Here is a 57,671-nt window from a genome sequence, read left to right as displayed (position 1 = left end):
TGCTGCTCATGGATGAAGCATTCAGTGCACTTGATCCGTTGATTCGTAAAGATATGCAAGATGAGCTTCTTCAGCTTCACCATGACATGGGAAAAACGATCATTTTCATTACCCATGACTTGGACGAGGCACTACGGATAGGGGACCGCATCGCATTGATGAAGGATGGGGATATCGTCCAAATTGGAACGCCTGAAGAGATTCTGATGAACCCTTCGAATAAATATGTAGAACGCTTTGTCGAAGACGTCGACCTTTCGAAAGTGTTGACCGCAGGACATATTATGAAAAAGGCGGATACGGTGCAAATTGACCGGGGTGCCCGAGTTGCATTACGCCTTATGAAAAAGCAAGGAATTTCCTCTATTTACGTTGTCGACAAAGCGAACCGACTTCTCGGTGCCGTGACAGCGCTAGATGCCTCCGATGCAACGGAAACGGGAAAATCTTTGGAAGATGTCCTTATTACTGATATTCCGACGATTTCTCCGGACACTGTCTTAACCGATCTGTTCGATACAGTATCGACGACACAGATTCCGGTAGCTGTCGTAAATGAAGAGAAACATCTGCAAGGCATTATTATTCGTGGTGCACTGATCGGCGCGTTGGCAGGCGACGGCCAGTTTATTAATAGCAGTGGCTCGAGTGAAGTCACGGTTGAATCAGAAGATGAAATGGAGATGGAGGTGAGCAACATTGGATAATCTCTTACCGCGCATACCATTCGCAAGCTGGATCGACAATGGCGTCGATTGGCTTGTCACCCATTTCGGCTCTGTCTTCGATGGCATTTCCTCTTTCCTAAAAGGTATCGTCGAAGGGGCAGTCGATTGGATGGATATGGTGCCGTCCATTGTGCTTGCAATTTTGTTCGCATTGCTCGCCTGGTTTATTTCCACTCGGCGCATTGCAATATTTACGTTAGTCGGGTTACTGTTCATTGATTATCTCGGGTATTGGCATTCGATGCTGCAAATGTTGTCACTTGTCATTACATCCGTTATCATTGCGCTCGTCATCGGTATTCCGCTTGGCATATGGGGTTCACAAAAACCGGCAGTGAAGAAGGTTATTAGTCCGATTTTGGACTTGATGCAGACGATGCCTGCATTCGTATATTTATTACCCGCGATCTTCTTCTTCAATATCGGTGTCGTACCGGGCGTCGTCGCTTCGGTCATCTTCTCAATGCCGCCGACGATCCGGCTTACGATGCTAGGAATCGAGCAAGTGCCGAAAGATTTGATCGAAGCGACCGAAGCATTCGGCTCCACTACGTGGCAAAGACTTTGGAAAGTGCAAATCCCGCTCGCTAAGCCGACGATTATGGCTGGGGTCAACCAAAGCATCATGCTGTCACTTTCCATGGTCGTTATCGCGTCGATGGTCGGTGCACCTGGACTCGGTGAGGAAGTATACAGAGCGGTGACACAATTGAAGACGGGTGTAGGCTTTGAAACGGGTCTATCCATCGTTATCGTCGCCATCATCCTTGACCGGATCACACAGCAAGCAGGCAAGAAAAAACAAGGGGGAACTATTTAATGAAATTGTCGAAGAAAATGTTTGGACTCGGAGCAGCAGCATTACTAGCAGTAGGTTTAGCAGCTTGCGGAAATGATGATAAAGCTGATGATTCATCTACTTCAGGCGGAAGCGGTTCGGCAAGCGTCGGCGAATCCGTCGATTATAAAATTACGGGTATCGACCCGGGCGCTGGCATTATGGAAGCGACCGACAGAGCGATCGCTGATTATGAGCTCGACAAATGGGACGTGACGACAGGATCGGGCGCTGCGATGACAGCAGCGCTGAAAAAGGCGTATGACGCTGAAGATCCGATCATCATTACAGGTTGGACACCACACTGGAAATTTGCGAAGTTTGACTTGAAATACTTAGATGATCCAAAAGGGTCGTACGGCGGGGAAGAGCAAATCCATTCAATCGGTCGTCTTGGCCTTGCAGAAGACTTGCCCGAAGCTCATCAAATACTATCTAACTTCAATTGGTCTGAAGAAGATATGGGTGAAGTAATGGTTGCCATCCAAGAAGGCGAGAAAGAAGAAGCCGCTGCACAAAACTGGATTGATGCCAATCCGGAAAAAGTTGCGGAATGGACGGATGGCGTGGACAAAGTGGATGGCGATAAAATCACACTTGCCTACGTTGCATGGGATAGTGAAATCGCTAGCCATAACGTCGTGAAATTAGTACTTGAAGATATGGGATACAATGTTACATTGACTCAAGTTGAAGCAGGCCCTATGTGGACAGCTGTTGCTGACGGCAGCGCGGATGCAACGCTCGCAGCATGGTTGCCAGTGACGCATGCCACGTATGCGGAAAAGTTCGATGGCAAATTTGAAGACCTCGGAGTCAGCATGGAAGGCGTGAAAATCGGCCTCGTCGTACCACAATATATGGACATCGATTCAATTGAAGATTTAAAGGAATAAAACTAAAGGCAGCTTCCGCTGAGGGAGGCTGCCTTTTTTTCATTTATAGACACGTGGATAGTATTGTTCATTGAACTCTTTAATGCTAGGAAATATGTAGTTCAATTGCCCTTCGTTATATACGAAAGTATGTAAACGCTTACTATTTTGGTCAATATATTTTTGAGGAACAGGAATTAATATGTTTGTTCCATCATTGAAAACTACTTTGGTAAGGTACTTATCTACTTCATATGTTGTAAAGGAACTATTTAAGATCCATACACAATCGATATGATCCGAAGGTTCTGTTTGTAGGACAACTCTCGATTCTGTTAGTTCCTTGAGAATGTTCAAAGGTGTTAGGGGAGAAGAATAAGTACCATGCGTCGTGAAAATCTCCGACAAGCCATTGGATGTTTTCGCCCAACGCAATGCGTTAACAGACCGATGATCATGCAAAAAATGTTTACTAGACATAATATATTCCTCCTTTTGGCATAGATATTTTTCATTATAGCATGATTAATTTGAAAATTATAGTTAAATTGTTACAGTATCTTCTATTTTATTAAAATTAATGTCAAACATTTAAGTTGTAATAGGGCAAATAGTTTATTCACTATTCGAAACAATTGCTTGACCTTGACGTTAACGTCAATGCTATATTCAAAGAAAGACTGAAGGGGTGGTGAAGCTGAAGACGATTACGGAAGTGGCGGAATTATTTGGGGTATCAACACGTACAATTCGGTATTATGAGGAAATTGGACTGCTCTCGCCGAAACGGTCTGATGGAAAACAAAGGCTCTATTCTAATGCTGAGCTTGCAAAGTTAAAGCTCATTTTCCGCGGCAAGCGGTACGGATTTTCGTTGGACGACATCAAGGAGATGGTGTTGTTGTTTGACAAGGATCGTACAGGGCGCAAACAACTTGAAGTGACGATTGAATACGGCAAACGGCGTATCGGGGAAATCGATCGTAAAATCCAGGAGCTGCAGGAAATGAAGGCTGAAATGGAAGAGTTGCTCGGTGAATTCATTGGGAAATTGGATATTTCGAAAGGGGAATGAAGGGATGAACAGTTCACGGTTGTTGGAGAGGAATGCAAGAAAGTATCCAGAAACGGAAGCAGTCGTCAGCATGGGGAAGCGGACGACCTACAAGGAACTGGACGTAAGGGTCAACCGGTTCGGACATGCGCTTTTGAATGAAGGCATCCGAAAGGGTTCAAAAGTGGCATTGTTTTTGCCGAATGTAGAGGAATTCATCGTTGCCTATTTCGCAGTTCAGCGAATTGGCGCAATCGTCGTTCCAATCAACGTTAAACTGACGACGGAAGAATTGGCTTATGTACTTAACCATTCAGATGCTGAAGCGATCATTGCGCATGAATTGCTATTTGAAACTGTGAAAACATTGCAATCTCCTTCTATCTTAATTAAGACAGGAGAAGCGTTTGCAAACTGGAAAAGCTTCGAATTGCTCATCCAAAAAGCAGATGACAAACCAATTCCATGCAATTTGAAGGAAGACGATGAATCGACTATTCTTTACACATCCGGAACGACCGGAAATCCAAAAGGAGTGCTGTTCAGCTATCGCAACATCCTGACCGTCGCATCAATGATTGCGGTCGAAATGGAATTCAAGCCGGAAAGCCGCGTCCTCCTCATGATGCCGCTCAGTCATTCAGCGCCGCTTCATCTATTCATGATGGCAGGCATGTATGTTGGTTCGTCGCTCGTCCTTACTCCGACATTCACGCCCGACCTCTTAATAGAAACTGTGGAAAAAGAGAAGACGACACATTTCTTCGGTGCCCCTGTCGCGTATTTGCTAACAGCAGGACACCCACAATTAAAGGACGCCGATCTGTCCTCGATGAAATGGTGGATTTACGGTGGGGCGCCGCTATCATCCAATGAAGTGAACATGGTGAAAACCGCTTTCCGGACAGATGATCTCGTATGTGTGTACGGGCTGACAGAAGCAGGTCCGAGCGGCTCATTGCTGCTTGCAGATGAACATGTAGAGAAAGCAGGCAGTGTCGGTCGACGTGCTCCGTTGCATACAGAGCTACGGATCGTGAATGAAGATGGAGATGACGTACCACAAGGGGAAATCGGCGAAATTGTCCTTTTCGGCGAAGGGAATATGATGGGCTATTATAAAAACGAGGAAGCGACGAAGGAAGCATTCGTCGGACAGTGGCTTAAGACAGGGGACTTGGCGAAGTTCGATGAGGATGGCTATATATGGATTGTCGATCGGAAAAAGGACTTGATCATTTCTGGCGGCGTTAACATTTATCCGAAGGAGATTGAGGAGACGATACTGAGCTATCCGGGCATCCGCGAAGTTGCGGTCATTGGCGTTCCTCATCCTGAATGGGGCGAGACGGTAAAAGCAGTGTTCGCTGCAGCGAATCCGGTCGATAGCGGGGAATTAAAAGCATTCCTTCAAGAGCATCTCGCGAAGTATAAAGTACCGCGTCTATATGAACAAGTTGATGCGTTGCCACGGAACGCCTCCGGAAAAATTTTAAAGCAACCATTGCGAGAAGGGATGACAGTCCAATGAAAGTCGTGCAGGAAGCGGAAACCTTCAAGACCGATAACTTCTACGAAGGCGATGATACACTCCGATTGATTTTGGAGGAGCATTTGGAAGACCCATTCCTTGAGTACGCGAAACGTGAGCTATCCCTTTTCGGTGAGCATTGTGCAAATGAAATCGACGAGCGCGCAAAGCATACAGACCGGGAAGGGGAGCCGCGCCTCATCCGGTACGACAAATTCGGTGAGGAAGTTTCCGATGTTTGGGTGAATGAAGGATATCGCAAAACTGTCCAAGAAACGTATGATACCGGAATTGTCGGTTACGTCCATAAGGAAATTCCGGAGCTTGGCCAAAAGGGGAATTACACGTATAGCTTCGCGCAAGGCTATTTGCTGTCGCATGCGGAGCCTGGATTTTATTGCCCCGTCACGCTGACAATGGCGACCGCCTATTTGCTCGATCATTATGCGGATGAACAAGTGAAAAATCTATTTCTCGGCAATGTTTGCTCGACGGGTGAAGTTCCATTGTACGAAGGGGCGACGTTTCTGACGGAGCGCCAAGGAGGATCGGACGTTGGGGCGAACGTCGTGAAGGCAGTGAAGGAAGGCGATCAGTACCGTCTCTACGGAGAGAAATACTTCGCCTCGAACGCTGGCATGGCGGGAGTCGCGATGGTCCTTGCGAGAATCGAAGGTGCGCAAGTTGGATCACGCGGATTGACATTGTTCGCGGTTCCGTGGAAAGGCGAAGACGGCAAACCGAACGGACTGCGCATCCGCCGTTTGAAAGACAAACTCGGCGTGCGGGCCGTCCCTTCCGGGGAAGTCGAATTCGACGGTGCGCTTGCTTACGTTGTCGGCGATCCGGCAAAAGGCTTCTATTATATGATGGAAGCCCTCAATCTTTCACGCATATGCAACGCGGTCGCCTCCATTGGCATTATGAGGCGCGCCCTGCTGGAATCAAAAGCGTACGCGACCCGTCGGAATGCGTTTGGCAAGAGGCTCACAGACTATCCGATGGTGCAGGACACGCTCGGGAAGATGGCGGCGAGGCTCCATGTAGAAGTGGCAACCGTCTTTGATTTCATTACATTATATGAACGTGTCACGGAAGGCGATGCGTCCGACCGCGAAAAGATCCTCAACAGGCTTTTCATCGCGCTTATGAAAAAGGAGACGGCTGAGCAAGCAATCCACTTTTCGCATGAAGCAATTGAAATGCATGGCGGCAATGGATATATCGAAGATTTCGTTACGCCACGCCTGCTTCGTGATGCGCAAGTGCTCACCGTATGGGAAGGCACCGCCAATATTTTAGGATTGGAGCTCATCCGCCTCGTCAATAAATTTGAAGCCCATAAACTGTTCATAGACGAACTGTGCAACCGTCTCACCGCTCTACAAGACAGTAAGATGAAAAAAGCTGTATCGGTTGAAGTGAATTCATTATCGGCTGACCTAATCGCATTTGCCGGCGTTGAAAATGCGCTTCAAACTTTCGAGGCAAAAGGGTTAATGAAAAGGATGGCACACCTTTATGAAAGTGTCGTCGCTCTTGAATGGGCAATGAAATATGGCGGGAAATTTGAGAAATTAGCGGAAATATATATAGAAGAAACTTGGTCTTTGCGGAAAGTTGGAGATGAAATGAAGACTGTCGCTTATTTTGACCAAATCATGTAGAGGATAGGAGCCGGCTAGAATGCCGGCTCCTTTCTTCTATTTATGCACGTTGCGAAAAATGAATGTTTCCCTAAGTTCCCCCAGCATTTGACAATAAAATCTGTCGATGCACATTGATTCATTTTATATACTGGCGATTTTGCTAGTTGAATAGCATATTTTATCAATAAATTTGAATTTTCTATTCCTTCTAATCATCGTATAGTAGTAGAAAGGATACGAACTTGGGGGAGTGAGTGCAATTAAAAAGTTAGTTGCAATACTTTTGGCAATCACCGTCGTAGCAAGCAGCGCCGCTATATTTGCAGGCGTTGAACCGGCATTGAATCTTCTCGCTTCGATTGAAAAGGAATACGAGAATCATTTATTTCAGACTGAAACCAATTTGCTGGACGTAGCGGAAACGCCTAGACAAGGAATTACCAATGCATTGAACGGACAAGCTAGTAAATAGGGGGAAATGTTATATAAAAAGGAGCTTGCTTTAGAAAGCTCCATACATAAATATTCTATAATAAAGTTCCACAATAACCCAATGTATGTTACTATAGAATCATGTATTAAAAAGTCTGTTGTAGTTATATTGAACTATATACGTTGAATAGGAGTTGTGGGCATGGAGAAGGAAGATTTGATTTCATTGCAACGTAATGTCCTGAAGCTACGGGTGGAAGGAAAATACGAAGAGACAATTGAAGCTTGTTTTCAACTATTGGAAGCCGGTATAAAGTTGAATGACCCAAAATCCATTTTAACTGCCCATATAAACAATGCCGCATCTTTTTATTGCATCGGCGCAATCGAAGAGGCTTTTCATAGTATCGATGCCTATATTGAATACTGCGCGGACAATGGCGATGAAGATGATCGACTGAATGGATGCAATGTCCTGTTCCTGCTTTATGAATATAATAAAGACTATCAGAAAGCGAAGGAAACATTAGAACGAGCCATTGAGTTAGGCAAAGAGCTCAAACACTTTAATATCGTCAGCAATGCTTATAGCAATTATAGTATGATTCTCGCCATTGAAAAGGATTTTGAAGGTGCCCACATAATGGCGACAAAAGGATTGGCGATGGCAAAGCTGCATGAACCACAAACACCGATATTGGAATTTCGGGTGAAATTAAATATTGCCAATGCACTAATTGGTTTAGAGAAAATGGTAGAGGCTGAACAGCTTGTAAATGAGATGGTGAATGACCCGATTTTGGAATCTTTCATTCGTGAAAAGACGCAAGTCCACGATTTGTACGGACGCTTTTTCATGCAGAAAAAGATGTATCCTGAAGCATTGCAAGCATACGACAAGGCGAAAGAGCTTGCAGAAAGTTATAATGATAGGAATTTGCTGAAAGGCATTTTAGAAAAGAGATGCAAGCTTTGTGATCTTATGGGGGATATGCAACGTGGATATAAAGCCCAACAAGCATACATTGATTTATTAAGCGATCTGCGACAGCACGAAATTACGATGGCCGCCGTGAAATTAGGGGTGAAACATCGAATTGCAACAATCGAACGTCAAGCCAACACCGATTTCCTTACGGGTCTGTACAATCGGAGCTACATGGAGACGACGACGGACAAATGGCTTGCCGAAGCTGCTCGGACAAGCGAAAGCATCGTTTGTATCGCTCTCGATCTTGACAACTTAAAAAGCTTGAATGACACATACGGTCATATTTTTGGCGATAAAATCATAAAGAAAATCGGTCAAGCATGTTCCAGCCAAATTAGGAGCGGTGACTTAATGGGCCGGTTCGGTGGAGATGAATTCGCTATTATTTTGCGAGATCTTTCTATTGAAGAAGCATACTATAAAGCAGAGAAACTACTTGAGGCCGTCCGTTCAATCAAAATTGAAAAAGACGGCATTTACATTTCATTAACAGCAAGTGTCGGTCTTGCTGATAATGCAAACGGTAACATTCAAACATTCACCGAACTGTTCCACCAAGCGGACGTCGCGCTCTATCAAGCGAAAGAGGACGGGAAAAACCGTATATGCATATTGAATTGAAGGAAGAGGCGAATTGTTGCCTCTTTTTTTGTATCGCTTATAGCAGATTGACAGACGAAATTAGAACCTAACTACATTCCAAGCGCCAAAGGCTTATTTGAAAAAGTCCGGAATGAATAATAACGTAATTAACGTAAATTCACAAGGACTCCATTAAATTCACCAGGACTCAATTAAACACGCAAGGGCTCCATTATTTGTTCAAGGGCTCAATTAATCGCGCAAGGGCTCCAATATTTGTTCAAGGGCTCAATTAATCGCGCAAGGGCTCCATTAATCGCACCAGGGCTCCATTAAATTCACAAGGGCTCCATTAATCGCGCAAGGGCTCCATTAAATTCACCAGGGTTCCATTTCTCACACAAAGACTCCCTTTACATCAAAAAGCAATCCCAGTACATTCACTAGGACTGCTTTTTCTTATTATTTACCCGAAAATACTCCGAAACCTGTACGACCCTCACGTTGCCAGTGTGAAGCTCATGATAGATTCCCCGACTATCACAGAATGATATGTATTGATCCCGTTCCGATTTCACAAGCTGTTCGGCACTTTCCATGGAATCGGTGTGGATGAAGCGCCGTATGTAATGTTCCTCATCAAAAAAATAGGTGATTTTGAATTCACGCATCGCAGTACTCTCCTTCCATTAATGAACAGATTGCCCTTACCTCATTAAGTCTATTCCTTCATTATTGCCAATAGTGTAACATAGAAAGAAATAGTTTTTGGCAGGAACTAACTACTTTAAGATAGAGAGATGAGTCGCATGAAACCGATGTCCTTGCAATCACGCATATTTTCATATGGAGCCTTGTTCGTTTCCCTCATAGCGATCATTATCGGCATTTCGTTCTACTTTACGATGTCGAACGGGATTGAGAAACAGATTGGAGTCCGCGCGCTAAGTATCGCCAAAACGACGGCGGCTCGGCCGGATGTCATTGCGGCATTCGAAGAGGACGATCCATCTAAGTTGCTGCAACCGATCGCCGAAGCTGTCCGACTGCAAACCGAAGCTGAATATGTCGTCATCGGAAATAGTGAAGGCATCCGGTATGCCCACCCTGTTGTCGAGCGGATTGGCCAAAAAATGGTCGGTGACGATAACGAACGCGCGCTTGAATTCGGGGAGTCCTATGTTTCAAAGGCGACTGGGACTCTTGGTCCTGCACTACGAGGGAAAACGCCTGTCTTCAATGAACAAGGCGATATTGTCGGGGTCGTTTCTGTCGGTTATTTGAATGAAGATATTTCTTCCATTTTCTTTCAATATATTGATAATATTTCATACATCGTGCTTATCGCTATCATTCTCGGAATCATTGGTTCAAGTGTCCTGGCACGTAATATTAAAAGAGAGCTATTTGATTTGGAACCTGTCGAAATCGCGAATTTATTCACCGAACGGAATGCACTTATCGAATCTGTGCGTGAAGGTATCATCATGGTCGATGCGAAAGGAGTTATTACAACAGTGAATGCAGCTGCCTATGACACGCTTTCAATTCCGGGTCAAACAGAACTGGTCGGACGGACAATCCAAGAAATACTCCCAAACACATTATTGCCGAAAGTGCTTGAAACGGGGGAGCGGCATCTCGATCGGCCGATGGAAATCCACGGGAAGAAAGTCATCGTCAACCGTGTCCCGATTCATGCGGACGACCGGATCATCGGTGCAGTATCGACGTTCCGCCTTCAATCGGAAATCGACCAGCTCTCTATGGAATTATCGCAAGTGAAACGGTATACGGAAGCACTTCGTGCGCAGACGCATGAATATAATAATTTTCTTTATACGATTTCAGGGCTTATCCAATTACATTCCTATGACGAGGCACTCAGCCTGATTCATGACGAAACAGCCGAGCACCAATCTCTCATCCAGTTTGTCACGAAGCGATTGCAGGATCCTTTCCTTGGCGGAATTGTCATCGGCTTCTTCAATCGTGCGCGGGAATTGAAAGTCCGTTTCCTAATCGATGAAGATAGCTTCCTGAAAGAGTTGCCGTCCCATTTGGAGAAGACCCATTTTGTCTCCATCATCGGGAATTTGGTGACGAATGCATTTGAAGCAGTTGAAATGAATCCAGAGGTGAAACGGATGGTCCGCCTTTTCATTTTGGATAACGGAAGAGAGATTTTGTTCGAAGTGGAGGATTCAGGCAGAGGAATTGCAAATGAAGTATTGGATGATTTATTCCGTGAAAAAGTGTCGACGAAAGATGTGGAAGACCGAGGCTATGGGCTTTTAAAAGTCGCGGAAAACGTTGAAGATCTAGGCGGCTCCATTACAGTAGAAAAAGGAGATTTAGGTGGTGCGCTGTTCATCATCTCTATTCCGAAAGGGGGGAATTAAATGAGACCGATTGAAATTCTTATTATTGAAGATGATAAACGGATTGCCGATATTCATCATCGATTCATCGACAAAATTGAAGGTTTCACCGTTGTTGGAGCCGCTCACACTGGCGAGGAAGCAAAGGATTGGGTGCAGGCACTGTCGCCCGATCTTGTATTGCTCGATGTTTATTTGCCTGATGCACTCGGAACGGAAATCATGGGCTTCATCCATGAAAATAGCCCTGAAACAGATATCATCTTCATAACGGCAGCAGCCGAAGTCGATATTGTAAAAAAAGCGTACCGCAGGGGGGTAGCCGATTATATATTGAAGCCGCTCACATTCGATCGTTTCAAGGAAAGCCTTCTTTCCTACAAAGCGAAACATGAAAAGCTGGCAGCTGCTGGGGTTATGAAGGAGGATTCCATCCAGTTCTTATGGAATAAAACAAATGTACCGTCAGCTGAAAACCTAGATTCCCTCCCGCCGAAAGGGATTGATCCGATAACAAAAGAGAAAGTCGTCAGCCATATGAAACAGATTGAAGGTGGGATTACTGCAGAAACGCTCGGTGTAGATATCGGTGTCAGCCGTTCAACGGCCAGGCGTTATTTGGAGTATCTCGTCTCAGAAAAACAAGCACATACCGAACTTATTTACGGTTCAGTCGGACGGCCTGAAAGAAGGTATTTCATTCACTAACGGTGTGAACATTATGAACAAAATGACGTTTACACCCATTATTCAACTTATGACCGTAAACATTGAAAACAACCAACCTTCTGATAAATTGATGATAGCGTATGAAAGCGCTGTCATCATTTTTTAATTCAAAAGGGGGATACATGATTATGTGGAAGAAACTTACGACAGTTGCTTTGACTGGGGTATTGGCGTTCAGCCTTGCAGCATGTTCAAAGAATGATGGGGCAAAGGGGAGCTCCTCGGATTATCCAAAAAATAATATCACGATTGTTGCACCATCCGGAGCAGGCGGCGGATGGGATTTGACAGCACGTGCCATTGCGAAAACGATGAATGACACGAAATTGATCGAAAAACCGATTACAGTTGAGAATAAGCCAGGTGGCGGAGGCGCCGTTTACATGGCGGAGTTTGCAACGAAAGAAGTAAAGAATGATTACGCGTTATTGGTAAAATCTCCACCACTTCTCATCAATAACAATAAAGCGGAAGGGAACAGCCCTTACGGTTATAAAGATACAACGCCATTGGCGCAGTTGACGCGTGATTACGGCGCAATCGTTGTAAAAGCGGATTCGGAATTCCAAACGTTGAAGGATGTTTTGGAAGCGATTAAGAGTGATGCAACTTCAGTTACATTTGCCGGCGGATCCGCCCCTGGTTCTATGGACCATTTAGTTGGAATCTTGCCTGCTTTCGAATATGGCATCGACCCGAAAACTGTTAAATATGTATCTTATGATGGTGGTGGAGAAGCTGTAGCGGCGTTGTTAGGTAACAATGCGGATGTCATTGCAACGGATGCATCGACAATCGGGCAGTATGTGAAATCCGGTGATGTCCGTGTCCTTGCTGTTAGTTCAACCGAGCGTCTTGGCGGGGAATTAGCTGAAGTGCCGACATTTAAAGAAGAAGGTATTGACGCAGAGTTCACAATTTGGCGCGGACTTTTCGGACCGAAGGAAATGTCCGATGCAGCTGTCGATTACTGGTCTGTAAAGCTGAAAGAAATGGTTGAAACGGATGAGTGGAAAGCGGAGCTTGAGCGAAATGGCTGGGAAAGCGAATACCGTAGCTCTGAAGATTTCACGAAGTACTTGGAAGACCAAGACAAAGTTATTGTGGAGCTTCTGACAGCACTTGGCATGCAAAAATAAGGCGTATGGGCGGCTTGAACGGCCGCCTTTTCAATCTAGCTTCTGGCGCCAGAGACTCGGGGTCATAAGTCAAAGCTGTTCTGTGGCAAAAAGCGCCACGCCACATCTTTGCCTTATGCCTGTCGTCTCTATGCAGGCGCCATCCGCTTTTTTTATAGGGAGGTGTTAAAGACTATGAGTAAAACATTCGATCGATATGCAAGTATCGCTTTTTTACTGATTGGTCTTTTATTTGTAATCGAAAGCATGAAGATTGCGAACAGCGCGTATGGGTCGACGGTTGGACCGAAAATCTTTCCGTTAGGACTTGGCATCATATTAATTCTTTTGAGTTTACGATTGTTATATGAAACATTCAAATACAAGACTGAAACGACGACTTCGGAAAAGCTTCAGTATAAAAAGTTCCTCATTATTCTCGTTAGTGCTGCTCTCTATGCATTTTTATTAGAGAAGATTGGTTACGTCATTTCAACATTCCTTTTTCTACTCATCGCTTTCCAGACGATGGAGCGCGGCAGAATCGTGCCGAGTCTCATTATCGCTACGGTATTTTCATTTGGCGTCTATTATTTCTTTGCGGAATTTCTTGGGGGCTCATTGCCCGGATTCCCTAGTTTTTAAGAAGAGAGGAGTCACAACATGAGCACATTACAATTTTTGGCCGACGGTTTCGCGACGGCATTCCAATGGCATAATCTATTATTCGCATTCATCGGAGTCGTCATCGGAACAGCTGTCGGCGTATTGCCCGGCATCGGTCCAATGAGTGGGGTGGCACTCCTTATTCCGGTCACTGCAACGATTACATCCGGGATGCCGACAAGTGCGGCGGCTGCGAGTTCCATCATTTTGCTTGCGGGTGTTTACTATGGTGCGATGTATGGGGGATCCACCACTTCGATTCTTTTGAACACGCCGGGTGAATCATCGTCTGTCGTCACGACGCTTGATGGTTATCAGATGGCAAGGCAAGGCAGGGCAGGGGCGGCATTGGCGATTGCTGCGATTGGATCGTTCTGTGCGGGAATCGTTTCCTTGATCGGCCTTGTTTTGCTAGCAGAACCGCTGTCCAATGTTGCTATCAAATTCGGTCCTGCAGAATATTTTTCATTGATGCTGTTAGGGTTAGCGGCCGTAAGCGGTCTCGCTGGAAAATCGATGACGAAAGCTTTAATGATGACTGTTTTTGGTTTAATGCTAGGAACAATCGGAATTGATGCTGTTTCGGGAATCGCCCGTTTTACGTACAACCAACCTATTTTGTATTCAGGATTAGAGTTTTTAACGATTGCCGTCGGGCTATTTGCTCTCGGCGAAGTGTTCAAGACGATTTTGGAAAGGGATAATGAAGGAGGAACGATTGCAAAAATCAACCGCATTCTTCCGACGAAGCAAGACATGAAAGACAGCTCTGTTCCGATTGTCCGCGGTTCCTTGCTCGGATTTTTCATTGGTGTCCTCCCTGGAGCAGGCGCGACGCTTGCCTCTTTCTTCTCCTATATGACAGAGAAGAAATTCAGCAAGAAACCTGAAACGTTCGGTAAAGGGAATATTGCAGGAGTTGCTGGACCGGAATCTGCTAATAATGCAGCTTCTGGCGGTGCGATGATTCCGTTGCTCACATTAGGGATTCCGGGATCCGGTACGACTGCAATTTTGATGGGCGCACTTATCATGTACAATATCCAGCCTGGTCCGCTCCTTTTTGATGAGCATCCTGAAGTGGCATGGGGACTTATTGCAAGTATGTTCATCGGTAACTTGATGTTGCTAATGTTGAATATGCCTCTCGTCCGTGTATTCGCGAAAGTTATTCAAACTCCAAAGAAGTACTTATTGCCGATCATTGTTGCCATTTCATTTTTCGGAGTGTATGCCGTGCAATATACGACCTTTGATTTGTATTTGCTGCTCGGATGCGGTGTACTAGGTTATTTCTTGACGAAAAACGATTACCCGGTCGCTCCACTAGTGTTAGCACTCGTGCTAGGACCGATGATTGAAAACAATATGCGTCGTGCACTGACGATTTCTAACGGCGACTTTAGTATTTTCGTTACGAAACCGTTGTCGCTTGTCTTCATCATTGCAGCTGCTGCATGGCTGTTAATTCCGTTACTGTTGAAGTTGAAAGGCAAATCGGTCATTGTCGAAGAAGAAGGGTAATAAATAAAACGGATTGCCTGGGAAATGGGCAATCCGTTTTTTGATAAGTATAATGGAAATAGTCAATTATTTTGTTATTCCGGGAAAGGGGATTATCATGGATTTAGGGTTAAAAGGAAAAGTCGCTCTCATCACGGGTTCAAGTCGAGGGATTGGATTAGAAACAGCTCTCTATTTAGTTAAAGAAGGCGCCGAGGTAACGATTTGTGCAAGAAATAAAGATCGATTGGAAGAGGCGGCAGCCTATATTCTAGAACAAACAGGCAAAGAAGTGTTCTTTGTGGAAGCGGATGTTACAAAAGAAGAGGATTGTGAAAAAATTGTTTCTGCTACAGTTGAAAAATATGGACGTTTAGATATTTTAGTGAATAACGCCGGGACTTCTCAAGCCCATCCATTTGATGAAGTAGGAACGGAACTTTGGCAGCAAGATCTTGACTTGAAACTATTCGGCGCTATCCGTTGTTCCCAAAATGCAATACCACATATGCGGCAAGTTGGCGGGGGTGCAATCCTCAACGTAACAGCTGTTAAAGGAAAGACACCTTCTGCGGCATCATTGCCAACTTCGGTCAGCAGGGCAGCAGGAATGGCTTTAACGAAAGCAATGAGTAAAGATCTTGGTCCAGACAATATCCGGGTGAATACGGTGTGTATTGGTTTGATTCGCAGCGAACAGATTGAAAAGAAGTGGAAAAAACAGAACCCGGAACTATCATGGGAAGAGTTTTCTAGCAAACAAAGTCAGATTCCATTAGGACGTATTGGAAATACGGATGAAGCCGCTAAAGTGATTACCTTCCTTGTGTCAGACGCCGCCTCTTATGTCACAGGTACATCAGTCAATATTGACGGAGGGATGGCAGGAGTTTTATAACATCCGTCTTTGTTTGAATCGCGTCCAAAACAAGCCTCCGCGCGTCCAAAGTGAGGCATCCCGCGTCCAAAGTGAAGCATCCCGCGACCAAAGAGAGGTATCTCGCGTCCAAAGCGAGTCGTCCCGCGTCCAAAGTGAGTCGTTCCGCGTCTAATGTGAGTCATCCCGCGTCCAAAGTGAGTCGTTCCGCGTCCAAAGCGAGTCATCTCGCGTCCAATAAAAACAGGAGAAGGAATTCATTTGAATTCCTTCTCCTGTTGTATTATATATCCACTTCAATTCCGATCCCAGCTTCCAACGCTTTCCGATATACACCCTGTGCCACAGCGAGATCAAAGTAGGCAGCTCCGACAGATTTGAAAAACGTAATTTCTTCATCGTCGGTTCTTCCTGAAGTTTGTCCAGTCACAACATCCATCAGTTCGCCATGCAAATCATCAAACGACCATCCAGGCTGCTCGTTTGCGTGAATCAATTCGCCGGCTTCCTCTTTGACACCTGCTTTGTCGTCGGTAACAATTTTGCCGCAGCGTTGAATGAACGTAAAATCCATTTCACGCATATGAGGCAAATAAGAGCCGACGCCATTGACATGTGTGCCAGGCTTCACATCATTTCCGTCAAATACCGGCGTATTCGAGCGGGTGCTGCAGCATATGATATCCGCTTGTTTGACTGCTTCGGAAACATTGTCCATAATTTCAATTTGAATCTTTGCATCAATACTGAAAGCGAGCAGCTTATCTTTGAACCGTTCTGCCTTAACTGTTGTCGGGTTGACGAGCAGCATTTTTGTAATCGGTCTAACTTCCAAAACGCCGAGAACTTGCTCAAATGCCATCGCACCAGTTCCAATGACAGTCAATACAGTCGCATCTTCTCGAGCAAGACGGTCGGTTGCGATTCCGCTAAGTGCTCCTGTCCGTAGCCTTGTTAAATACGAAGCGTTCATCATCGCGAGATGTTCACCGTTCTTCGCGTCTGTTACGAGAATGACTCCTTGTGTCGTCGGTTTTCCTGCAGCCGGATTTTCCGGGAAAATGGACACCGTTTTGATTGTAGCCGTTTCATTTACCAAATCCGCACCTGGCATGTACAGTACAGACGCGTTATGCTGCGGGAATTCGATGACGGTTCGATGAGGATTGGCGATTTTGTCATCCGCTTTTGCACGCAGAATCTGTTCGACGTCATATAGTGCCTCTTTCATCCCGTACGCTGTTTGAATCTCTTTTTCATTAATAATTAGCATGAAATCGCTCCTTCAATATTATTATTGATCGAGCGCTTCGTTTTTTCGGTCTTTCACAGCCCAAATAGCGATAAGGGATACGACCGCGGTGAAGATAATATAAAGCGCAACCGGAACATATGAATTGTTGAACTCAGCAAGCAGTGCAGTAGCGACAAGTGGTGCAGTCCCTCCAGCAAGGGCAGCTCCAATTTGATAGCCAAGCGAAATACCTGTATAGCGGACTTCCGCCGAGAAAATTTCAGAGAACATTGTGCCGAGCACTGCAGTAATTGGTGCCCAAATGATGCCGAGTCCGATGATTGTCGCAATAACGAGCAATGTGACAGATCCTTGTTTGATCAACCAAAAATATGGGAATGCATAAAGGATCATTCCAACCGCGCCCCATACATAAAGTGGTTTGCGTCCGACTTTATCTGAAAGTCTTCCCATGATCGGAATCAAAATCGTCGTGATAATTGTAGCGATCATGACGGCATTCAACGTCGCAGTCCTCGAATAGCCGAGATAGCTTGTCGCATAGGAAACAATGAACGTACCAAATATGTAGAATGGTGCCGTCTCGACAACTTTCGCCCCGATTGCAATCAACACTTCACGCCAATGCGTTTTAAATGTTGTGACGAGAGGGATTTTTGGGATTTCTCCACGCTCTTGGACTTCCTTGAATGAAGGTGTTTCATCGATTCCTTTACGAATCCATAATCCGAATAGGACGAGCAAAGCACTTAAGATGAACGGAACACGCCAGCCCCATGTCATGAACGAACCTTCTGGCAGCATTGTCATGATCGACAATGCAAATGTTCCAAGAACCATTCCGATTGTAACGCCCATTTGTGGGACAGATCCGAAAAGGCCTCTTTTTTCAGGAGGTGCATATTCGACTGCGAGTAAAAGTGCTCCACCCCATTCGCCGCCGATTCCTAAACCTTGAATAAGTCTAAGCGTAATTAACAAAATAGGCGCCCAAATGCCGATCGCCTGATAAGTAGGCAATAATCCCATTCCGAATGTAGCGATCCCCATTAGACTTAATGTCAAAACGAGCGTTTTCTTCCTTCCAATCCGGTCGCCGATATGACTGAAAATGATACCACCGAATGGCCGTATGAAAAAGGCGAGCGCAAATGATGCATACGCCAATAATAGACCAATTGTCGGGTCTTCATTGACAAAGAAGAGCTGATTGAAAACGAGCGCAGCGACTGTTCCGTATAGGAAGTAATCAAACCACTCAATCGAACTTCCGACGAGGCTTGCAACCAACACCCTGTTTAACTGTTTTTTCTCCACATTTTCTTCCCCCTTTGCTATAATTGAAGCATTACTTCAATTGAACGCTAAAAAAAATGAAAGCGCTTCACTGAAATATTGAAGTGTCACTTCAATTACATGTATGTCCATCATAGATTCACAATAATATTCTGTCAATAGGATTTTTAGGAGAATGCAAATGTCTGCAAATCATTTAGGAATAAAAATTAAAAAAATAAGAAAAGAGCGTGGCATGACACTGAAAATGCTTGCTGATCGAACAGGCTTTTCAATCAGCTTCCTTTCCCAGCTGGAAAGAGGGAAATCATCTGCGACGTTGGAGTCACTGAAAAAGATCTCAATTGCATTCGGTGTGAACCCAAGCTATTTTTTCGAGGAAGAAGAAACGGATAGCCGTCAATCGCTCATTATCGATCAACGGATGGATGCCCATCACATTTATTACAAAGATTTAGGGACGATGGTAACCGACCGTGATTTTGCACCACTATTAGTCGTTTTGAAGCCGGGGCAGACCGAAGGCAATCTTATTACGCATAGGGGACAAGAATTTCTGTATGTAATCGAGGGGACTCTAACCGTCCGTATCGAAGACGCGCTTTACGAATTAGGTCCGACAGAATCGCTCATGCTCGACTCCACCTGTCCGCATTATTGGTATAACTACACGGAAAGTGATGTAAAAATCCTCTGTGTATCATCGGAAATAAAAAATAAATGAGAAGCCGGAAGAGACGCAATCCGGCTTCATGCATATCTGTCACTTGCTTTGTCGAATGCAATAGTGTGTTTATTCGGTGTAGATACGAGTAGACTAATTGTCACGCCTACAAAGAACACGGTCGTATACGAAACGAATAGTTGTGTTGAAGATATGAGAATGCTTCCAATCGTAACGATCAGAATATCAAATGAGAAAATGACATATCCAGGGTTTAATTTCATGCGTCTTGCAAACATTTGAGCGAGTAAATCAGTTCCGCCTACACTAATTTCGTTGCGAAGCATCATCCCGACGCCTGCTCCAATAAAAATACCTCCAAGTGCAGCGCTTACAAGAGGGATAGTTAATACGCTCTTTCCGAAAATATGGATCGGGTACAGAAAATCTATCATTAATGAAGAAAATAGCAAACCGTGGATTCCATTATAAAAAAATGAACGATAAAAAAACCAAGCACCAATAAAGATGGGTATGTTCACTAACAGTAATGCCATGCCTACTTTTACATCACTCACATAATGAAAAATTAAACTAATGCCAAGAGCACCACCGTCCAATAATTCAAAAGGAACAAGAAATACATTCACACCGATCCCGACTAATAAGCTGCCAATTAAAATGATAATAGCTCTTTGAACGAAAATAAGGACCCCGCCTATTTCATGTTTTTTAGATGTATATGCTTGGACATTGCAAATCTTGATTCGAATCCATGAAAAAGCCGATTGCATCCAAATGGATGTAATCGGCTAGTAGTCATTCATTCATTATTTTTCACACGCATATCCGTCTTTGTCGCGGTCCATTTTAGCCTGGTAGGCTGCATGGCCTTCGGGAACACCGCTCGGATATTTCTTTCGCAGCTCCGTACAGTTTTGGAACCATTCCTGACTGGATGCAACATTCGTGCTCGGTGTCGATGCAGGTTTGCTAACGGTTGAATTCGGCGCGTTAGATGTAGTTGTCGTTTTGCCGGAATTTTTGGCAGGAACCACATCACTATCGAATCCTGAATCGGTCGCATAATCTTCGATCGACCAGATGCCTAGCCCTTTTTTCTTCGCCGCTTTCTGTGCTTCCTCGAAAGGCGTCAAATGACGGGTATTTGGCGGGTACACGTATGCAACGCGTGCTAACCCTTCCGCAAGCAATGTCTTTTGAACGCTTTTCCCATCGACGTAAACGTAAGCGAGCAATCGATCGTACTTATCAATTCGTTCACCGATATCAAATTCGAGAGTGAGCGCTCCGCTATTGACCAATTGCCGATTTCGCTCTTTCGCCTCTTCGCCGAAAGGCTGCTTGCCGAGGCGCGGATGATTCGTTTCAGGCGTATCAATCAATAAATAGCGAACGTTAATCTCCTGACCGTTATACAATACTTTGATCGTATCGCCATCGATCGTCTTCACCAACTTGACAGGAACTTGCGCCGTCGTACCGGACGTTTCGGTTTTCTTCGCCGGAGCCGGTTTTACAGTGGATGCTGGTTTCTTTACAATGGCCGCAGGAGTATTCTCCGCAGTGTCTTCTTTTTCCGATATTGAACTGTCTTCCTTAGGTGCTTTCTCTTCAGACGTTTCTTTTTCAACTTGCTCAGTAGAAGCTTTTTCATTCAGCTCTTCATCGTCATTTGGCGCTACGCATCCCCCGAGAACAAGTATTCCAACGAGTAATAAACCGATAAATATTTGTAACAAGCCTTTCAAATTTCCATCCTCCACAACTTGAAGACACAAAGTCCCCATTAGTCATTTGTTATTTGTTATTTTTTTATAACTTAGTTTCGAATAAACCATTACTAAAATCACTCTAGTATTATAGCAGAAAAGTTTATAGAAGAGGATGATAGAAAGATTAAAGAAAAAGCATTACCGATTATGAGCGCATTTCGCCAGTTTATGATGACACAAAAAAGACCATACACCCGTTGTAAAAGTGCATGGTCGATTTCAAAATTAATCACGATTCCAATTTTTTGGCCGCAGCCATGTTTCGGCATCGGCCTCCATTTTATTGATATTCCGCAAGTCAATGACGATTTGCTTCTGTCGTCTGCCGACATCCTCTGAATAAATGTCCATCATCGGATTGAGGCCGTCTGAAGTATCATCGAAATCCGTCGTCTCTGCAATTGCGTCTTGGCGATCCATCTGGCTATCCATAAAATTGTGTGGATCGGGAAAGACGTCATGGCGTTGTTGTTCGACTTCATCTAACTCCCTGCTTCGACGGGAAGCACGTTCCTTGGAAGGTGTGCCGCGGATTTGCGAAGGAGAAGAAAGATTGGCCGGTTTCGGTTCATATTCTGATCTATCATATAAAGCTTCTGCGCCGGCCCTGCCGAAAAGCAAGTTTTCACGTGCTGCTGGGGAGTTGCCCTCATATCCATCCGTCAACACGCTATCCCGATACTCGTTTTTGGGCAAGCCATCCTCACCGATGCCGACTGGCGAATCATCCTCCCTATTCAAACGTTCAGCTTCCGAAACGGGATGATTGAACGGGTTCGTTTCCGCCTTTTGCCGCTCCTCGTTAATTTCATATGCAGACTTTTCCGGTTCACCTTCCACATACAGCAGCCGTTTTCCTTGCTTGATCTCCGCCTCATATCGTCTTAAATCCGCTTCATCAAAACCGACTTCGACGAGCATGCTACGCACATGATTCTCTCCTGAAATATAGCCGATAAACCGATCGAGCCAATTCGAAGGGACAGATTGGATATCCTCGGACGTTCGGCGCCTGAGCAACTCGACATCTTCCTCGTTCCTCGAAATGACATACATATTTTCCGGATCAATCCCTTTTTCATCCAACTCCTCAATGGCGGCAAGCAGCGCCTCATCTGTATCGTACATCCCAACGAAGGTTTTTTTATTCATCAGTACTCACTCCTTATATCGTTTGGAAAACAGGAACAACCTACTTATGCAATACCCGAATCTTCAAAATGGGAAACGATTGCAACAAGTTCCACTTCCCGATTTTTAATGAAGTCGGACCCGATTTTGTTGTATGATAGAACGTATGGTTTTATTTTGATTCAGCGGAAATCCCTCTTTTATTGGTGTGGGATGAGTATAATTTATTTTGTTCCTATTGGAACCAGACTCCTGCTGAATCAAAATAAAGCCTCCGGCGGATGTCAGGGATTTTGTAGGGTGTTAAGGAAGGCAACCTAAGTTCGCCGCGTCCTGCGGCAACGGTTGCATGACCAACATCCTGTTGGCCTCAAGCGCAATTCAAAATCTCGACGCAATTACGCCAAGGCGAAATTGATTTAAGGAACGGAAAGGAGGATGTCATGATGAAGAAGAGCGAAGTGATGAGCTGCCGGCTCGATATGACACATCGGGCGCGCAAGGAAATCGGAAATTGGGCAATTGATGAAAATGAGCTCTTTTCGATGCAGGACAGCTTCACCGTCTACATTGAAAAACTTCCCGCAAAACAAGACAACATGACATTCTCCTTCTACTTCGGCCCGCAAGAAAATTCGCAGCTCGCCGATCACTTGAACGAACGGGTCGCTGTCATGGAATGCGTCTATAAAAACGAAGGTTTCCTCGCGACGAGCTTCAGAGTGAAAGGGCGTAAAGAGCCTGTACGGACGAATCGCCGACTTGGCGTCCGTTTGGCATTCGCAGTCAACCGGCGTACCGGCAGTCCAATGCCGATCCAGCTATATACGAGCCTTCGGGAGCTGCCGATCGCGCAAGAGCGTTCGGCATACGTGGAAAAACGGATTAAGAGCTGGGAAGGATATTTGCGGATTGAGGAAAAAAATGCGGACGTTGCGGATGTGACTGCCCATTTTTCACAACCAGTCGTCAATGAATCATTCAGTCAGCTGACGATCATATGCAGCGGGTTAGAAGCGAAAGATTGGGGCTCGATTACCGGTTTCAGTGCCAAGTTGAAAGGCTCAAGCGATGATCTCGGAACGGTCGTTGACGTAAATCGGGGAAAGCGGTCGGTTAAAATCGAGTTAAGTCGGAAACATCAAGCGAATGCTCGTCGCGGGTCTTTATTGCCAAATGGTATGCGAGAGATTGTTTTTAGTAATTTTGCCGAATTAAGCCAAATTCGAAGGCTACGAAAGGGATTCAAGGATCTTCAGGATGGCTTTGCGGCGAATGCTAATCTGGAGAAAGTGCTGTTCGAGGAACGGCCAGTCGTCCAAATTACGAATAAGCGGATAGAGCTCGATTTCCACCACCCGTTAAATGAGTTCCAGCGTGAAGCGGTCACTGGCGCGATGTCCGCGCATGATTTGTACGTCATACAAGGTCCTCCCGGAACAGGGAAAACGACGGTTATTTCAGAGCTATGCCACCAGCTTATGAAGGCTGGGCAACGGACGCTCGTCGCCTCGCAATCGAATTTGGCGGTGGACAATGCGCTCGGCAGGCTGCTATCCGATCCGGGTATCCGGATTTTGCGCTATGGACGGACAGAAAGCATTGAAGAGGAAGGAAAGCGGTTCATCGAGGAAAATGTCGCTTCTTACTGGCGGGACGAAACATTGGCTACGGTCAATGAACAGCGGGAGAAGCGTGCAGAACGGGAACAAGAAATCACTAATGAAATTGGACGTCTTGTGGAAGAAAAACAGCGTCTGTACGCAGAGCGGGAAGAAACGGAGCGGAGGATAGCTGAAAAGCACGCGGCAGAGAAGGAAAGTAAGGACGTCCATGAACAGGTGAACTCATTACAGCGTCTGCAGGCCGAACTTGAAGAGAAGCATAATTCAATCGAACGGCTAATGGAAGAAGTAAGCGATTCGCTGGCAACGCTGACGATTGAAAAAGATCGGCTGTATGAAGAAAAGGAAGCCGCTGCAATCAGTCCGGAAATGCATGAAGAAATGACTGAGGCAGAACTGGAATTAGGTGATTTCCGTAAAAAACTTCGTTATTTTCAGGCGGCTGAAGCGATTGAGTACGCGGAAATTGCTGTCCGTAGGCTGACGGAAGAATCTGCGATGCACAGATCGAAGGTGGGCTCCATGCCGCGATTCATCGAAGAACTTCCTGATGTCCGCAAGCTGCAAGAACTGGAAGCACTCTTCAAAGCGCACAACATGGAACCTTCTTTGCCTACAAGTCTTGAAATAAATACTCTTCGCCGTTTGCGCGTGGATATCCAAAACGGTGTCTATCCGTATGCGCTTCTCGAATGGAAGGAAGTGGCGGAGCGGCTGACGAATGGCATTACGCATGCGGAAGGGTTGCTTAAAAAGCATCATTATCCAGTCGAACAAGTTCGCAGCAAGCAAGATGAAAGATACAAAACGGCTGAAGAAATGCATGACATGCTTGATCAAATAGGCCGTTTCTTCGTGAAGCCTCAGACAAAGCAATTATTGGCAGCTCCAGCAAATGCTGAAAAAGCGGCTCTTTTGCATCGACTTGCCGATAATCTTGCCTATTTATACGGCAAGGCAGACGATGTGCGGAAAATCTCTGCGACGATCAAGGCGTCATCTGACAGAGAAGCAACGGGCAGATTCACTGCTTTGAAAAATGAGATTATGGACGAAATGAATGCTCAAGTCCGTGAAGTTGAAGCTGAGGTTATGGCCGCTGAACGGGCTATCGAAGAACATAAAGAACAGCTCCTTCAATTGAAGGAAGAATGTTCTGCACTCGCCGTGCATGTTGACGAGCATACGAACCGACAAGACGTTGAGAAGTCGATTGGTCATTTTGAAAAGACAATTGCCGATTTTGAAGAGCGGAAGGTGCTATTACGACGGATCGAGCAGGGGATTGAAAAGAATACGATCGAATCAAGTCAGTTTTCCGAACAGCTTGCGGCTTTACAGGAAGAGACTGCAGCCTTGCAGAACGATAAAGCTGAGTCGGAAGGGCAGATGAAAAGATGTAAAGAACAAATTCGCGCATTGCAGGAAATTATCGACTCTAAACCGGAAAAGCGGAAGAAGGAAGTAATCGAAGAAATCGATGAGAATTCCGCAAAAGCCGCTGAATTGCAGCGGGAGCTTGAACGGATGCCGGTCGCACGGATGTTGCAAGACGAGTGGAGCGAGATGCTTGCAGGGGCAGGGGAGTTTGATTTGGATGAAATCCGCAAGCTGTACGTAAAGCATGCGAATGTTATCGGGACGACTTGTGTTGCTTCCGCGCGACGTGATTTCATGGAGGATTACCCAGAATTCGACGTCGTCATTATCGATGAAGTGTCGAAAGCGACGCCGCCCGAGCTGCTGTTGCCGATGCTCAAAGGGAAGAAGATCGTTCTCGTCGGGGATCATCATCAGCTGCCGCCGCTCGTCGGACGAGAGACGATGGAGGAGTTCATTGAGGAAATCAAGGACGAAGCGGAAAAGGATGAACTGCGCGGCATGCTAAAAGAATCGCTGTTCGAGAGGCTATTTAGGACATTGCCGAAACAGAATAAAACGATGCTCGGCATTCAATATCGGATGCATGAGGAAATTATGGAGACGATTGCGCCATTTTATGTGGACGGTGAATACCGTCTGCAGTGCGGTCTGTCCGATTCGGATGCGGCACGGGATCATTTGCTGACGTCTAAGTATATTAAGCGAAATGATCATTTACTGTGGTTTGACATGCCGAATGAGCCTGCATTTTTCGAAGCGCAAGTGAAAGGTGGAACGAGTCTTTTCAATGAGGCGGAATTGGAAAAAGTCCGTGAGTTGCTGCTGGATATCGAAGAGGCGACCGACCTTGCAAAACGGGAAGGCAGGATGCACCCGGATGAGAAGAAAAGCGTCGGCGTCATTAGCTTCTACGGCGAGCAAGTGAAGAGGATCGATCGGCTTATCGAACAGGAAATCATGCCGAAACATTTGCATTGCCGGACGGGATCCGTTGATAAATTTCAAGGGATGGAAATGGATATCATCGTTTTAAGCTTCGTACGGAACCACCAGCAGCCAAGTGGAACAATCGGCTTCGCTGAAGACTACCGTCGTTTGAATGTCGCGTTGTCGCGCGCAAAGGAACTGCTGATTATCGTCGGCAGCTCGGAAATGTTCATGAACCGGCCCAAAAAATCGGCGACAAAAGCGATGTATACAAGGCTCGTGGAACAGGTGAAATTGCAAGGCGGATTCAAGGAGCCCGCCATTACAATGACTGATTGAACTTCATGAACGTTGAATGGGGTGGATGAATGGACGCATTGGAAAAACGGCTGCGCGATGAATTGCTGAGGGACCTGAATGTGAAATTGCTTGAAACGGTGAAGTGGTCATTGCCGATTCAGGTGATTGACGTCGAGTATGAAACAGTGAAGCGTACGAAAATGGATATTTTGATGAAGATGTTGTTAGTCGCTTTCCGCACTTCGCAGTTCGAGTCGGTTGATGAATTAAGTGACATGCTCGTCGTCGAACCGCTATTCATTCAGGATGTAATCGATCGGATGAACCGGGCCGGCATGATTACAAAGAGCGCCGGCGCCTTTACGTTGACGGAAACAGGAAAGCAGCAGCTTGAATCAGGCATTTACATTCAGCCGCCTGAGAAGGAGGAGTCGACGGTTTATTATAGCCCGTCGCATCATCTGTTTTTGCAAGGGGAGCCGACAGATGACGAAGGGGAAATGTATCGGCATGCTGCGGAACTCCGGAAGTTGAAGGATTTCAGTGATGATGAGTGGCGGAATGCACTCGATCAATTGGAAGTCGCTTACACGGACGGCAACGTGCAGCTTGTTGTCGAAGCAATAACGGCAGTCAAAGAGCTGGAACGAAAGTCAGCTTCCTGTATCGAATTTCGACTCCATCAAACCGTAGATGACCGACTGTATGTGCGCGTGTGGAACACGGTGACGGGCGAGTGGGACGAAACGCTTGAAAAGCAGATTATGGAGCAAGAGCTTTCGGAATGGCGAGAAACCTATCTATAAACAACACCCATGGAATCTATCGAGTTCCATGGGTATTGTTTGTCAACTATCAGAACTCGCCTCGACTTCATCCAACGGAATCGGTTTGTATCCGTCATATTGCCGTTCAACTGCAATTGGCTCTGCACTATGTTCTTTTTTCAACTTTCCATTCATGTAGAGCAGCAAAGCACCTTCCTGGACAGCGTCAAAATACCGTTTTGCTTCGTCGTTCGTGAAACCTGATTCTTTAAGGAGGCGGCGCACATTTTGTTCGCCAGCTAGAAACCCTATGAAATGATTAAATAGATTATATGGGGAATCCTCGCCTTCCTGCAGCGCATGGCTCCGCAGCTCATCGACCGCCAAATCGTCCTTCATGCCAATATATAAATCTTGTTCCTCCACACCTTCGTGCTTCAGCTCCATTATTTTAGACATTAATCGCTCTTGATTCGGAAAACTCCCGATAAACGTTTTATTCATCATTGTACCTCCTCTAACATCTTTGTCTTGGAAAATACCCTTGTTTCGTGAAAAGGAAACAACCAAGATTGCGGCCTTCCGTTAAAAACGTGAACAATAGGCGGTCCGGGCGACATAGTATAGGAGAAAGACTCGGTAGAGGAGCCAAGGGATTTGGAAATTTCGAAAGTGCATCAAAGTGAGAAGCCGAGCGGTTTTCCGGCGAATCAAGATCGGTTCGTCTGGAATCCGTATGTAGCGTTCATACAGGAGCAAAACGGGGTCAATGCGCAGCTGCTGGCGGCGATCGAGCGGTTGGAAATGCTTTGCAGCAAAATGTTGGATGTCGTTTCCCACCAGCAACATGTCCATCGGAACCGTTATATCCATTTGCGGGACAGGATTTGGGAAGTACATGAAAAGCTGAGAGCGGCATCCGACAGGCAGGACGCGATTCGAGACGAACTCGGTAAACAAGGGGAAGCCGTTTTTCGTTTGCGAAAAAGTTTCCAAAACCATCGGATGTCGATGCGTGAATTTACAATCCACCAATATGATGATTTGCATGACGTACTGGACATGCTTGATCGAATGAGCAGTCAACATGCAAAAATCGGCGAGTTGCAGGAGAAGGTGATCGACAAACTGGAAGCACATGATTTACAACGGAAGCGTGAAATGGAAGAAGTGGAGAAGTCTATCGAAAAAATCCTTCACGCAAAGAAAAGCATTGGCTTATTGCTTTCCACGTTGCCTCCAAAATATCCAATGCAACGAATCGTAGTCGAGGGCTTGACGGTCGACGTCGATCATTTGCTGAATGTAGATGAAAAGAAAGGAATTGCCTATTTTTCTTCCGCGACGGGCATTGTAACAGTGGCAATCGATAAGCTGGATGCAATTCATTGGTGAGGGTTATTGCTTTTCATTTCACAAAAAAGTTCAATTTGGGCGACAAGGAAAACGCCTTAAATTGAACTTTTTTTGTGCGAAACTATGTCCATTTGCCTTAATATCAAGAAAAAAACAAGGACAACCAAGCAGACGTCCTATATAAGATGAAATTGCAGTAATACAGTATAAGGACCCCTTGAAAGTCAAATGGGGTTTCTTTACTAGGAGGGGGGTGAACAAGCTATGAGCAACTTAACTAGCAATAGCAACAACGATCATATTTGCGCCTATTTATCGACATTGCCTAAAGGCAGCACGGCGATATCACAAATACAGGTCGATGATGTTTCTATTTTTGTGTCTACTTTTGTCAATCTTGACGAATTGGATAGTCTTGCTTATTTTAGCACTGGAACCTCAACAATCATCGTCGATTGTCGAAAGATATCTTTACTAATCTTCTAATTTAGGTAAATGGTGGACAAGCAACCCGGTTAAACTGTCCAGCCAATAAAAGGGGGTGTATAAAGATGATGAACAATCCCATTTGTAAACTGTTGGAGAACTTCACGATTACCCCGTTAATCCGGATTGTTGTGAGCGGTAACGAGCATTTTAATTTAACATTTACGAACATTGACAGTGAAAGGTCGTTAGCCTTTTTCGTGGATAATATAGGCAACCCTGTCGTCATAGACTGCAGTAAAATCTCACTCATCGAAATATGATGTTTCGAATGGGTAGCAACGGGCAGAGATAGCATCCAGCCTACTGAAAGTCCTCAAACCCTTCAATTATCATCAAACATAAAAGTGTCTCACCCCAAATCGGGCACTAAAAAACATAGAAAAGCCCGCAAAGCTAGGATCCAGCTTTGCGGGCTCGATTATTTATATTAAAATCGTTCGTCATCCCATTTTTTACGCATCGTAGGCTCATCAACGAATTCATCTTGCACGTCAACTTCACCGGATTGCTCGAAGCGAGCTTCTTCCCGTTTGACGGTTTCATTGACAGTTTCAGTATCTTCCACTTGCCGTTTTCCAACGACGATTTCTTCTGAAACATATGGTTTTTTCGTTACTTCAAGCCGCTCCTCGGTAATTGGTACTCGAATCGTTTCATCATCCTGCTGCATTTTAAATTCATTTACATCGGTTTCGTACTCATTTACAGGACGACGCTCGACGTAAACTTCTTCGCGCATGACAGGGACATCGAAGGATTGCTCTTCTTCGACTACATCTTTATGGAGAGTAACTTCTCCTCTTTCGACCTCTTCCTTGTCAACGCTAAGTCGCTCTTCACGCAGACGCATCTTTTCTTCCTGCATATTACGGTCGAATTGATCGGTTTCGTCAAAGCGGTTCTGCACCCCGTAATAGTTGTTTGGAGGCGTTTCATAATTAGACTCGTTGCGCAACGCTTCTCCGCCTACTCTTCCGTAGTTTTCGTCTATGCCTTCATACATATTGGAGTCTTGGAATGCTGCAGAAGAAGTGTTGCCATAGAGCGGTCGGTCTAATTCATTTTCTTCATACTCTGAAACGCGATTTCCGCCTAAGTTCGGATCGACATTTGCGTTATTGATGCCGAAGCTTCCATCAGTTCTCGTGTGAAGTCGATTCAGTTCGCCTTCATCAACATATAGCAGCTTCCCGCCATTTTGAATTTCAGTGTAATAATTGTCCATATCGCCATCCGCTACACCGGCTTCTTTCAGCATGCTGCGGACGTGGTTTTCACCAGTTAAGAAGTTCATGAAACGATCGAACCAAGATTCAGGTGTCGTTTGCACATCACCATACTTCATTCCTTGAAACATCGTTACATCTGAATCATCTTGCGCAATGACATAAATATTTTCACCATCGATGCCTTGATTTTTCAAGTCATCTATTTTTGTCATCAATTCCGAGTCGTTGTGATACATTCCGATAAATTTTTTATCATCCATGTAGAATCTCTCCTTCTCTTTGATTGATGGTACTGTCATATAAATACCCAATCTATCAAGTTGAAAACTTTTTCACTGAAAGACTCGCTATGCAATCAATTAAGAATATACTAAAATTGATAGAATAGGGGGAGAAAATCATGCAGAAAAAAATTGCAGTTTTTATACTAATATTTTGTTTGTTCATCACTATTCATCAAACAGCTGTCGCTGCGGAGCCTAAGGAGTCATTAGGAAAAGCTGAAACGGTACAATATGCGATCAGTGTTCCAGTAACTAACATATGGCGTGTGCCAAATAGGACGCGCAAAATCGACACTGTTTCAATTGCAGCAAAGCCAGATATGGCGAAATGGACAAAAAGCTTAACAGTGGCGGATAAAAATTGGCTCATTGGCCGGACTGACACGCAAGCTTTGTATGGAGACCGTGTGGAAGTGTTGAAGACGAGCGGAGACTGGCATTATATCGCAGTCGTCGACCAGTTTAATAAAGGCCAGGCGAAAGGCTATGAAGGATGGGTGCCGAAGTCGCATGTAAAATCGTATTCCCCGACAAATGGAGATGCAGGAATTGCGGTCGTTACGTCAAAAATTGCTTCGTTATACATTGAACCGAAACTCCATGACAAATATAAATTCATAGATATTAGTTATACGACAATCCTCCAAGTGGCAAAGGAGGAAAAGGACTGGCTTCAAGTACAGACGAAGACGGACGGCTTGAAATATGTTCGAAAGAGCGACGTGAAAGTATACGCAGATTTTAAATCCATTCCAAAACCGACGCAACAGGATCTTGTTGATAGTGCAAAGCAGTATATTGGTCTTCCTTATTTATGGGCAGGGGTATCTGCATATGGATTTGATTGCTCAGGGTTAATGTATTCAGTCTATAAAAATCACGGCATCCTCATTCCGCGCGATTCTTCAGTCCAAGCGACGAATGGACTGGCGGTGAAGCGAAAAGATTTACAGCCCGGCGATCTGCTATTTTTCGCTCATAATAAAGGAAAAGGGAAAGTGTATCACGTCGGGATGTATATCGGCGACGGCAAAATGGTCCACGCTCCTAATTCATCTAAGAAAGTTGAAATTATTAAGTTCGACATAGGCACGTATAAAACAAACTACGCCGGCGCGCGGAGATATTTGAAATGAAATGCAGATGAACGGCCCTTTCCTGAAGCGGAAAGGGCTCAGCCTGTTGACAAACGCTCGCATCCGTTGTTGCTCGTGTCGCTCGTCCGCTCATGAACTTTAGTTCTATTCGCGTCTTCGCTCCACTTCGCGCCTAGGCTGACAAGCGTTTTCAATCAGGCTGAGGGATATGGCTATTAATCGTATTTATCCCTAAAATTGCGCTCAAGAAAGCGATTCCGCGCTCAAGAAAGCAGTTTAGCGCTCAAGAAAGCAGTTTGGCGCTCAAGAAAGCAGTTCCCGCGCTCAAGAATGCGGTTCCGCGCCCAAGAAAGCAGTTCCCGCGCTCAAGAATGCTGCTCTGCGCTCAAAGAACACCAGATTTACCTTTCAAGTTCTACATTCTCTCGCGAATCATTATAGTGTAACAACGCCATGGGAGGGATGCTGTGTTAATTGATGGGGTGTTTGCAGGTGGCGGATTGAAGGGGTTTGCTTTGGTCGGTGCGTATCAAGCGTTGGAAGAGAAAGGTTATCAGTTTAAACGGGTGGCGGGAACGAGTGCAGGAGCGATTCTTGCTTGTTTCATCGCCGCAGGCTATTCCGGCAAGGAAATCGAGCAAATGATGCAGGAAGAGGATTTGCAATTATTGCTCGACCCGCGCCAGACGATCCTTCCAATACCATTCATGAAATGGCTGTTGCTCTATTGGCGCATGGGTCTATATCAAGGAAATGCTCTCGAGGACTGGTTTTTCGAAAAGCTGTCTGCGAAAGGGATTTACAATTTTGCCGATGTGCCGCCGGGATCGCTCAAGCTAGTGGCGTCTGATCTAACACACGGAAAGATGATCGTGCTGCCAGATGATCTAGTCCATTATGGCATTGAGCCAGGAATGTTTCCGGTAGCCCGCGCATTACGAATGAGCTGCAATATCCCGTTCTTTTTTGAACCTGTCCGCTTCAAGGCGCCGACAGGGGAAAAGATCGTCGTCGATGGAGGAGTGCTGAGCAATTTCCCGATGTGGATTTTCGATGATGCGGAAGGAAGACGGGAACGTCCTTTAATTGGCATGAAGCTGAGTCATCGGAAAGATGATATGGGCGGCAGAGATATTAAAAATGCGCTTAACTTGTTCGAGGCATTGTTTTCCACGATGAAAAACGCGCATGACGACAGGTATATTTCCCGGAAGCACGAAAAGGACATCATTTTCATCCCCGTTGAGCAATACAGCGCAACCCAGTTCAATATGGAAGATGAACAAAAGGATGCGCTCATGGCAATGGGGCATTCGCGCACGAATGAGTTTCTTCGGACATGGTCCCATTCAATGGAAGAAACCCGGAATTTCAGATTGATTATCTAAAGCAAAAACCGCCTGCACATTTGTGTAGACGGTTTTTTCATCTTATAATCTCTTGAAACTATGGAATTTCGATTTCCAATAGCTATTGTTTAAGCTTGTAATTTGCGAACTCTTCCCGCCAGCATGGACGAACTTATTGTTTCCGACATAAATGCCGACATGAGAGATCCCTTTACGATATGTGTTTTGGAAGAATACTAAATCACCTGGTTTAGGCTGGCTCACTTTTTTCGATTGAGCGTATTGTCCTAACGTATCCCGGGCAACTGATTTGCCGGATTTCTTGTAAACGTATTGAACAAAACCGCTGCAGTCGAAACCTTTCGTCGTTGTTCCGCCGAAACGATATGGAATTCCTGTCAATCCAGTTGCACGTTTGACGACGTTGTCTGAAAGCGCAACATTATTATTGCTCTTCGCAACAGATTTTTTTGTTAATAAAGTGCTGAGTGCCCAGCCTGTTTTACCGTTCACTTTCACTTGATACCAAAGGTCTTTGCCGATTTTCTTTTCATTTACGTATGTGACTTTTGTACCTTTTTTCGCTAATAAGAGAATTTTATGGTTTGTTCCTGCTCCTGAACGGATATTAACATTATATGCGGTTGAATATGTACCGGTATGTGCTGATACGGTTTGTGATGAAGGAGCACTTGCCTCCGCATCTGCTGCCGTAAATCCAAATGCCAATGAACCTGCTACGAATAACGATAAAGCAACTTTCTTCACACTATTCCCCTATCTACCACTGATCTTTGATGGTTTTGTATTTTTATATTTCTTGTTGATCACCCTTCCAATTGTAGAGCCCTAATATTACAGGACAGGGGCAATGATATTACAAAAACATTACATCGAGACGACGTTTATTTAATAAAAGTATATACTAGAAATAGAGGTTAATATTACCTGAAATGAAGAAAAACGGTTGAATGGACGATATATCCATTTAGCCGTTTTTTTTATGCCCAAATATTACGCGCTCCATAAAAATAATGTACGTTTCTTGTCGTAACACTTATCTCTAATTAATAAGATGTTAGTGATTCGTTGGTCATTTCAATCAAAGTTCCCGACAGAAAGTAAAAAAATATTTCAAATGAAAGAAGGGATGGATGGGATGAAGAGGAGATTAATGCTTCTAGCTGCTTTTCTGTTGATGAGTATTTTCCTGCTAGCGGCCTGTTCGGAAAAAGAGGAAAAGACGGATGTTGAGACAAAAACCGAGGAAGAAACGACAACAAGTACGGAAGGCAAAGAAGAAGAGAAAGCAGAAGAAAAAGATCCTGTTGAATTAACGATGTACAGCTGGCGCCCAGAAGACCGGGAAGCATATGAAAAATTCATCAAAGAATTTGAGGTCCAAAATCCAGGCATTACAGTCACATTCAAACCGTATAAGTCAACGGAATACGGAACGATTTTGACGAATGCACTTACAGCAGGGCAAGGTCCGGATATTATCCAGCTACGCCCATATGAAGGGGCCGTCTCCATTATTGATGGCGATTTCATCGTTCCTTTGGATGATATTAAAGGGATCGATGAAATTTCCGAAGAGTATTTAACTGCGGCAAGAGGCACGGACGGGAAAGTGTATGGCGTTCCATTATCGTTGAATGCCGGTGTCATTTTTTACAATAAGGATGTGTTTGAAGAGCATGGATTCGACTTGCCGACAACGTGGGATGAGTTGTTAAAAGTCGGGGAGGAGATGAAAGCAAAAGGTATCGTTCCGATTGCTCAAGCAGGAAAAGCAGCTTATTTGCTGTCGCTTACCCATAGTGTCATCGGTGCAACGTCATATGATCAAGCATATATCGATGATTTATTGAGTGGAAACGCGGATTTGACTGATGAGCGTTTCGTCGAGTCGGTGAAGCGTATGGAACAATTGGAAAGTCTATTCCCGAAAGACTTCATCGCTTTGGATGATAAAGATACGCAAGCGATGTTCTATACAGGGCAAGCGGCGATGTACATTAACGGAAGCTACCGTTTGGAAACATTTGAAAATACAGCTCCGGATTTGAATATCGGAATCCTTCCTTCATTTGCGAATGAAGAAGGCGGAGAGACACCGCTTGTCACATGGGTCGATGGCTCTTACGCAGTCGTCAAAGCATCCAAGCATCAAGAGGAAGCGAAAAAGTTCATGGAATTCATGGCTTCTAAGGAATTCGGTCAAATGTTCAGTGATGAACTGGCGCGTATTAGTGCAATTCCTGGAGTCGAGCCGAACCATGAATTAGTGAAAGAAATGACAGAGCTAGGCGAAAAGAATCCGACACCTTACTTGATGCTCGTCTACTTGGGCGGAGGTTCACCGACGACGAAAACGACCTTTGAAAATGCATTGCAAGGAATGTATATAAAGGAACTGACAGTCGACGGCGTCATCGATGAATCACAGAAATCGATGGATAAGTGGTTTGAACCAGTGAAATAATTTGACGGAAATCAGCTGGTAGACGGGACTCCGCCGGCTGATTTTTTTGAAATGCAGAGGGGGAAATTCGATGGTAATGAAGGAACAAGTGGCAGAAGTAAAAGCTTCACACAAACCCTCCAGGAATAAAAGAAGTATGAAGAGGCATTTTTTGCATTTATTTTTACTACCTGCACTAATTTTTTACGTAGGCTTTCAAGTGTATCCAATACTTGCTGCCTTCGTGAATAGCTTCTATTCCTTTAAAGGGATGGTGAGGCAAGACTTTATCGGCTTGGAAAATTTCATCCGGCTGTTTACGGAAGAGCCGTATAACACCATTTTCACAAATGCATTTTGGCATAACATCATTTATTTCATCGGAACTGTCGTGACGAAGCTTGTATTAGCGTTCGCTTTGGCTTTATTAATCAATAGCAAAATCAAAGGAAGGGAATTTTTCAAAGCCGTCTTTTTCATGCCGAAATTGTTATCCGTCATCGTCGTCGGCTTCCTATTCAGCTTAATATTGAACCCGACAAACGGGGCGCTGAATAGTTTTTTGAAGATGGTAGGGTTGGCTGAATGGGCGCATCCATGGCTAGGGGATCCGAAAACGGCGTTGTACACGATCATTCTCGTAAATAGCTGGTACGGAATTGGATTTGCGATTCTCATTTTCCTCGCAGGACTTCAGGCGATACCGGAGGAGATTTACGAAGCGGCCAAAATCGATGGGGCGTCTGGGTTGAAAATGCTATTTCGGATAACGATTCCGATGGCGATGCCGTCCATTATGATCATGACGATTTTGACATTTATCGGTTCATTTGAAACGTTTGAACTTGTGTTTGCGATGCAAGGCTCTTCCGGTGGACCTTATTATTCAACAGACGTATTAGCACTGTTTTTCTACCGGTTGGCGTTCGGATCTGTTGATGGTGGGGATGCGATTGGGCTTGGTTCTGCACTTGCGGTCATTCTATTCTTAATCATCTGCACTGCGACCGCCATTTCACTTTTCTTCTTCAAGAGGAAAGAAATCGAACAATAATGGGGTGTAAGCATGTCAAAAAATCTTAAACAATTTATGAAGTATCCGATTTTGATTGTGTTCTCGCTCATTGCCCTTTACCCGATATTTTTAATGTTCCTATCGTCCGTTAAACCGAATCTTGAAATACTGACAGCACCTCTTTCGTTTCCGAAGGAATTTACGTTAGAAAACTTCGCTGTCGTTTGGGAAAAAGTGAATTTCGATAGCTATGTATGGAACAGTGTGTATGTTAGTGCGTTGTCCATCTTCTTTATATTATTCTTTTCGTCATTGGCTGCATTTTACTTGTCCCGCTACGACTTCAAGTGGAATCCATTTATCCTGTTTTTCTTCATGCTTGGACTTATGATTCCTATGAAACTAGCGATTTTGCCGCTATATATGATGATGTTGAAGCTAGGCCTCTTAAATTCGCTTAACTCGCTCGTCATCGTCTATATTGCAGGAAATGTGCCGTTCGCCGTCTTCGTTTTTTACGGGTTTTTCAGGTCGCTGCCGAAAGATTTGGATCAGTCAGCGCGGCTAGACGGGTGCAATGAATTCCAGATTTATTACAAGATCATTTTGCCGCTAATGAGGCCATCATTGGCGATTGTTGGAATCGTCAACTTGATCGGTGTATGGAATGACTTTTTCTATCCGTTGATTTTTATTCATGATGACGCGAAAAACACGATACCGTTAGGAATGCTTTCCCTTTTCGGCGAGTATGACACCCAATGGAATTTGTTGTTTGCAGGATTAACGATTTCGTCGCTTCCGATGATTGTCGCGTTTTTATTAGCCTCCAAACAGTTCATTGAAGGTTTAACGACAGGTGCTGTGAAATGAAGAAATGGATTACATTCGACTTGGATGGGACACTTATGCAAAACCCTTTCGTCCGTTATGTATTTCCAGAAATTGAAAGACGAATATTGCTTGAAAATAATTTACTGGATAACATCATCGGAGACATCGTGCTAGAGCATGAAACACGTTTAAAGGACGGAAGGACCAAGGATGCATATGATTGGGACGATATTGTTAGGCATTATGTGAATGCGAATGGCATGCAAGTGTTTATTAATGTAGAAGAGATTTTGAAAGAGTTTTGCGTGGAACCGAATGTTTACTTGCTGGAAGAGTCAGTTTGCGATGTGCTGGATGAACTGCATCAACGAGGGTATTCATTGGCGGTCGTCACGAACGGCTTTACGAAATATCAATTGCCGGTCATGGATGTATTGAAGTTGACGAGGCATTTCGATTTGATTGTCACCCCTGAGGAAGCGGGATTTGCGAAGCCGGATAAAAGGGTGTACAGCTCCGTTTTGGAGCGCGGTGAAATTGTTGCACATGTAGGAGATCGAATCGACCATGATGTCATATCTGCAAATGAAATTGGTGTTCGTTCCATTTGGATATGTCGTCATTTGCCGGATTCATTGAAAGAGCTGGTGCCATCTGAACGAAGGGGGCTGCTAGCAATCCAAAATATTGTGTTGCAAAAGTTGGAAAGGGAAACAAAAAAGCGTTTTGATTTGCTTCCGATAGAGGCAATACCGCAAGAAGTGATTGGGAGTCTTTCAGAATTGCCATCCGTTATAAGTAAGTGAGAGAGGTGCGAATTAATGGCAGAGTTGATTTTGGAACATATTTATAAGGAATTCGATAAGAATGTAACGGCTGTGTCGGATTTTCATCTGCATATTGAAGACGAGGAGTTCATCGTATTTGTCGGCCCCTCCGGATGTGGAAAGTCGACGACGCTTCGAATGATTGCAGGGCTAGAGGAAATTACGTCTGGAAGCATTTATATTAACGGAAAAAAAGTCAATGATGTGGCGCCGAAGGACCGGGATATCGCCATGGTGTTTCAAAACTACGCCCTGTACCCGCATATGACTGTGTATGGAAATATGGCATTCGGTTTAAAGAACAGAAAGTTTCCGAAGGCAGAAATCCACGACAGGGTTATGAATGCAGCAAGAATTTTGGGGTTGGAGGAGTTATTGGAACGAAAACCGAAGGCGCTGTCCGGGGGTCAACGGCAGCGGGTTGCGTTAGGAAGGGCGATCGTCCGTGATGCACAAGTGTTCCTCATGGATGAACCTCTCTCGAACTTGGATGCAAAACTGCGTGTTCAAATGCGGGCAGAAATTGCGATGCTTCATCAGCGGCTGAAAACGACGACGATCTATGTGACACATGACCAGACGGAAGCGATGACGATGGCGACAAGGCTTGTTGTTATGAAGGACGGGTTCATCCAACAAATCGGCTCCCCGAAGGAAGTGTATGAATATCCGGAGAATGTGTTCGTCGGCGGATTCATCGGTTCGCCTGCTATGAACTTTTTCACAGGCGTTGTCGGTGAAGGAATCTTCACGACAGGGAATACAAAGCTATTCATCCCAGAAAGCCAGATGGAAATGCTCCGCGGCTTGGGCTATATCGGCAAAGAAGCGATGATCGGCATCCGACCGGAACATATAGAAGAGGCTGCAACCGGCGGTGATGGCGGGATGAAATCGGTTGTATCTGTCCAAGTCGATGTATCCGAGCTGACCGGTGCTGAAACGATGGTCTATTCCAGTCTGGAAGGGCAGAACTTCGTCGCACGTTTAAGTGCGGAAACGTCAATCCGTCCTGGTGAGCAAGTGAACCTTGCGTTTTCAATGGGTAAATTCCATTTCTTCGATAAGGAAACCGAGTTGCGTATTCGTTCTTCCTGAAAATAAATATCAAAAATAGTTTGATAATCTAAAAGGGAATTTCATAGCTTCGTCGAATCTCTATTGGTAGCAACGAAAATACCAATAATAGAGAGGATGAACGATTGGATGAAAGTCCTGAAGTATGTAGCCGCCAGTTTAATGGCGTGCGCAATGTTTTTCCAAGGGGTGGGAGGGCACACGGCAGCTGCACAAACTGGCGAGGATCCGACGATCCGGATCGGCGTTGTGCCGACCGTCGGTTCACTGACGATCGGTGGGCAAGGCGCATTTGAATTGATCGATAAGTACACAGGCGAGGTATTATTTACCGGAATGGATGAAGAAGTGTTCGTTGAATTGGGCTCCGCTTCAACCGTTCAAACTCACTACCGTCTGCAAGTCGCTTTCACGACGAGTCAAGCATATTTAGATGATTGGCTTCGACGGGCGCATGCAGAAGGGTATCCGACGTACGCCGAAGATTATAACGGAGGCTGGCGTTTGTATCTCGGCGAATTTGCGACGGATGCATCATTTGCAGAAAGGACTGCATTCAAGGATGAAGTAGTCGCAAAAGGATTGGCTGCGAGCGATGCATTTTGGAAAGTCGTAACGATTGCAGAAGGCGAAACACAATTGAAAGTGAAGAAAAACGGGGAAGAGAAGGAGACTTCGAATCCTGTTCAAGTTTTGGCGCCGTCCGGATTTGTTAAGATCAATGGACAAACGTATCGTGGACTTGCGGAAGTCGGCTTCAATAGCAGCGGAACGTTGGCGGGGATTAATGAATTGAGCATCGAGCAATATTTATACGGTGTCGTTCCTCGTGAGCTTCCGCCGGTTCCATATGCGGAAGTGGAAGCACAAAAAGCGCAGGCGATTGCAGCGCGCACATATGCTTTATCCAATATGGGTAAGCGGAGTGCGGACGGCTATGATCTATTGCCGACAACTTCCGATCAAGTGTATGGAGGATTTAGTGCGGAGCATCCGATTTCCAATGAAGCTGTCGACGGTACAAGAGGGGTTGTCGCGACGTATGAAGGAAAGCTCATAACAGCGGTCTTCCATTCTACGAGCGGCGGTTTCACGGCGAATAATGAAGATGTATGGAACTCGGAAGCGACTCCTTATTTACGAGCGAAGCATGTAGCACAAAAAGGGAATGACCTGAAATACGTTCCGGCTCTTGATATTTACAAGGAAACAGGCGCAGGGGAATCATTGCGTGAAGTGAAGACAGGAGATTTCGAAGCGAATTGGTCCAAATATTATCGTTGGCATTTCGAATGGACGGCAGAGGAAATCAGTGAAATCGTTGGAACCTACTTCAATACAGAGGTCAACCAAGTGCTTGAAATCAATGTAACAGAACGTTCTAGCTCGGGTCGCGCAGCTGTCATTGAATTCGTCACGGACAACGGTACGTTTTATGAATACAAGGATCGCATCCGTTGGGCGCTCCAATATATCGATGCGAACGGCAATCCGGCGGTATTGTTAAGCACATTGTTCATTATTGTGCCTGTCGTTGATGAAGAAACGAATGAGACGATCGGATTCAAAGTGGACGGTGGCGGGTGGGGTCATGGCGTTGGAATGTCCCAAGTCGGTGCAGTCGGAATGGCTGAAAAAGGATATACGTATGATATTATTTTGAAGCATTTCTACACGGGAATTGAATTAGAAACAAGATATTAATTCAACGGAAAAAAAGGCGGTAGTCAACGGATGTATGTATTAGGAATCGACGGTGGTGGAACGAGGACGACGGGCATTGTCGCCGATGAAATTGGAAACGTTTACATGCATGCGGTAACCGGGCGGAGCAATCCGAACACGTTGCTGCAGGCGGAATTCGAAGAAGTGATCTGCGGATTAGCAAAAGAGTTGAAAAGGCAGAACGAAGCCGTTTTCAATCAATTGTCCGTCTGTTTTGCAGGAATTGCAGGCGTAGGGGAAAGTGGACGCGATGCAGAAGTGGCGGCCCTGTTAGCGCGGGAGCTGCCAGCCGGAACGACAGTCACTGTACGGAATGATGCATTTAATGCACTATATTCCGGCACGCTCGGCGGACCGGGCATCGTCCAGATTGCAGGTACCGGTGCTGTCACATTGGGCATTAATGCAAAAGGGGAAATCGCCCGTTCGGGTGGATGGGGTTACTTATTCGATGACGAAGGGAGCGGGTTTTATTTAGGGAATGAAGCGTTGAAAGCAGTGTTTCGTTCTTTTGATAATCGCGGCCCGGCGACATCATTAACGGATCGTATTAAGGAGTATTTTGCTGTACAAAACGTCCCGGATATTATCGGCCAAGTGTATGGGAAAGAACATCCGCGTTCAGTCGTCGCGCCCCTTGCCCGTCTCGTTTTGCAAGAAGCACAGGCGGATGATGACGTTGCAAAATGGATTGTGGAGAGTGCGTGCGAAGAAATGATGCATTCAATTGAAGCTTGCCATCACCGTTTATTCGATAAAAACGATCCAACCGCAATTGTATTGTCAGGCGGCGTCTTCACCGATTTTGAGCTGTTTGCAGGGAGGTTCCGTGAATTGTCCCGTCAATCGATTCCGAAGGCAATCTTCCAATCGCCGCAAGTGCCGCCTGTAGGAGGGGCGGTACTTGCAGGATTGGCGGAAAGACAAAAGGCTGTCCATCCGGAATTCTCAAGCCGTTTGAATGAACAGCTTCAAGAAAGGGTTACGCCATGACAATGACAGTAGTGCCTATATTAGAAATACGTGCATCCGATATCGTGGGTCTCTGGAATAAGGAAATCGGCGAGCGATTTCCGATGAGCGCCGCGTTATGGAACCAAAACACGGCAAATGAACCGAATGTGATGTGGGAAGGATCTTACGCTGTCTGTATTGACGGGCAACTTTGTGGATTCATCGTCGTAAAACGGCATGTGGAGAAGCTAGATGCCCGTATGCCGGCGACAGTCGGTTGGATTCAATGCATGCTTGTCGGAAAACCATTTCAAAACGAAGGGCTAGGCTCTGAGCTGCTTCGGCACGCCGAACAGGCGCTGCTGGAAGCGGGAGTGGATGAAATTCGATTAGGACGCGACCCGTGGCATTACTTCCCTGGCATCCCTCTAGAAGACGAAGTAACAATCGGCTGGTTTGAAAAGCGTGGATATGCAAAGGGCGGGGTTGAAACGGATTTGATTAAAAACGTCCGAGATAGTGAGTTATACAAGCTGACGAATTCGGACAAGCATTACCGGCTATTGACGAAAGATGACATCCCTTCTCTGCTCCGATTTTTAGAGCGCGTCTTTCCGGGACGCTGGCATTATGAAGCGATTCATTATGAATTGATTGCCGGCACTGGAAGAGAGTTCATCGGCTTTTTCATGGACGGCGAATTGCAAGGGTTCTGCCGGATAAACGATCAGCAGTCGCCGGTCATCGCGCAAAATGTATATTGGTCGGCGTTATGCCATGGAGAGATGGGCGGCATCGGACCTTTAGGGATTGACCGTACAATTCGGGGAAATCATTTTGGAATCGACTTGGTGAAAGCGGCAGCAAATGAACTGATCGGTAGGGGAGTGACGGACATCGTTATCGATTGGACGCAGCTTATCTCTTTTTACGAAAAGCTCGGCTTCACGCCTTGGAAGCAGTATCAGTCGATGACGAAAACAATTGGGGTGGAATGAATGAAAGAAGCGGTACGTAACTATTTACAGCGTGAAATCGATCTGCAAGTGACACCGGGAGCGGTCATCCGAGTCCGGCATAAAGGGAAAATCGTTCTCGACGAAACAGTCGGGACGAATAGTTTGGAAGAAGACAAAGTCCCCGTAACGAGCAGCCATCTGTTCGACATGGCGTCGTTGACGAAGGTGATGGTGACGTTGCCGGCCGTCTTGCAATTATGTGAAGCAGGAGACATCCATTTGCATGACAAGGTTACAAGATTCATCCCTTCATTCCAAAAACACGGAAAAGATGGTACGACAATCAAGCAGCTGCTCACCCATTCTTCGGGATTGATTGCCCACCGTCCTTACTTTGAAAGAAAACTTTCGGCCACTCAGGTGCTGAAGGAGATTGAAGAGGAGAAGTTGGAATATTCACCGGACAGCAATGTCGTTTATAGCGACCTTGGGTTCATTCTTCTTATGGAAATTATCGAGAAGGCCAGCGGGCAGAAAATCGACGAATATGCGAAGCAACGTCTATTTGTCCCAATGGGAATGAATGATACGGGATATAAGCCCTCGCACGAGCGGCAACGGTATGCACCGACCGAGTATTACGAACATTTGCAAGGACATAAATATGGCATTGTCCACGATGATAACACGGAATTCATGGACGGGATAAGCGGCCATGCGGGATTGTTTTCAACAATGGACGATTTGTCCATTTTCACGAGGATGCTCGAAAACGACGGAGTGCACGAAGGAAAGAAGATTCTCGACCCGCATTGGCTTGCGCTGTCGCGACGCAACTTCACACCGTTTGCGGATGAAAGCAGAGGTCTCGGGTGGCAATTGAAAGGAAGCGGGGCGAGTCCTGCAGGAGATTTAATGTCGGAAAGCACTTATGGGCATACGGGATTCACCGGGACGAGCTTTTATATTGATCCCGAAAAGGAATTGACGGTCATGCTGCTGACGAACCGTGTGTATTTTGGGCGGCATCTTGAAATGCTCCGTTTGCGGCCCCGCTTACATAATATCATCTATACAACATTGTTTTCATAGGGGGAATTCGTATGCAGCATGTCTTAATCGTCGGAGCGCATTGCGGGGATGGGGAAATCCAGGCCGGCGCAATCGCCCATAAGTACGCACAGGCGGGATATCGAGTAACGTTCCTTCATTTGACGGCAGGGGAGAAGGGAGCACCGCCACATATGGATGTGGAAGAATACCGTCTGCAAAAGATTCGGGAAGCTGAAGCGGCAGCGGCCATTTTAGGCGGAACGAGCATCACGCTCGCACATCGGGATGCTGAGTTGACGTTCAATGAAGAAATTGTCAAAGAAGTGGCGACGATCTTCCGGAGAGAGAAGCCGGAATTTGTCATTACGCATTGGGAGAATAGCATGCATCCTGATCATGCGCTCTGTCAAAAGATTGTACAAGATGCGTGGTTGAAAGCCTCCTTGCCGGGCTTCGATCTTGACGGACTGCCGCCCCATGGCCTTCGACGGGTTTTCCATAGTGAGAACTGGGAGGACATGGACGGGTATGAACCGGATATTTACGTCGATGTGACGGATTCGTTCGATGCTTACTTGGAGGCATTGTCGTGTTATTGGTTCATCATGAATTCTACGAGTTTCAGATATTACGATTATTATAAGGCGCTGGGGACGATGCGCGGCTGTCTGGCTCGCACAACGTATGCACAGACATTGAAGAACTCAAAGGGACTGCATGTTAGAAGAGAAGGGCATATCCCGGGATTTCCGATTTAAGTAAAAGAGATGTGAAGAGGGGGAAACAGCATGAATTTACAAAAGAAAGTCGGCCGATTGCTAATTGCCGGATTCAAAGGCATTACGATATCGGAGGAAATTAAACATTTGATTCACACATATCATATTGGAGGAATCATCCTATTCGGGAGGAATATAGGCACGCCTGAAGAAATTCTTGCGTTGACGAACAGCCTCCAAGCGGAAGCGAAAAAGGCTGGATATGAAACGCCTTTGCTCATTTGCATCGATCAGGAAAACGGAGTCGTCAGGAGATTGGGGGAAGGGACGACAATCATTCCTGGCGCAATGCTTCTTGGAGCGACATATGATCCGGCAAACGCAAGAAAAGCTGGTTTTATGACAGGAAAAGAATTAAAAGCGCTCGGCATTAACTGGAATTTGGCGCCTGTTGTTGATATTAACAATAACCCGAAAAATCCGGTCATCGGTGTCCGTTCTTTCGGAGAGGACACTGCGAACGTAGCAGAAATGGCGAAACATTCGATGCTCGGAATGCAGGAGGCAGAGGTCATGACGACGTTAAAGCACTTTCCGGGCCATGGAGATACGAGTGTCGATTCCCATCTTGATTTGCCGGTGATCGACCATGATCTTGAAAGGTTGCACGCTGTCGAGCTAGTCCCGTTCAAAGAATGCATGGCGGCCGGCGCTGATGCGGTTATGAGTGCACATGTTTATTTCCCGGCGCTCGAAAAAAAGGAGAATGTCCCGGCGACGTTATCACATTCTGTCATTACAGGACTCCTTCGGGAAGAACTCGGGTTCGACGGTGTCATTACGACGGATTGCATGGAAATGGACGCGATTGCAAAAAGAATCGGTACAGTGGAAGGATGCGTGCAGGCGGTCGAGGCGGGTGTAGACTTTGTCATGGTATCCCATTTGCATGATTTACAGGAGCAGGCAGTCATCCGGTTGGCGGAAGCTGTCGAAAGCGGAAGGATATCCGAACTGCGGATTGAAGAGTCTATTGAAAGAATCGAGAAAGTTACTCGGAAATATACGTCATGGGAAGAGATTGAAGCGAATAAAACGGTTGCCGATTTTGTCGGCTCCGCTAAGCATCATGATGATATGGAGGAAATTTACAAGCAAGGCATAACGGAAGTGAAAGGTCCAGGTATTCCGATTGCGGCGGAGGACCGTGTGCTGCTTGTCCATCCGAAAAATGAATACGCAATGATGGTAGAAGATAAACGGTATGCGACGTTGACGATGGCGGAGCAGTTGAAAAAGGTTCATGGGAACGTTGTGTCAATGGAAATTGACGGAGAAAGTTCAAGTGATATCGATATGAAGGAGCTCGCGGGAGAGTACGATCATATTGTCTTCCTGACGTTGAATGCCGATAAGCATGAAAACCAGAGGCGGCTCGTCAATGAATTATTGGAGAGTGGAAAACCCGTTGATGTTATTGCCGTGCGGTCGCCATATGATGCGTCATATTTTCCGAAGGCGAATCGTGTCATTTGCACATATGAATTCACACAATCGGCGTTTGAAGTCGTAGCTTCACATTTAGCAGGAACAACAACGATCAATGGTAGATTACCAGTCACTATTGAATGATTGAAAATTCTTTTTAGAAAAATAAATTAGTATTGATATTTAATTTCAGAAACGCTAAAATGACAGTAAGCGTTTTCAATGAGAGATTTTGGAAAGGAACATGCCCGTGAAACCAATGCGCGTTTGTGGATTAATGTCGGGAACTTCTTTGGATGGCCTTGATATTGCAATTGTCGATTTCTCGTTTGAAGAAGGGAAACTCCAGCATGACTTGCTTCATTTCGTAACGATGCCATATGACGGTGGACTTAAGCAGGAGCTGCATAAGTTAATGGACCCTGCAGCGCCTTTGCATCTAGTATCCTCGATGAATATGTATTTAGGGGAACGATATGCAGAGTCGCTTACGGAAGCTTTACAGCAAGCGGGAATCGGTTTGGAGACAATCGATCTCATCAGTTCCCATGGTCAGACAATTTGGCATGAGCCGGCGGTTGAACAGAAACGAACGTACGCCCGTCCAAATACGATGCAAATTGGGGATATTGCCGTGCTAGCGGAACGTACAGGCAAAACAGTCATCGGGGACTTCAGGACACGTGATATGGCTGCGGGCGGGCAAGGTGCTCCGCTAGTACCGTTTGCGGACCAAGTTTTATTCCAATCGGAGCTGATCGGGCGTGTCCTTCTGAATATCGGGGGGATTGCCAATATGACAGTGTTGCCGCGGCGTGGGTCGGAGCAGCCGATTATAGCCTATGATACTGGTCCTGGAAATATGGTGATCGATGCTTGTGCCGTAAAGGCAACAAGCGGGCAGCGCTCCTTCGATAAAGACGGATTGTTAGCTGCAGGCGGCACTGTCGATGATGAATGGATAGATCGACTGACGAGCCATGAATATTTTGCAGCACCGGCGCCGAAAAGCACGGGAAGGGAATTATTCGGATTTACTTTCGTTGAAAAGTTTTGGGCGGATGGGGATGAGCGTGGTCATTCGTCCGCTAATAAAATCGCCACTGCGACGATGTTGACGGCAAGTACAATAGCTACAGAGATTCAAAGATATATAGAAACGCATGATGTGAAAGAAGTGATTGTCAGCGGAGGTGGTGTGCATAATCAGACATTAATGGGGTTTCTGAAGACACTCCTACCTGATGATGTAAAATTCGCGACGACAGCTGATCTTGGAATTCACGCAGATGCGAAGGAAGCGTTCGTCTTTGCCTTGCTTGGCTATTTAGGCATTAATAAAATGCCAAATTCATTGCCAGCAGCGACGGGCGCGGAGAAAGCGACAATTATGGGAAAAATCGCTTGGGGATAATCAAAAGCGGAGGGGGGCGTTTAGCTGTGACAGGCACTGGAGAGCTTGAAATAAAGGCGCTTTTTGCCTTTATCTTCAAGATCGAAGCGACCCGAACAGCTGCCCCCCGGAGCTAGACGGGGAATTCATGAGAAAATTATTAGGGGGTCAAGAAATGAAGAAAGTATGGAAGAAATCCGCTCTTGCGGCCTTAACGCTAGGGTTTGCAGCGACGATGCTTGCAGCTTGCGGGGACAAGGAAGAAGCGGGAAATGCTGAAGAATTTAAAGGAAAGATCACCATTTGGGATGGACCAAGATGGCCGGATGCGGACGATAATAAGTTTCATTGGCTAGAAGATAAGATTAAAGAATACGAAGAAGCGAATGAAGGAATTGAAATCGATTTAGTTCAAGTGCCATGGGCGGAAATGGGAGATAAGCTCGGCGTCGCAATCGCGGGTAAAGCTTGGCCGGATATCGCACCAGTCGATATTAGCGGCAGCGCGGTAAGCATCGATCATATCGAGCAAGGCGTCATCGAATCGCTAGATCCATATTTCGATAAAGATGCAAAAGCGGACTTCTACGACAATGCGCTTGAAGCATATACGTATGATGGAAAGCTATACGGAATTCCAAACAGTATTACGTTGCATACGATGCTATTGAACTTAGACCTATTCGAAGAGGCAGGCGTTGAGCCGCCGAAAGATGGAAAGTGGACGTATGAAGAGTTTTTACAAGCTGCCGAAAAATTGACATTTGACCGTGATGGCGATGGCAAGACGGATGTATACGGATTCTCGACGTACATCATGCCTGGCTACTATGAAGCATGGCCGTTCTTCTATAAAAATGGCGGATCGCCGCTTAACGAAGACATGACGGAGTTCACATTCGATTCTCCGGAGGCGGTAAAGGCGATTCAAGATTTGGCTGATTTGAAGTTGAAGCATAAAGTTGCTCCGGAGACGCATGGTGGAAATGATGTTGGCGGCACATTCCAAGCGTGGGCGAATGAAGAGCAGCGTACAGTCGCAATGGAGCCATGGGCAACATGGGCGATCGGTGCCGCACAAGGCGCATACCCGACGAACTTCATGGTTGCTGAATATCCGGCAGGAGATAAAGATGCTGCAACAATTGGCGGCGTCGGCGGATGGGTCATGATGCATCAGGAAGATGTGAACAAGAAAGCAGCAGTTGCAGATTTCATGAAATTTATCTCTACAGCTGATGAGCAATATCATATGGCACAAAATTACGGTATCTTCCCAGCGCGCATTAGTGCTGCTGAAATGGATCCGTTCAAAGACAATCCGGAAATGACACGTGCGATGGAAATGTCCGATCAAGTTATTATGCTTCCACGTCATCCGGAATGGAAAAAAATTGATGAAGCAATTCAAAGCGAATTGCAACTCGTGTTCAATGGTGAAAAAACTGCCGAGCAAGCGATGGCAGATGCTAAAAAAGCAGTAGACAAAATATTGGAGTAATAAAAAGAAAGCAGGCTATGCATCGCGTACGCCTGCTTCACTTTTAGGGGGGTGTCATAGATGACTCAGATGCCTATGGGTGCAGTGCCGAAAAAGAATAAAGAAAAACTGAAAGTTATCGGAAAATCGAATAAGAGTCCTAAGAAAGTACTTTATGAGATGAAGCGGAACTATAGCGCGTACCTCTTCCTGCTGCCAAAGCTTATTCTTTTCACGCTTTTCGTTGCAATCCCCGTTGTGTGGGCGTTCATTTTATCCTTTCAGAAATATAAAATCTTCGGCAGTGAATTTGTCGGATTAGAGAACTACATAAAAGTGTTTGAGAGCGATGCATTCCGTATTGCATTGAAAAACACATTGCTCTTTACGGTAGTGACGGTCCCGTTCGGCGTCATAAGCGCACTTGTGCTATCCACGCTCATTTTTGAATTGGGGAAAGTGTCCCAAAGTTTATTCAGGTCTGCCTTCTATTTACCGACGGTCACCTCGATGGTCATCATCGCGATGGTGTGGCGCTGGATGTACAATTACGATTTCGGACTTTTCAACTATGTGTTAGGCTGGTTCGGGGTCGGTCCCGTCAACTGGCTTGGACAGTCGAGTACGGCATTATGGGCGTTGATCATCATGCAATGTCTCATTCCGTTCGGTGTCGGGATTATCATGTATTTAGCATCGATGGGATCGATTTCCCAATCGTTATATGAAGCTGCACGGATAGATGGCGCAAGCCGATTCAAGCAGTGGATCCATATAACGATTCCTTTATTAAAACCGACTACATTATATTTAGTGCTATTGAGCACGATCGGTTCATTCCAAGTGTTTACGCAAATTATCATGATGACCGGGGGAGGACCGGGGAGCGCGACAGAAACGCTCGTCCACCTCATTTATAAAACGGGCTTCCGAGATTTCGAATTCGGTTTGGCAGGGGCTCAATCAGTCGTATTATTTGTCATTATCCTCATCTTTTCTGTCATCCAATTCCGGGTGCTTCGCCATGATGAGTGATTGGGGGATAGGAAATGAAGAAAAAACCGCTCGATCGTTTAAATAAACTAATTATATTCGGATTGCTTACTGTTTTTGCGATTGTTTCATTGCTTCCGTTGTATTGGGTGTTCTCGACTTCCCTTCAGCTGAGCAGCTATCAATCCCAAGATATGGATCGTCCAGTTTCATACGTCGACTCCAATCCGCCGAAAATGTATCCAATGGGAATACCGCTTTATTTCAAGCATTGGGGCGAGGCGAGGGAAGCGGCTAAAGCCGGGGATGCTGAAGAAGAAGCATATCACCGAGATATGATGGACCATATCGTTTCGAATTCGTTCGGCAGCTTTAAGACATTGTTCAAAAAGCATGACGTGGGAAAATGGTTTTTCAATAGTATTTACATTGCGGTCGTCGTCACGATAGGCATCTTGCTTATCGACTCAATGGCAGGCTATGTGTTGGCGAAGAAGAGGTTCCCCGGACGGAATTTGATCTTCTGGATTATTATTTCGACAATGATGATTCCTGGTCAAGTAACGCTCGTTCCTCTATTCATTATGGTAGGGAATCTTGGTTTGATGGATACGCATTGGGCTTTGATCCTTCCTGATCTATCCATGGTATTCGGTGTCTTCCTCATGAGGCAGTTCATGTATTCCATTCCGGATGAATTGTTGGAGGCTGCCAGAATGGACGGTGCAAGTGAATGGCGGACATTTTGGACAGTCGTCCTGCCACTCGCAAGACCGGGACTTGCCGCGCTTGGCATCTTCACGTTCATGAACGTCTGGAATTCATTCCTATGGCCGATCATCGTGCTGAACACTGCGGAACTTTACACATTGCCTGTAGGTTTGAAAACATTGCAGGACGCAAACTTGGCAAGTTTTAAATTGCTAATGAGCGGTGCTGCAGTTGCTGCAATTCCGATGATTATCGTCTTCATTTTATTCCAACGTTATTTCGTCAAAGGCTTGACACTTGGCGGCGTGAAAGAATGACGGGGCACTTTCAAGTAAAGTTGGGGGTTGACGTATTTTTTGAGAGGGATTTGTCGGATCTGCAAGGGAAAAGAATCGGTTTATTGACGAATCAAACAGGTGCTAATGGAGAGCTTGTCTCTACAATCCGGCTATTCCATGAACATCCAGAGCTGCAGTTGGAGATTCTGTTCGCGCCTGAGCACGGCTTGTTGACGAATGTGAAGGAAGGCGAGAAGTTCAACGACGCCACCCATCGTTCAACGGGCATTCCGATATTTAGTCTGTACGGACAGTCGAAAAAACCGACGGATGCAATGATGGAGAAAGTCGACATCGTCGTCTTCGATATCCAAGACATCGGTGCAAGATATTATACGTATATTTACACGATGGCGTATATGATGGAAGCATGTGCTCGAATGGGGAAGAGAATGATTGTCCTCGATCGGCCGAATCCGATTGGTGGAGAGATTGTCGAAGGAAATTTCATCGATCCGGATTACACGTCTTTTGTCGGACTATATCCAATCCCGAATAGGCATGGTCTAACTGTCGGCGAGCTTGCTGCCTATTTCAACGAACAGTTCCACATCGGATGCGAATTGGAAGTGGTTTGGATGGAAGGCTGGAATAGGCGTTCATTCCAAACGGATAATGGCCTGCCTTGGATTCCGCCTTCTCCGAATACGACATCGCTCGATATGATGCTCCTATATCCGGGGACATGTTTACTAGAAGGGACGAATCTATCCGAAGGGCGTGGGACGACACAGCCGTTTGAAATTATGGGCGCTCCTTTCATTGACGGAGAGGAGTTGCAGGATAATGTAAATGCTTTACGTTTGGAAGGGATCCGCGCACGCGCAATTGCCTTCACGCCGACTTATCAAAAGTACAATGGACAGCTGTGCGAGGGGATTCAACTGCATATAACGGATCGCCAGACGTTCAAACCAGTGGAGTCAGTCGTTAAAATTCTTGCAGTTGTAGCAGAGATGTATGCCGGAAAACTAGAGTTTTTGGAGTATGGCAAATTGCGGCATCCGATGATTGATTTGCTTGCAGGGAATGATTTAATGCGCCGTGGGCTATTGGAAGGGAATATATATCCGTATTTGCAGCAGTGCAGCCGGGATTCGGAGAAATTCATGAAAATGAGAGAACGTTACTTACGATACAGATAGGAAGGCGGACGATGGAAAAATTATCACTTCTGACGACTGAAGGATCCAATCCGAAGACAATGCGGTTGGATGAAATGTCAATCGGGGACATATTGAGAACAATGAATGATGAGGATCAGACCGTTGCCCTAGCTGTTCGGCAAGTGATCCCGGAAATTGAAAAGACAGTTGAAAAAGTGGTGGAAGCTTTTAAAAACGGTGGCAGGCTTCTCTATATAGGTGCAGGAACTAGCGGCAGAGTCGGCGTCATGGATGCAGTGGAATGCCCTCCGACATTTGGAACTTCCCCCGATCTCGTAAAGGCCGTATTGGCAGGGGGAGAAGGGGCGATGTATCAGGCTGTCGAAGGGGCTGAAGATGATGAAACACTTGGAGCGAAGGACGTCGAAGATCTTCAAGTGAACAGTAAGGATGTCATTATCGGTATCGCTGCAAGCGGAAGGACGCCTTATGTGAAAGGGGCGCTTAATCACGCAAAGTCATGCGGCGCAACAACTGTCAGCCTTTCAAACAATGAAAATTCGCTCATTAGCAGCTACGCGGATATACCGATCGAAGTCATTACCGGTCCGGAAATATTGACAGGGTCGACTCGATTGCGTGCCGCCACTTCCCATAAGCTCATTTTAAATATGATTTCGACGACTGCGATGGTGAAGACAGGCAAGGTGTATCAAAACCTGATGGTCGATGTAAATGCAAGCAATTTCAAATTGCGAGAACGTGCGAAAAAAATGGTTTGCACGATTACCGAAATGGATGAAGACAGAGCTGAGTCTGTATTGGAAGAGACCGGCTACAATGTTAAGCTTGCAATCGTCATGATTCTTGCGCAAGTCGATAAAGAAAAAGCTCAAGATTTGATCATTTCAGCGGATGGATTCGTAGGAAAAGCTGTTAAACTCGCAAGTATGGAAGAAGGGTAAACGTTATGTATCGTACGTTTCTAAGCGGAGATGAAATAGGGATTGTCGGTCTATGGAATGACGTGTTGATCCATGATCCAATTAATGAAAAACGATTTAGGACACAAGTGCTTCTCGATGCAAACTTCGACCCAAAAGGTATGATTGTCGCGGTTGATGGAGGACGGATTGTCGGAGCGATATTGGCTATTACGCGAAAGTTGCCGATGATTGGTACCGAACTTGAGCCCGATACGGGGTGGATCACCTTTTTCATGGTGCATCCGGACTTCGAGAGAAACGGAATCGGCCGCGGGCTTATGGAGAAGGCGATTGATTATATTCGCGGGCAAGGAGCGAAGAAAGTATTCTTCTCTTCTTACGCTCCGAATTACTTTCTTCCGGGGATTGATGAGTTTGCCTATCCATCCGGTTTCAATTTCTTGCTAAAGGAAGGGTTTAAGCGCGCCTATTCACCGGTCGCCATGCATAGAGCGTTGACGGATTATGTTTATCCTGACGCGGTGAAGGTGGTAAAATTGGAGCGTGAGCAGGAAGGATATACGTTTGAAACAGTCCGGGACGGCGATATGCCAGCCGTTATACACTTCGCGAATACCGTATTCAACCCGGATTGGGGTCGGGCGATCCGCGAAGGTTTATTGCAAGGGATCGACCCATCTCAAATTCTTGTTGCGAAAAAAGAGGGAAGAATCGTAGGATTTGCGATGTATGGCGGCTACGAAGGGATCCGGGAACGTTTTGGTCCATTTGGAGTCGATGACAGCGAGCAAGGAAAAGGGCTTGGAAAGGTTTTATTGCAAGAAGCGTTGCACTCAATGAAGCAAAGGACGGTCCAAGGTGCTTGGTTCCTTTGGACGAGTGAAAAGAGCTCAGCAGGACATTTATATTTGAAAAATGGATTTACCACATACCGGACATTCCATGTCATGGTGAAGGAAGTAGATTGAAGAAAATGGAGGGATGTATATGGCTATAGCGAGCGGCGGTTTAGTGCTGCTAAAAGAAATGAGGCATTTGCTCCCTCCTTCGGAACAGAAAATAGCCGACTATATTTTAGCGAACCCGCAAGATATTGTGACGATGACCGTTTCGGAATTAGGCGAAGTGAGCCAAACGAGTGGTGCTGCTGTCACGAGGCTATGCAAATCACTGCAATTGAAAGGTTTTCAGGAATTGAAATTACGCATTAACGGAGATCTTGGACGGAAGCTGGAAATTACGACGAGGGACATCCAGCCGAATGAACCAGTTGCTACGACGATCCAGAAGGTGACGGAGCATGCCATCCATACATTACTGGAAACAGCGGAATTGCTTGACCATAAACAATTGGAATATGCTGTCGACGCGATTGTTAAAGCGAAAAATATTCACTTTTTCGGCGTAGGTGCCTCAGGAATTGCTGCAATCGATGCGCAACAGAAGTTTTTGCGGATCCATAAAGCCTCCACTGTCAGCACAGATTTGCATATGGGGGCAACGATTATGGCGAATGTCGATGAGAACGATGTTGTTGTTGGCATCTCATTCTCGGGAGCAACGTTTGAAGTTGGAAAGATTCTTGAGCTTGCGCAAATAAATGGGGCAACGACGATCAGTTTGACAAAATTCGGCCAGACGCCTATTTCACGGATTTCAGATATTCAACTGCATACATCACCTGCAAAGGAAGCGAATTTGCGAAGCGGTGCTACGTCGTCGAGGCTAGCCCAGCTGCATGTTATGGATATCTTGTTTATGTCGGTTGCCTCGAAACAATTTGAAACGACAATCACTTATTTGGATGCGACGCGTGAAGCGATCGATGATATTCGGAACGACTCGTTCAAGAAACGGAAAAAATAATTCGGGGGGTGACAGCTTTGACGTCATTGCTCATTCATAATGTCCGGATTGCAATGCCGAATGGCAACGTCATGAAAGGCGAAATTGTTGTGGTTGACGGGAAAATTGCAACTGTTTCAAACATAGCAATTAATGACTTCGCTGGAAAAAGGATGGACGGTCAAGGTTGTCTTGTACTCCCTGGATTCATTGATATCCACATACATGGAGCGGTTGGCGCTGATTTCATGGATGGAGCAGTGGAACAATTTGAAAAGATCGCAAACGCTTTGCCGATGGAGGGGACAACTTCATTTCTTGCGACAACGTTGACGCAATCGGCGGATGATATCGCAAAAGCAGTCGATACCGGGAATAGATTTCTGTCGCAGAATGAAACAGGTGCTGAAATGCTCGGATTTCATTTGGAAGGGCCTTTCATTCACCCGGAACAAGCAGGGGCACAGCCGATTGAATTTATCCAGAAACCTTCTTTTGCACTTCTAGAAAGATGGTTCGGTGAACGTCTAGCTCATTTGAAAGTCGTGACGCTCGCCCCGGAATGTGACGAGGATTTACATATGACGAGGCGACTTGCAGATCGTGGCATTATCGTTTCCGCAGGCCATACGAAAGCTGCATTCGAAGATATTGCTCAGGCAGTCGATCATGGTCTATCGCATCTTACCCATTTCGGCAATGCGATGACTGGCTTGCATCATCGGGAAATCGGCACGGTTGGCGCAGGTTTTTTGCTGGAGCAGCTCTACTGTGAAGTGATTGCGGATGGAATCCATTTGTCGAAGGACATGCTACGCCTCCTGTATAAAAAAATCGGGCCGGAACGGATTATCCTCATTACCGATTCAATGAGGGCGAAAGGCTTGCCGGATGGATTGTATACATTGGCGCGCCAGAATGTGGAAGTAGTCGGTACGAAAGCGACATTAGCGAATGGTACATTGGCTGGTAGTGTTTTAAAGATGTATGGAGCCGTTCAAATGATGCGGCAAATAGGGGCGAATCTGTCCGAGCTGATAAAAATGTCCTCATCCAATGCAGCCAAACGGTTAGGAGTGTTTGACCGAAAAGGAAGCATTGAGGAGGGAAAAGACGCAGATCTTGTCCTTCTGGATACCAATTTTCAAGTTCATGCGACCATTTGCAGAGGGAAGGTGAGCCATTCCTGTGAATGAGGTTTACGAGTTCAATTGGGTTGAAGTAGCTGACTATGACGAAATGAGTCGTCTTGCCGCGGAGCTGTTTGAACAGCAAGTGAACAAGAAACCGGATAGTGTTCTCGGTCTTGCCACAGGTGCTAGTCCTATCGGCTTTTATCGAAATCTCGTGGATCGGTATGTACAAGGACGGATTTCCTTTGCGAACGTGCAAACATTCAATTTGGACGAGTATACTGGACTAGAATTTTCCCATCCGACGAGCTTTTACAGTTATATGGAGGAGCATTTATTTACGAAAGTTGATTTGCCAGCAATTCATCGGCATTTGCCGGATGGAGAAGCAGCCAATTTGAATGAGGAATGTGTACGGTATGAAAGAGTAATTCGTGAAAGTGGAGGAATCGACATACAATTGCTAGGTATCGGGGTGAATGGTCATATTGGTTTTAATGAACCGGGCACACCATTTCATTCACGGACACATATCGTCAAGCTGGCGGAATCGACTCGTGCGAGGAATGCAAAGTATTTTCCTTCCGCTGAAGAATTCCCGAGGCAAGCAATCACGATGGGCATCCAAACAATCCTCGAGGCAAAAAAGATTATCCTCCTAGCATTTGGAGAGGAAAAAACGGAAGCGATCGAGAGGTTGAGAAGTGGAAACGTTTCAAAGGACTTTCCAGCGAGCTGTTTACATAGACATTCGAATGTCACGGTTTTGTATGGGAAGTGAGCGGTCCGCGAAAATATTTAGGGGGGATAAAGCATGGCTGAACTGAAGTTGACAAATTTGACGAAGGAATATGACAAAGGTGTCATTGCCGTCAAAGACTTCAATTTACATATAGAAGATAAGGAATTCATCGTATTTGTCGGTCCTTCTGGCTGTGGAAAATCTACGACGCTACGAATGATTGCCGGTTTGGAAGATATAACGGATGGCGATTTTGAAATCGACGGCAAGCGGATGAATGACGTAGCCCCGAAAAATCGGGATATCGCGATGGTTTTTCAAAACTATGCGCTATACCCGCATATGACCGTCTACGAAAATATGGCGTTCAGTTTGAAGCTTCGGAAAGTGAAGAAGAAGGAGATTGACGAGAAGGTCCAAGAGGCCGCTAAAATACTAGGGTTGGAGGAGTATTTGGACCGGAAGCCGAAAGCATTGTCTGGAGGACAGCGTCAACGGGTAGCACTTGGGCGGGCAATCGTTAGGGATGCGAAAATTTTTCTCATGGATGAACCGCTTTCCAATTTGGATGCAAAGCTGAGGGTGCAAATGCGTGCCGAAATCCAAAAGCTGCATAGACGCCTACAAACGACAACGATTTACGTAACGCATGACCAGACAGAAGCGATGACGATGGCAACCCGACTCGTCGTCATGAAAGACGGATATATCCAACAAGTTGGAACGCCGAAAGAAGTATATGATTGCCCGAGAAATGTATTTGTCGGAGGTTTCATCGGTTCACCGGCAATGAACTTTTTCAAAGGGACAATGACGGAGGAAGGCGTCGCGATCGGGGACACAAAGGTATTCATTCCGGAAGGGAAACGCAAAATGCTGCAAGAGAACGGGTATGCAGGGAAGGAATTAATCCTCGGCGTCCGTCCGGAAGATATTTATACGAAAGCGTCTGACATCGAATTG

The 57,671-nt window shown here is 45.6% G+C and carries 54 protein-coding genes (2 of these 54 only partly in view); 44 read left to right on the top strand and 10 right to left on the bottom strand.

The features are described 5' to 3' along the window. The 3 genes in view from ACR65H_RS10025 to ACR65H_RS10015 are tightly spaced (each overlapping or abutting the next) and all read left to right on the top strand, a layout consistent with a single transcriptional unit that may run on beyond the window. Positions 1-707 carry the 3' portion of a quaternary amine ABC transporter ATP-binding protein gene (locus tag ACR65H_RS10025; RefSeq protein ID WP_440500057.1) on the top strand. It extends 562 nt beyond the left edge of the window, so the window shows 707 of its 1,269 coding nt (coding positions 563-1,269); the start codon falls outside the window, past its left edge; it ends in the stop codon at positions 705-707. Continuing rightward, a complete protein-coding gene (locus ACR65H_RS10020) occupies positions 700-1,548 on the top strand; it encodes an ABC transporter permease (protein WP_440500056.1) in 849 nt (282 codons plus the stop codon). Before ACR65H_RS10025 ends, ACR65H_RS10020 begins: the two co-directional genes overlap by 8 nt. Next, on the top strand, positions 1,548-2,462 hold the full coding sequence (locus ACR65H_RS10015; protein ID WP_440500055.1) for a glycine betaine ABC transporter substrate-binding protein: 915 nt from the start codon (positions 1,548-1,550) through the stop codon (positions 2,460-2,462). The genes ACR65H_RS10020 and ACR65H_RS10015 overlap by 1 nt, the downstream gene beginning before the upstream one ends. 39 nt (positions 2,463-2,501) lie before the next feature. Here the strand turns inward: ACR65H_RS10015 and ACR65H_RS10010 are convergent, their stop codons facing one another. Beyond that, entirely contained in the window at positions 2,502-2,921 is a 420-nt protein-coding gene (locus tag ACR65H_RS10010) for a hypothetical protein (protein ID WP_440500054.1), read from the bottom strand. Between the two features lie 217 nt (positions 2,922-3,138). On the opposite strand from ACR65H_RS10010, the gene ACR65H_RS10005 reads away from it, so the two are divergent. The 5 genes from ACR65H_RS10005 (at position 3,139) to ACR65H_RS09985 (ending at position 8,719) form a co-directional block, all read left to right on the top strand. After that, the gene (locus ACR65H_RS10005; protein WP_440500103.1) at positions 3,139-3,516 is read left to right on the top strand and encodes a MerR family transcriptional regulator; all 378 of its coding nucleotides are present in this window, start codon (positions 3,139-3,141) and stop codon (positions 3,514-3,516) included. A 4-nt stretch (positions 3,517-3,520) separates the two neighbouring features. After that, positions 3,521-5,026: a class I adenylate-forming enzyme family protein gene (locus ACR65H_RS10000; RefSeq protein WP_440500053.1), complete on the top strand. Its 1,506-nt coding sequence runs from the start codon at positions 3,521-3,523 to the stop codon at positions 5,024-5,026. After that, positions 5,023-6,693, top strand: coding sequence for an acyl-CoA dehydrogenase family protein (locus ACR65H_RS09995; RefSeq protein WP_440500051.1), 1,671 nt, complete (start codon positions 5,023-5,025; stop codon positions 6,691-6,693). The genes ACR65H_RS10000 and ACR65H_RS09995 overlap by 4 nt, the downstream gene beginning before the upstream one ends. A 232-nt stretch (positions 6,694-6,925) precedes the next feature. Next, on the top strand, positions 6,926-7,147 hold the full coding sequence (locus ACR65H_RS09990) for a hypothetical protein (RefSeq protein WP_224654390.1): 222 nt from the start codon (positions 6,926-6,928) through the stop codon (positions 7,145-7,147). A gap of 162 nt (positions 7,148-7,309) precedes the next feature. Continuing rightward, the gene (locus ACR65H_RS09985) at positions 7,310-8,719 is read left to right on the top strand and encodes a tetratricopeptide repeat-containing diguanylate cyclase (RefSeq protein ID WP_440500050.1); all 1,410 of its coding nucleotides are present in this window, start codon (positions 7,310-7,312) and stop codon (positions 8,717-8,719) included. A 404-nt stretch (positions 8,720-9,123) separates the two neighbouring features. Here the strand turns inward: ACR65H_RS09985 and ACR65H_RS09980 are convergent, their stop codons facing one another. Beyond that, entirely contained in the window at positions 9,124-9,351 is a 228-nt protein-coding gene (locus tag ACR65H_RS09980) for a hypothetical protein (protein WP_440500049.1), read from the bottom strand. Positions 9,352-9,480: 129 nt separating this feature from the next. Here ACR65H_RS09980 and ACR65H_RS09975 point away from each other — a divergent pair, with 129 nt between their 5' ends. The 6 genes from ACR65H_RS09975 (at position 9,481) to ACR65H_RS09950 (ending at position 15,975) form a co-directional block, all read left to right on the top strand. Next, entirely contained in the window at positions 9,481-11,082 is a 1,602-nt protein-coding gene (locus ACR65H_RS09975; RefSeq protein WP_440500048.1) for an ATP-binding protein, read from the top strand. Further along, entirely contained in the window at positions 11,083-11,769 is a 687-nt protein-coding gene (locus ACR65H_RS09970) for a response regulator (protein ID WP_440500047.1), read from the top strand. Positions 11,770-11,912: 143 nt separating this feature from the next. Further along, positions 11,913-12,929 (top strand): Bug family tripartite tricarboxylate transporter substrate binding protein, encoded by a 1,017-nt coding sequence (locus tag ACR65H_RS09965; protein ID WP_440500046.1) that lies wholly within the window; start codon positions 11,913-11,915, stop codon positions 12,927-12,929. A 174-nt stretch (positions 12,930-13,103) separates the two neighbouring features. Continuing rightward, positions 13,104-13,553, top strand: coding sequence for a tripartite tricarboxylate transporter TctB family protein (locus ACR65H_RS09960; protein ID WP_440500045.1), 450 nt, complete (start codon positions 13,104-13,106; stop codon positions 13,551-13,553). A gap of 18 nt (positions 13,554-13,571) precedes the next feature. Then, positions 13,572-15,098, top strand: coding sequence for a tripartite tricarboxylate transporter permease (locus tag ACR65H_RS09955; RefSeq protein WP_440500044.1), 1,527 nt, complete (start codon positions 13,572-13,574; stop codon positions 15,096-15,098). A gap of 97 nt (positions 15,099-15,195) precedes the next feature. Further along, entirely contained in the window at positions 15,196-15,975 is a 780-nt protein-coding gene (locus ACR65H_RS09950; protein ID WP_440500043.1) for an SDR family NAD(P)-dependent oxidoreductase, read from the top strand. Between the two features lie 262 nt (positions 15,976-16,237). Here the strand turns inward: ACR65H_RS09950 and ACR65H_RS09945 are convergent, their stop codons facing one another. Both ACR65H_RS09945 and ACR65H_RS09940 read right to left on the bottom strand, forming a co-directional pair. Continuing rightward, the gene (locus ACR65H_RS09945; protein WP_440500042.1) at positions 16,238-17,227 is read right to left on the bottom strand and encodes an ornithine cyclodeaminase family protein; all 990 of its coding nucleotides are present in this window, start codon (positions 17,225-17,227) and stop codon (positions 16,238-16,240) included. Positions 17,228-17,248: 21 nt separating this feature from the next. Continuing rightward, on the bottom strand, positions 17,249-18,526 hold the full coding sequence (locus ACR65H_RS09940; RefSeq protein ID WP_440500041.1) for an MFS transporter: 1,278 nt from the start codon (positions 18,524-18,526) through the stop codon (positions 17,249-17,251). 160 nt (positions 18,527-18,686) lie between these two features. Between ACR65H_RS09940 and ACR65H_RS09935 the strand changes: the two genes are divergently transcribed. Further along, complete coding sequence (locus ACR65H_RS09935; protein WP_440500040.1) at positions 18,687-19,229, top strand: helix-turn-helix domain-containing protein; 543 nt, start codon at positions 18,687-18,689, stop codon at positions 19,227-19,229. A gap of 26 nt (positions 19,230-19,255) precedes the next feature. On the opposite strand, the gene ACR65H_RS09930 is transcribed toward ACR65H_RS09935, so the two are convergent. From ACR65H_RS09930 to ACR65H_RS09920, 3 genes are all read right to left on the bottom strand, one after another. After that, complete coding sequence (locus ACR65H_RS09930) at positions 19,256-19,963, bottom strand: YitT family protein (RefSeq protein WP_440500039.1); 708 nt, start codon at positions 19,961-19,963, stop codon at positions 19,256-19,258. A 36-nt stretch (positions 19,964-19,999) separates the two neighbouring features. Beyond that, positions 20,000-20,980, bottom strand: coding sequence for a thermonuclease family protein (locus ACR65H_RS09925; RefSeq protein WP_440500038.1), 981 nt, complete (start codon positions 20,978-20,980; stop codon positions 20,000-20,002). Between the two features lie 210 nt (positions 20,981-21,190). After that, positions 21,191-22,117 (bottom strand): YflT domain-containing protein, encoded by a 927-nt coding sequence (locus ACR65H_RS09920; protein WP_440500037.1) that lies wholly within the window; start codon positions 22,115-22,117, stop codon positions 21,191-21,193. A gap of 422 nt (positions 22,118-22,539) precedes the next feature. On the opposite strand from ACR65H_RS09920, the gene ACR65H_RS09915 reads away from it, so the two are divergent. Both ACR65H_RS09915 and ACR65H_RS09910 read left to right on the top strand, forming a co-directional pair. Continuing rightward, positions 22,540-26,370: a DEAD/DEAH box helicase gene (locus ACR65H_RS09915; protein ID WP_440500036.1), complete on the top strand. Its 3,831-nt coding sequence runs from the start codon at positions 22,540-22,542 to the stop codon at positions 26,368-26,370. A gap of 29 nt (positions 26,371-26,399) precedes the next feature. Further along, positions 26,400-27,137, top strand: coding sequence for a hypothetical protein (locus ACR65H_RS09910; RefSeq protein WP_440500035.1), 738 nt, complete (start codon positions 26,400-26,402; stop codon positions 27,135-27,137). A 42-nt stretch (positions 27,138-27,179) separates the two neighbouring features. Here the strand turns inward: ACR65H_RS09910 and ACR65H_RS09905 are convergent, their stop codons facing one another. Further along, positions 27,180-27,602, bottom strand: coding sequence for a general stress protein (locus ACR65H_RS09905; RefSeq protein ID WP_440500034.1), 423 nt, complete (start codon positions 27,600-27,602; stop codon positions 27,180-27,182). Positions 27,603-27,755: 153 nt separating this feature from the next. On the opposite strand from ACR65H_RS09905, the gene ACR65H_RS09900 reads away from it, so the two are divergent. The 3 genes from ACR65H_RS09900 (at position 27,756) to ACR65H_RS09890 (ending at position 29,203) form a co-directional block, all read left to right on the top strand. Beyond that, a complete protein-coding gene (locus ACR65H_RS09900) occupies positions 27,756-28,493 on the top strand; it encodes a hypothetical protein (protein ID WP_440500032.1) in 738 nt (245 codons plus the stop codon). Between the two features lie 225 nt (positions 28,494-28,718). Continuing rightward, positions 28,719-28,940, top strand: a complete 222-nt coding sequence (locus ACR65H_RS09895) for a hypothetical protein (RefSeq protein ID WP_440500031.1) — start codon at positions 28,719-28,721, stop codon at positions 28,938-28,940. A 65-nt stretch (positions 28,941-29,005) separates the two neighbouring features. After that, entirely contained in the window at positions 29,006-29,203 is a 198-nt protein-coding gene (locus tag ACR65H_RS09890) for a hypothetical protein (RefSeq protein ID WP_440500029.1), read from the top strand. A gap of 167 nt (positions 29,204-29,370) precedes the next feature. Here the strand turns inward: ACR65H_RS09890 and ACR65H_RS09885 are convergent, their stop codons facing one another. Then, complete coding sequence (locus tag ACR65H_RS09885; protein ID WP_440500028.1) at positions 29,371-30,432, bottom strand: YsnF/AvaK domain-containing protein; 1,062 nt, start codon at positions 30,430-30,432, stop codon at positions 29,371-29,373. Positions 30,433-30,572: 140 nt separating this feature from the next. Here ACR65H_RS09885 and ACR65H_RS09880 point away from each other — a divergent pair, with 140 nt between their 5' ends. Both ACR65H_RS09880 and ACR65H_RS09875 read left to right on the top strand, forming a co-directional pair. After that, positions 30,573-31,592, top strand: coding sequence for a C40 family peptidase (locus ACR65H_RS09880; protein ID WP_440500026.1), 1,020 nt, complete (start codon positions 30,573-30,575; stop codon positions 31,590-31,592). Positions 31,593-32,020: 428 nt separating this feature from the next. Further along, positions 32,021-32,941 carry a patatin-like phospholipase family protein gene (locus tag ACR65H_RS09875; protein WP_440500025.1) on the top strand — a complete coding sequence of 307 codons (921 nt, stop codon included), beginning with the start codon at positions 32,021-32,023 and terminating at the stop codon, positions 32,939-32,941. Between the two features lie 42 nt (positions 32,942-32,983). On the opposite strand, the gene ACR65H_RS09870 is transcribed toward ACR65H_RS09875, so the two are convergent. Then, positions 32,984-33,670 (bottom strand): C40 family peptidase, encoded by a 687-nt coding sequence (locus ACR65H_RS09870; RefSeq protein WP_440500024.1) that lies wholly within the window; start codon positions 33,668-33,670, stop codon positions 32,984-32,986. Positions 33,671-34,061: 391 nt separating this feature from the next. On the opposite strand from ACR65H_RS09870, the gene ACR65H_RS09865 reads away from it, so the two are divergent. From ACR65H_RS09865 to ACR65H_RS09760, 22 genes are all read left to right on the top strand, one after another. After that, positions 34,062-35,390, top strand: coding sequence for an ABC transporter substrate-binding protein (locus ACR65H_RS09865; protein WP_440500023.1), 1,329 nt, complete (start codon positions 34,062-34,064; stop codon positions 35,388-35,390). 70 nt (positions 35,391-35,460) lie between these two features. Continuing rightward, positions 35,461-36,423 (top strand): carbohydrate ABC transporter permease, encoded by a 963-nt coding sequence (locus tag ACR65H_RS09860; protein ID WP_440500022.1) that lies wholly within the window; start codon positions 35,461-35,463, stop codon positions 36,421-36,423. Positions 36,424-36,435: 12 nt separating this feature from the next. Continuing rightward, the gene (locus ACR65H_RS09855; protein WP_440500021.1) at positions 36,436-37,257 is read left to right on the top strand and encodes a carbohydrate ABC transporter permease; all 822 of its coding nucleotides are present in this window, start codon (positions 36,436-36,438) and stop codon (positions 37,255-37,257) included. After that, complete coding sequence (locus ACR65H_RS09850) at positions 37,254-38,024, top strand: HAD family hydrolase (RefSeq protein ID WP_440500019.1); 771 nt, start codon at positions 37,254-37,256, stop codon at positions 38,022-38,024. The genes ACR65H_RS09855 and ACR65H_RS09850 overlap by 4 nt, the downstream gene beginning before the upstream one ends. A 15-nt stretch (positions 38,025-38,039) precedes the next feature. After that, the gene (locus tag ACR65H_RS09845; RefSeq protein ID WP_440500018.1) at positions 38,040-39,143 is read left to right on the top strand and encodes an ABC transporter ATP-binding protein; all 1,104 of its coding nucleotides are present in this window, start codon (positions 38,040-38,042) and stop codon (positions 39,141-39,143) included. Positions 39,144-39,251: 108 nt separating this feature from the next. Further along, positions 39,252-40,826 (top strand): SpoIID/LytB domain-containing protein, encoded by a 1,575-nt coding sequence (locus tag ACR65H_RS09840; RefSeq protein WP_440500016.1) that lies wholly within the window; start codon positions 39,252-39,254, stop codon positions 40,824-40,826. Positions 40,827-40,856: 30 nt separating this feature from the next. Then, positions 40,857-41,840 carry an N-acetylglucosamine kinase gene (locus tag ACR65H_RS09835; RefSeq protein ID WP_440500015.1) on the top strand — a complete coding sequence of 328 codons (984 nt, stop codon included), beginning with the start codon at positions 40,857-40,859 and terminating at the stop codon, positions 41,838-41,840. Beyond that, a complete protein-coding gene (locus ACR65H_RS09830; protein ID WP_440500014.1) occupies positions 41,837-42,799 on the top strand; it encodes a GNAT family N-acetyltransferase in 963 nt (320 codons plus the stop codon). Before ACR65H_RS09835 ends, ACR65H_RS09830 begins: the two co-directional genes overlap by 4 nt. After that, positions 42,800-43,852, top strand: coding sequence for a serine hydrolase domain-containing protein (locus ACR65H_RS09825; RefSeq protein ID WP_440500013.1), 1,053 nt, complete (start codon positions 42,800-42,802; stop codon positions 43,850-43,852). An 11-nt stretch (positions 43,853-43,863) separates the two neighbouring features. Then, positions 43,864-44,571, top strand: coding sequence for a PIG-L deacetylase family protein (locus ACR65H_RS09820; protein ID WP_440500012.1), 708 nt, complete (start codon positions 43,864-43,866; stop codon positions 44,569-44,571). A gap of 30 nt (positions 44,572-44,601) precedes the next feature. After that, positions 44,602-46,164 (top strand): beta-N-acetylhexosaminidase, encoded by a 1,563-nt coding sequence (nagZ, locus tag ACR65H_RS09815; RefSeq protein ID WP_440500010.1) that lies wholly within the window; start codon positions 44,602-44,604, stop codon positions 46,162-46,164. Between the two features lie 115 nt (positions 46,165-46,279). Beyond that, complete coding sequence (locus ACR65H_RS09810; RefSeq protein WP_440500101.1) at positions 46,280-47,434, top strand: anhydro-N-acetylmuramic acid kinase; 1,155 nt, start codon at positions 46,280-46,282, stop codon at positions 47,432-47,434. 154 nt (positions 47,435-47,588) lie between these two features. Continuing rightward, on the top strand, positions 47,589-48,914 hold the full coding sequence (locus ACR65H_RS09805) for an extracellular solute-binding protein (RefSeq protein WP_440500008.1): 1,326 nt from the start codon (positions 47,589-47,591) through the stop codon (positions 48,912-48,914). 60 nt (positions 48,915-48,974) lie between these two features. Continuing rightward, positions 48,975-49,928, top strand: coding sequence for a carbohydrate ABC transporter permease (locus ACR65H_RS09800; RefSeq protein ID WP_440500007.1), 954 nt, complete (start codon positions 48,975-48,977; stop codon positions 49,926-49,928). Positions 49,929-49,942: 14 nt separating this feature from the next. Continuing rightward, the gene (locus ACR65H_RS09795; RefSeq protein WP_440500006.1) at positions 49,943-50,914 is read left to right on the top strand and encodes a carbohydrate ABC transporter permease; all 972 of its coding nucleotides are present in this window, start codon (positions 49,943-49,945) and stop codon (positions 50,912-50,914) included. Beyond that, entirely contained in the window at positions 50,911-52,080 is a 1,170-nt protein-coding gene (locus ACR65H_RS09790; RefSeq protein ID WP_440500005.1) for an exo-beta-N-acetylmuramidase NamZ family protein, read from the top strand. The genes ACR65H_RS09795 and ACR65H_RS09790 overlap by 4 nt, the downstream gene beginning before the upstream one ends. An 11-nt stretch (positions 52,081-52,091) precedes the next feature. Continuing rightward, positions 52,092-53,006, top strand: coding sequence for an N-acetylmuramic acid 6-phosphate etherase (murQ, locus tag ACR65H_RS09785; protein WP_440500004.1), 915 nt, complete (start codon positions 52,092-52,094; stop codon positions 53,004-53,006). 5 nt (positions 53,007-53,011) lie between these two features. Next, the gene (locus tag ACR65H_RS09780; RefSeq protein WP_440500003.1) at positions 53,012-53,956 is read left to right on the top strand and encodes a GNAT family N-acetyltransferase; all 945 of its coding nucleotides are present in this window, start codon (positions 53,012-53,014) and stop codon (positions 53,954-53,956) included. A 25-nt stretch (positions 53,957-53,981) separates the two neighbouring features. Then, complete coding sequence (locus tag ACR65H_RS09775; protein WP_440500100.1) at positions 53,982-54,854, top strand: MurR/RpiR family transcriptional regulator; 873 nt, start codon at positions 53,982-53,984, stop codon at positions 54,852-54,854. Between the two features lie 17 nt (positions 54,855-54,871). Beyond that, a complete protein-coding gene (nagA, locus tag ACR65H_RS09770) occupies positions 54,872-56,029 on the top strand; it encodes an N-acetylglucosamine-6-phosphate deacetylase (RefSeq protein ID WP_440500002.1) in 1,158 nt (385 codons plus the stop codon). Next, entirely contained in the window at positions 56,022-56,747 is a 726-nt protein-coding gene (nagB, locus tag ACR65H_RS09765; RefSeq protein WP_440500001.1) for a glucosamine-6-phosphate deaminase, read from the top strand. Before nagA ends, nagB begins: the two co-directional genes overlap by 8 nt. Positions 56,748-56,780: 33 nt before the next feature. Then, positions 56,781-57,671 carry the 5' portion of an ABC transporter ATP-binding protein gene (locus ACR65H_RS09760; RefSeq protein ID WP_440500000.1) on the top strand. 207 nt of this gene lie beyond the right edge of the window, so the window shows 891 of its 1,098 coding nt (coding positions 1-891); it begins with the start codon at positions 56,781-56,783; its stop codon lies off the right edge, out of view.

Source organism: Sporosarcina sp. SAFN-015 (genome assembly GCF_059415085.1).
This window is presented reverse-complemented; position numbering and strand designations above follow the sequence as displayed.

Excerpts from the sequence above, each read along its gene's own strand:
- ACR65H_RS09780 (WP_440500003.1), top strand. The coding sequence starts at position 53,012 with ATGTATCGTACGTTTCTAAGCGGAGATGAAATAGGGATTGTCGGTCTA.
- ACR65H_RS09910 (WP_440500035.1), top strand. The coding sequence starts at position 26,400 with ATGGACGCATTGGAAAAACGGCTGCGCGATGAATTGCTGAGGGACCTG.
- ACR65H_RS09925 (WP_440500038.1), bottom strand. The coding sequence starts at position 20,980 with ATGGGGACTTTGTGTCTTCAAGTTGTGGAGGATGGAAATTTGAAAGGC.
- ACR65H_RS09975 (WP_440500048.1), top strand. The coding sequence starts at position 9,481 with ATGAGTCGCATGAAACCGATGTCCTTGCAATCACGCATATTTTCATAT.
- ACR65H_RS09880 (WP_440500026.1), top strand. The coding sequence starts at position 30,573 with ATGCAGAAAAAAATTGCAGTTTTTATACTAATATTTTGTTTGTTCATC.
- ACR65H_RS09795 (WP_440500006.1), top strand. The coding sequence starts at position 49,943 with ATGAAGAAAAAACCGCTCGATCGTTTAAATAAACTAATTATATTCGGA.
- nagZ (WP_440500010.1), top strand. The coding sequence starts at position 44,602 with ATGAATTTACAAAAGAAAGTCGGCCGATTGCTAATTGCCGGATTCAAA.
- ACR65H_RS09830 (WP_440500014.1), top strand. The coding sequence starts at position 41,837 with ATGACAATGACAGTAGTGCCTATATTAGAAATACGTGCATCCGATATC.
- ACR65H_RS09945 (WP_440500042.1), bottom strand. The coding sequence starts at position 17,227 with ATGCTAATTATTAATGAAAAAGAGATTCAAACAGCGTACGGGATGAAA.
- ACR65H_RS09960 (WP_440500045.1), top strand. The coding sequence starts at position 13,104 with ATGAGTAAAACATTCGATCGATATGCAAGTATCGCTTTTTTACTGATT.
- ACR65H_RS10010 (WP_440500054.1), bottom strand. The coding sequence starts at position 2,921 with ATGTCTAGTAAACATTTTTTGCATGATCATCGGTCTGTTAACGCATTG.
- ACR65H_RS09835 (WP_440500015.1), top strand. The coding sequence starts at position 40,857 with ATGTATGTATTAGGAATCGACGGTGGTGGAACGAGGACGACGGGCATT.
- ACR65H_RS09845 (WP_440500018.1), top strand. The coding sequence starts at position 38,040 with ATGGCAGAGTTGATTTTGGAACATATTTATAAGGAATTCGATAAGAAT.
- ACR65H_RS09860 (WP_440500022.1), top strand. The coding sequence starts at position 35,461 with ATGGTAATGAAGGAACAAGTGGCAGAAGTAAAAGCTTCACACAAACCC.
- ACR65H_RS09825 (WP_440500013.1), top strand. The coding sequence starts at position 42,800 with ATGAAAGAAGCGGTACGTAACTATTTACAGCGTGAAATCGATCTGCAA.
- ACR65H_RS09965 (WP_440500046.1), top strand. The coding sequence starts at position 11,913 with ATGATTATGTGGAAGAAACTTACGACAGTTGCTTTGACTGGGGTATTG.
- ACR65H_RS09865 (WP_440500023.1), top strand. The coding sequence starts at position 34,062 with ATGAAGAGGAGATTAATGCTTCTAGCTGCTTTTCTGTTGATGAGTATT.
- ACR65H_RS09890 (WP_440500029.1), top strand. The coding sequence starts at position 29,006 with ATGATGAACAATCCCATTTGTAAACTGTTGGAGAACTTCACGATTACC.
- ACR65H_RS09950 (WP_440500043.1), top strand. The coding sequence starts at position 15,196 with ATGGATTTAGGGTTAAAAGGAAAAGTCGCTCTCATCACGGGTTCAAGT.
- ACR65H_RS09810 (WP_440500101.1), top strand. The coding sequence starts at position 46,280 with ATGCGCGTTTGTGGATTAATGTCGGGAACTTCTTTGGATGGCCTTGAT.
- ACR65H_RS09905 (WP_440500034.1), bottom strand. The coding sequence starts at position 27,602 with ATGAATAAAACGTTTATCGGGAGTTTTCCGAATCAAGAGCGATTAATG.
- ACR65H_RS09930 (WP_440500039.1), bottom strand. The coding sequence starts at position 19,963 with ATGCAATCGGCTTTTTCATGGATTCGAATCAAGATTTGCAATGTCCAA.
- ACR65H_RS09970 (WP_440500047.1), top strand. The coding sequence starts at position 11,083 with ATGAGACCGATTGAAATTCTTATTATTGAAGATGATAAACGGATTGCC.
- ACR65H_RS09955 (WP_440500044.1), top strand. The coding sequence starts at position 13,572 with ATGAGCACATTACAATTTTTGGCCGACGGTTTCGCGACGGCATTCCAA.
- ACR65H_RS09850 (WP_440500019.1), top strand. The coding sequence starts at position 37,254 with ATGAAGAAATGGATTACATTCGACTTGGATGGGACACTTATGCAAAAC.
- ACR65H_RS10015 (WP_440500055.1), top strand. The coding sequence starts at position 1,548 with ATGAAATTGTCGAAGAAAATGTTTGGACTCGGAGCAGCAGCATTACTA.
- ACR65H_RS09915 (WP_440500036.1), top strand. The coding sequence starts at position 22,540 with ATGATGAAGAAGAGCGAAGTGATGAGCTGCCGGCTCGATATGACACAT.
- ACR65H_RS09885 (WP_440500028.1), bottom strand. The coding sequence starts at position 30,432 with ATGGATGATAAAAAATTTATCGGAATGTATCACAACGACTCGGAATTG.
- ACR65H_RS09790 (WP_440500005.1), top strand. The coding sequence starts at position 50,911 with ATGACGGGGCACTTTCAAGTAAAGTTGGGGGTTGACGTATTTTTTGAG.
- ACR65H_RS10000 (WP_440500053.1), top strand. The coding sequence starts at position 3,521 with ATGAACAGTTCACGGTTGTTGGAGAGGAATGCAAGAAAGTATCCAGAA.
- murQ (WP_440500004.1), top strand. The coding sequence starts at position 52,092 with ATGGAAAAATTATCACTTCTGACGACTGAAGGATCCAATCCGAAGACA.
- ACR65H_RS09920 (WP_440500037.1), bottom strand. The coding sequence starts at position 22,117 with ATGAATAAAAAAACCTTCGTTGGGATGTACGATACAGATGAGGCGCTG.
- ACR65H_RS09895 (WP_440500031.1), top strand. The coding sequence starts at position 28,719 with ATGAGCAACTTAACTAGCAATAGCAACAACGATCATATTTGCGCCTAT.
- ACR65H_RS09805 (WP_440500008.1), top strand. The coding sequence starts at position 47,589 with ATGAAGAAAGTATGGAAGAAATCCGCTCTTGCGGCCTTAACGCTAGGG.
- ACR65H_RS09935 (WP_440500040.1), top strand. The coding sequence starts at position 18,687 with ATGTCTGCAAATCATTTAGGAATAAAAATTAAAAAAATAAGAAAAGAG.
- ACR65H_RS09800 (WP_440500007.1), top strand. The coding sequence starts at position 48,975 with ATGACTCAGATGCCTATGGGTGCAGTGCCGAAAAAGAATAAAGAAAAA.
- ACR65H_RS09980 (WP_440500049.1), bottom strand. The coding sequence starts at position 9,351 with ATGCGTGAATTCAAAATCACCTATTTTTTTGATGAGGAACATTACATA.
- ACR65H_RS09995 (WP_440500051.1), top strand. The coding sequence starts at position 5,023 with ATGAAAGTCGTGCAGGAAGCGGAAACCTTCAAGACCGATAACTTCTAC.
- ACR65H_RS09985 (WP_440500050.1), top strand. The coding sequence starts at position 7,310 with ATGGAGAAGGAAGATTTGATTTCATTGCAACGTAATGTCCTGAAGCTA.
- ACR65H_RS09855 (WP_440500021.1), top strand. The coding sequence starts at position 36,436 with ATGTCAAAAAATCTTAAACAATTTATGAAGTATCCGATTTTGATTGTG.
- ACR65H_RS09840 (WP_440500016.1), top strand. The coding sequence starts at position 39,252 with ATGAAAGTCCTGAAGTATGTAGCCGCCAGTTTAATGGCGTGCGCAATG.
- ACR65H_RS09820 (WP_440500012.1), top strand. The coding sequence starts at position 43,864 with ATGCAGCATGTCTTAATCGTCGGAGCGCATTGCGGGGATGGGGAAATC.